This is a genomic window from Rhodococcus sp. NPDC058532 (genome assembly GCF_042719255.1).
Classification (GTDB): domain Bacteria; phylum Actinomycetota; class Actinomycetes; order Mycobacteriales; family Mycobacteriaceae; genus Rhodococcus_G.
Genome location: NZ_JBHXNU010000001.1, coordinates 15057 through 71490 on the forward strand (window position 1 = coordinate 15057; position 56434 = coordinate 71490).

Genomic DNA, 56434 nt, shown 5'->3' on the forward strand with positions numbered 1-56434 from the left:
TTCGTCCAGTACAGCGCTTCACTGCTCTCGATTGACGGGCGCGCCGCCGTGGTCGCGCCGGACAACTTGCTGTTCGATGTCGATGCCGGCGAGACCATTCGCCGACGCCTGCTCACGTCCTCCCCCCCCCCCCCCCCCCCGAGGCCCCCCCGCACCTGCGCACCCTCACCTCCGCGGAGTCCCTCGCCCTCGCCGACCAGGACGGCGCACCCCTCGCCTGGAACGGACCGAACGAGCACCTCACCGGCCGCTTCGCCGCCGCGGCCCGCGCCGCAGCCGAGACTGGGCGGCGGGAACTGATCGCGCACCCCCACCCCGGGGTCCGGGCGCTGATCGTGCAGCCCCTCGTCGTCGAGGACGTCGGGGTGGTCGGGGTGATGGGAGTGCTCACCGCCGCCGAGCCGGGCCCGGGGATGCTCGGCGCGATCAGCGAGGTCGCCCGGTACGCATGCAGCCAGATCGAACTCGCCGAACTCGACGCCTCCCGCGCCCGACTCGACCGCGCCGAGGTCCGCGCGTTGCGCGCGCAGATCAGCCCGCACTTCATCTACAACGCACTCAACACCGTTGCGTCGTTCGTGCGGACCGACCCGGACCGGGCGCGCGAGCTGATCCTCGAGTTCGCCGACTTCACCCGCTACTCCTTCCGCTCCGCAGGCGAGTACACGGTGCTGTCCGACGAACTCCGCAACATCGACCGCTACCTCACCCTCGAACGCGCCCGATTCGGCAGCGCCCTCGAGGTGCGGCTGCAGGTGGCACCCGAGGTGCTCGGGGTGGTGCTCCCGTTCCTCGCGCTGCAACCGCTGGTGGAGAACGCGGTGCGGCACGGCCTCGCCGGGCAGTCCCGCGGCACCGTCACCATCGTCGCCGCCGACGAGGGCACCGACTGCGTGATCAGCGTCGAGGACGACGGCGTCGGCATGGACCCGGAACTGCTCCGCTCCGGCACGCTCGACGCCGTCGCCTCCGGGACCGGGGGGCCCGCCGCGAAGGAGTCCGCACACGTCGGGCTCGCGAACGTCGACGACCGGCTGCGGGCGGCGTTCGGCAACGACTACGGCCTGGTCGTGGAGACCGCGCCGGGGGCGGGAACCCGGGTGAGCATGCGGGTACCGAAGTTCCGTCCCGGCGTCCACGTCTGAGTCGCACGCGCCGGGTCGGGCGTGACGCACCCGGCCGGAGACCGACGTGGCACCATTGACCTGTTGTGACACAGACACCCGAAGGGGCCCCCGACACCCCGCTGACCGTGCTGGCCGTGGACGACGAGCGTCCGGCGCTCGACGAACTGGCCTACCTGCTGCGCGCCCAGGGCGACGTCGGGGAGATCCTCACCGCCGGGGACGCGACGACCGCCCTCCGGGTGATCAAGGACCGGCTCCGCATGGCCGCCGAGTGGACTCCCGGCGCCGCCGGTGTGCCGACTCCCGGCGCAGCGGGGGCGATCGACGCGGTGTTCCTCGACATCAACATGCCCGGACTCGACGGCCTCGAACTCGCCGGTGTGCTCGCCGCGTTCGCGACCCCGCCGGTGGTGGTATTCGTGACCGCCCACGACGACCGCGCCGTCGACGCGTTCGACCTCGGTGCCGTCGACTACCTGCTCAAGCCGCTGCGCGCGGAGCGGCTCACCGAGTCGGTACGCCGGATCCGCGCCGCCCGCCGGATCGGCCGGGTTACCGAGCCGGGGCAGCCGGAACCCGATGCCGACGAGGTGATCCCCGTCGAGCTGGGCGGGGTCACCACCCTCGTGCACCGCTCCGACGTGGCGTGGGTGGAGGCGGACGGCGACTATGCCCGCCTGCACACCGCCACCCGGTCCCATCTGGTCCGGATCCCCATCTCCGCTCTCGAATCCCGATGGCAGGCGGCCGGATTCCTGCGGGTGCACCGCTCCTACCTGGTGTCGCTGCCCCTGGTGACCGGCATCCGCAGTGTCGGAACCGGAACGGTGGTGTGCCTGCGCGCGGGTGAGGACACCCCGGTGGTGGAACTGCCCGTCAGTCGCAGGCACACCCGCGAACTCAAGGATCGCCTGGTGCGGGCGCCGCGGCAGCAGTGGACGAGTAAATGAGCGGGCCCGCCGGACCGCAGCGCGCACCGGCGGGCGGCCCGCCGTCGCGGGAGCGGGTTGTGCTGGCGCACCGCCGCGGGGCCCGCGTGGTCCGGACCCGGGTCGAGGTGCAGGAACAGACCGAGGTCGGCGATGCGCTGGTGCGGGCGTTGGTGCGGGCCCAACTCGGGTTGTCCTTGCGTTTCGCCGCGGCGGTGGTGCTGGTGGCAGGCGCGGTGCCGCTGCTGCTCGCGGCCTTCCCCTGGCTCGGCGGCGTCACCGTGGTGGGCGTGCGGCTGCCGTGGCTGGTGCTCGGGGTCGCGGCGTTCCCTGCGCTGTATCTGGCGGGCAGGCTCTACATTCGACTGACCGACCGGATCGAGCAGGAGTTCGTCGACCTCGCCGACGACTGAGGACGGAGGTGACGTGTGTCGGGGCAGCCGATCCCGCTGGTGACCGTTGTCGCGTTGGTGATCGCGGCCGTCGCGACCGTCGTCATCGGGTTCTACGGGGTTCGGCTGGCGCGCACCACCTCCGACTTCCTCGTCGCGTCCCGCAGCGTCGGATCGCGATGGAACGCCGCCGCGATCTCCGGCGAGTACCTGTCCGCCGCCTCGTTTCTCGGGGTCGCCGGGCTGATCGCCAAGTACGGCGCCGACGCCCTGTGGTACCCGGTCGGGTTCACCGCGGGCTATCTCGGGTTGCTGCTGTTCGTCGCCGCCCCGCTTCGCCGTTCGGGGGCGTACACCGTCCCCGACTTCGCCGAATTCCGTCTCGGCAGTAAGCGTTTGAGGCTGCTCGCGATGCTCGTCGTTGCCGTGATCTGCGTGCTGTACATGGTGCCGCAGTTTCAGGGCGCGGGCCTCGCGCTCGGGATCCTGCTCGGGATACCCATGTGGGTCGGCGCGGTCGTCGTCGCGCTGATCGTGATCGCGAATGTGGTCGGCGGCGGCATGCGGTCGATCACCTTCGTGCAGGCATTCCAGTACTGGCTCAAGCTGACCGCCGTCGCGGTGCCCGCCCTGGTCCTCACCTTCCACTTCCTCGGCGCGGACGGCGGCCTCGGGACCCCCGCGCCGCCGACCGTCACCGACCGCACCACGGTCGACGTCACCACCGACGTGATCGTGCAGGTGTCGCAGCCATTATCGGTCACCGCGTCCGGCGTCCTCGACGGGAACCCGGTGGACGGGCCGGTCGCGCTGGGGGTGGGCGAGTACGAACTGTCGGCGGGCACGGCCCTGGTACTCGACGCTGGTGCCGCGGTCCCGGTCGTCGCCGGCGCGCCCCCCACCGGGGCGCAGTGGCTCGATCCGGGCTGGGGCCTCGGCGGCACCCACCCGCTGTACCAGGTGTATTCGCTGATCGTGGGCATCTTTCTCGGCACGATGGGGTTGCCGCACGTGCTGGTCCGCTTCTACACGAACCCCGACGGCCGGACCGCGCGCACCACGTCGCTCGCGGTGATCGGGTTGGTCGGGGTGTTCTACCTGTTTCCGATCCTGCTCGGGGTGTTCGCCCGGCTATGGGTGCCGCAGCTGCTGATCACCGGCACCTCCGACGCCGCTGTCCTGCTGCTGCCCGCCTCTGTGGTGTCGGGGGTCGGGGGGCAGGTGCTGGCGGCGCTGGTCGCGGCCGGGGCGATCGCCGCCTTCCTCGCGACCTCGTCCGGGCTGCTGGTCAGCGTCGCGGGTGTGCTCAGCACCGACGTCATGAAGGGCCGGATCCGCGACTTCCGGGTCGCCGCGGTCGTCGCGGGCGCGGTACCGCTGGTCCTGGCGATCGGGGTTGCCTCGATCGACCTGTCCCGCACCGTCGGCATGGTGTTCGCGGTTGCCGCGTCCACCCTGTGCCCGCTGCTCGTGCTCGGCATCTGGTGGCGGGGGCTCACCGCAGCGGGCGCCGCGGCCGGGCTGATCGTCGGCGGGGTTGCCTCCGGGTCGGCGGCGCTGGTGACGTCGTTCGGCGGCGTCGGGTCCGGGCCGTGGAACGGGTGGCTGCAGGTCCTTGTCGGATATCCGGCGGCGGTGACGGTGCCGCTCGCGTTCCTGACGATGGTCGCGGTCAGCCGCGCAACCCGCGGCAGCATCCCCGCCGACGTGGCCCGCACCTTCACCCGGATGCACGCGCCCGAGCGGCTCGGGGTGGGCCGCGACCGCGAGCGCGACCTGTAGGCGGCTCCGCCGCCCGTGCGCGGATTTCACCCCGACTGGGGTAAAGATCGCGCACGGTTCGGGCAGCCGCGGACTGCCGTTCGTCGCGCCGGACCGACCGCCCGGCGCCCGATCCGACTCCTCGGCGTGTGATTGCCGACACTCCCTGTCGCTGTGATGTGGGTCTCACTAACGTCTGTGGCCTGCCGGGCGTCACTGCCGGCACCCACCGACCGAGGAGTCCGACGTGACCACAGCAGACCTGAGTCCGGAGTCGCCAGCGCGGCGCACCCCGGACGCGCAGGCCTTCATCGAGATGCAGGCGAGTCCCGAGTTCCGGGACCTGCGACGCAGGCTGCGCCGCTTCGTCTTCCCGATGACGGCGTTCTTCCTGACCTGGTACGCCGTGTACGTGCTGCTGGCCACCTACGCCTCGGAGTTCATGGCGACGAAGGTGATCGGCAACGTCAACCTCGGTGTCATCCTCGGCCTCGGCCAGTTCCTGACGACGTTCGTCATCACCGCGATGTACGTCAAATTCGCGAACCGCGAACTCGACCCCCGCGCCGCCGCGATCCGTGACGAGCTGGAGGGCCAGCACTGATGACGAGCTTCCTCGCCGCGGGCGACTCCCAGGTCGGCAACCCGGCCCTGAACATCGCCATCTTCGTCGCGTTCGTGGTGATCACGATGGGCATCGTGATCCGGGCCAGCCGGACCACCAAGAAGGCATCCGACTTCTACACCGGCGGCGGCCAGTTCTCCGGCCCGCAGAACGGTTTCGCGATCGCGGGCGACTACCTGTCCGCTGCGTCGTTCCTCGGCATCGCCGGTGCGATCGCGGTCTACGGCTACGACGGCTTCCTCTACTCGATCGGCTTCCTCGTCGCCTGGCTGGTCGCGCTGCTGCTGGTCGCCGAGATGCTGCGCAACACCGGCCGGTTCACGATGGCCGACGTGCTCAGCTTCCGGCTGAAGCAGCGACCGGTCCGGATGGCCGCAGCCCTGTCCACCCTCGTGGTATCGCTGTTCTACCTGCTCGCCCAGATGGCCGGTGCCGGTGGCCTGGTCGCGCTGCTGCTCGACATCCACGACAAGGCCGGGCAGGCGATCGTCGTCGCGGTGGTCGGCGTCCTGATGATCGTGTACGTGCTCGTCGGCGGCATGAAGGGCACCACCTACGTGCAGATGGTGAAGGCGGTGCTGCTGATCGCCGGTGCGGGCATCATGTTCGTGCTGGTGCTGCTCGCCGTCCGCGGCAACTTCTCGCAGCTGCTCGCCGACGCCCAGTCCGCGGCGAACGGGTCGGCGAACCCGCGGGATGTTCTCGCGCCCGGCGCCAAGTACGGCATCAGCTCGATGTCCCGGCTGGACTTCCTCTCCCTCGGCATCGCCCTGGTGCTCGGCACCGCCGGTCTGCCGCACGTGTTGATGCGCTTCTACACGGTGCCCACCGCGAAGGAGGCCCGCCGCTCGGTGACCTGGGCGATCGGCCTGATCGGTGCGTTCTACCTGTTCACCCTGGTGCTCGGCTACGGTGCCGCCAAGATGGTCGGGCCGGACGTGATTCTCGCGGCCCCCGGCAAGGAGAACGCGGCCGCCCCGCTGCTCGCCTTCGAACTCGGCGGCACCCTGTTCCTGTCGATCATCTCCGCGGTCGCCTTCGCCACCATCCTCGCGGTCGTCGCGGGCTTGGCGATCACCGCGTCGGCGTCCTTCGCGCACGACATCTACGCCAGTGTCATCAAGCGCGGCAAGGCAACCGAGGAACAGCAGGTGAAGGTCTCGCGGATCACCGTCGTGGTGATCGGTCTCGCGTCGATCGTCCTCGGCATCCTCGCGATGGGGCAGAACATCGCCTTCCTGGTCGCGCTCGCATTCGCCGTCGCCGCCTCCGCGAACCTGCCGACGCTGCTGTACTCGTTGTTCTGGAGGAAGTTCAACACCACCGGCGCGCTGTGGAGCATCTACGGCGGTCTGATCAGCTGCCTGCTGCTGATCGTCTTCTCGCCCGCGGTGTCCGGGTCGAAGTCCGCGATGTTCCCGAACGCCGACTTCTCCTGGTTCCCGCTCGCCAACCCGGGCATCGTGTCGATCCCGCTGGCCTTCGCGCTCGGCATCATCGGCACCTACGTCGGACGCCGCAAGCTCGAGGACCCGGCAAAGCAGGCGGAGATGGAGGTTCGCTCCCTCACCGGCGTCGGAGTCGAGAAGGCGGTCTCGCACTAGATCCCGCCCCGCCAAGCAGTCCCGCACCCGGGCGCCCTCGCCCCGGGTGCGGGACTTTCTGCGCCGCTGGACGGGACGCCGATAGGATGCGCGAATGGCAAAGCTGAAGGTGTCGGTCGCGGTTCCACTCACCCCCGAGGTGGCGTGGGAAAAGGCAAGCGATCTGGGTGAATTCGACAAATGGTTGTCGATCCACGAGGCGTGGCGCTGCGAGTTGCCCGCCGAGTTGTCGACGGGCACGACCGCGGAATCGGTGGTGTCGGTGAAGGGACTGCGGAACCGGGTCCGGTGGACGATCACCGACTACGCGCCGCCGCGGTCCCTGGCGCTCAAGGGCGACGGCAAGGGCGGTGTGAAGGTCGGCCTCGTGCTGTCGGTGACGCCGAAGGACGCGGGTTCCGAGGTGGGTTTGCTCATCGACCTCGGCGGGGCACCGCTGTTCGGTCCGATCGGGTCCGGGGTCGCCCGCGCGCTGAAGGGCGACATCGAATCGTCGTTGCGGACGTTTGTCGCGCTGTACGGGTAGCGGTCAGCGTCGTTCCCGGACGATCATCACCGGGCGCTCGACGCGATGCAGCAGGGCCCGGCTCGTCGAACCGAGCAGCATCCCGCGGAAGCCGCCCCGGCCGTGGCTGCCGACGACGACGAGCTGGGCGGACCGCGACTGGGTGAGCAGCTGATCGACGGCCCGGTCGCGGACCACGATGCGCTGAACCTCGACGTCGGGGAACCGTTCCCGCCAGCCGGCGAGGCACTCGGCCAGCGTCGCCTCCTCGTTCTCGATCAGCCCCTCCCAGGGCAGGTCCTCGACCGCGGACGGCAGGGTGTCGAAGTCCACGTCGCTCCACGCGTGCACCGCGACGAGCGGCACCGTCCGCAGCGATGCCTCGAGGAAGGCTGCCCCGATGGCGGGCGCGCTGTTCGGTGATCCGTCGACACCGACCACCACCGGTCCGGTCGGTGTCGGATCGGCGGTCGGGATCACCACCACCGGGCACCGGGAATGGGTGGCGAGGGCGGTGGACACCGAGCCGACCAGCGCGCCGCGCACCGCGCCGAGGCCCCGGGAGCCGACGACGAGCATCCGCGCGGATTCGGACCTGTCGAGGAGAGCGGGGATCGGCGGCCCGTGGTGGAGCGCGGTCCCGACCTCGACGCCCGGCGCGATCTCCCGCGCGCGGGCGGCCGCGGCGGTGAGGGTACGGTTCGCCTCCGCGTCGAGGCCGTCGTAGAACTGCTGCGACGCAACGAGTGCGCCACCGTAGACCACGGGTGTCGGCAGCGCGGCAACGAGGTGCAGCGGGGCGGTGTGCGCGGCGGCGGTGCGTGCCGCCCACTGCAGGGCCGCGTCCGCCGTGTCGGATCCGTCGACGCCCACCACGATCGGGGCAGTGCTCACGAGTCGCCTCCTCGGGTCCGGCCCGCGGTCCTCCGCCGGGCTCTGGACTCCATCGTGGCCCGTTCTCGCGCGGCCCGCACAGGGGCGAAGGTCCTCGCGGTCGGTGGCGTCGCCCACACACCGACCCGGGCGGTCACTCCAGGATCGGGGTGGCTGCGGAGTCGACCAGCCAGGCCTGCGCCAGTTCGTCGAGGGTGCCGTCCGCGTAGAGCGCGTCCACGGCCGCGGTGACGCACGGGGTCAGGGGGCTGTCCTTCTCCAGGACGAGGCCGAAGAACTCGGTGACGGTGTTGGGGCGGGGGAACTGCCCGACCAGCAGGCTCTCCGGCAGGTCGGCCTCGGTGATCTGGAATCCGGTCGGGCTGTCGACCACCAGCGCGTCGATCCGACCGTCGGCGAGTGCCGCCTTCGCCTCGTCGGTGGTGGCGAACGCGACGGGGTCCTTGCTCGGTCGGATGGTGCTCTCGATCGTGGCCAGGCTCGTCGACCCGGACTGGGCGCCGAGCCGGTATCCGGTGAGGTCGCTGAGGTTGTGGGCCGAGGCGGCCGGGGTGCCGGCGATCGCGACGATCGACTGGGTCACCGCGTAGTACGGCGACGAGAAGTCGACGGCGCCGCGCCGCTCATCGACGATCGTCACCTGGTTGATGTCGAAGTCGAAGTCCTTGACTCCCGGCGCGATTGCGTCCGCCCACGGCACCCGGAGGAACGTCACCTGCTCGCGGTCGTAGCCGAGCCGTTCGGATACCGAGCGGGCGACCGCACCCTCGAACCCCTTGCCGTTGCCGGGGTCGTCGTCGACGAACCACGGCGCGTAGGCGGGGGAGTCGGTGGCGATGGTCAACGTGCCGGGGGTGTGGGTGACGCCGGTGTCGGGGCCGCAATTGCCGACCGTCACCGTGCCGGGTGCCTGCGGGGTAGCCGCGGCGGACGGGTCGGCGTCGGAGGCGGTGCATCCGCTGACCGTGAGCACCGTGCTGAGCGTGACGGGCAGCAGGATGGCCGATCGACGTCCGGTTCTGGGCACCCGGACATAGTGCCCGCGAGCCCCACCTCCTGCAAGGGTGGTTGCGGGGTCGTCAGTCCTTCCAGTAGATGGCCCGATACCAGATCTCGGTGATGGTGGCGATCGCGGCGTCGTCGTCGACGGTGTCGGGGTCGACGTCGCCCGCGAGCTGGTCGTAGCAGAACTGGTTGAGCATTGCGACGATCGCCGATGCGGTGAGGCGGGGATCGATGCCCGGGCAGTAGCCGTCCTTCTGGGCGCGTCGGATCGTGTCGCTGACCGCGTCAACCAACTCGTCGCACAGGTCCTGCCAGAACGTCGCGAAGTTGTCGTTGACCATGGCGAGCTGGAACACGCCGATCATCTCGGCGAGGCGTTCGCGGTAGGTCATCCAGTGCGCGCGGCTCCACAGCGCGACGCGTTCGCGGTTGGACCGCCCGTGCGTGAACGCCTCGAGCGCCCGGTCGCGGGCCTCGGTCCGGAACTCCTCTGCCCAGTGGGAGAGGAGCGCCTCCTTGGAGTCGTAGTAGTTGTAGAAGGACGCGGTGGAGCGGCCGGCCTCGCCGGCGATGTCGGCCACGGTGGTGGCGAGAAACCCCTTGCGGGAGATGACCCGGCGGGCGGCGGACTCGATCGCCGCCAGCGTTTCGCGGCCTCGAACCGTCGGCTTGGCCTGGACGTTCACGTGCGATGTCCCCCTCGGATCTGCTGATGTGCGGCCCCCGGATGTGCTGTGGAGACGCACATCCGGGTCGAATCTGACCCTAACATCAGATTCGACCCGGAGGATGGCCGGCCGGCGACGATCAGCCGATGCGGCGTCCCGCCGCGGGCCAGTATTCCTCGCGGAGGCTGATCTTCTGGACCTTTCCGGTGGCATTTCTCGGGAGGGCGTCGACGACGTCGACCCCGGTCGGGCACTTGTAGTGGGCGAGTCGCTCGCGGGTGAACTCGATCAACCCGTCCGGGTCGATCGACGCCCCTGGCCGAGCCGCGACGACGGCGTGCACCGTCTCCCCCCACCGGTCGCTCGGAATCCCGATGACCGCGGCCTCCGCCACCGAGGGATGGGTGGCCAGGACGTTCTCCACCTCGGCGGGAAAGACGTTCTCGCCGCCGGTGACGATCATGTCCTTGATTCGGTCGGTGAGGAACAGGTAGCCGTCCTCGTCGACATAGCCCGCGTCGCCGGTCCGGAACCAGCCGTCACCGGTGAACGCGGCCGCCTGCTCATCCGGCCGATTGCGGTAGCCGACCATCACCAGGTCGCTTCGCGTGCGGACCTCGCCGACCCGGCCCGGCGGCAGCGGTTCCCCGGTCACCGGGTCGAACGTGCCCACCTCGATCCCCTTGAGTGGCCGACCCGCCGACGACAGCCGGTGTTCGGGGGCGCCCTCGGCGTGGTCGGCCGGACGAAGGAACGAGATGGGCCCGTTGGTCTCGGTCATCCCGTAGCACTGGGTCAGGTCGGAGTCGAACGCCGCCCGCGCCTCCTTGAGGAGAGTGGTCGAGATCGGGGATCCGCCGTAGATCAGCATCTTCAGTGCCGGGAACGTCATCCCCGCCGCAGCGGGGTCGCGGACCAGCATCTGGATCAGTGCGGGCACCATCGCCGCGTAGGTCACGCCCGCGGAGCGCATCAGGCGCAGCACGTCGCCGGGGACGATGTCGGTGACGAACAGCGCCGTCGCTCCCCTTGCGAGGCACAGGAAGAAGAATCCGGTACCGGAAATGTGGAACAGCGGTGACGGGATGAGCAGGACGTCGCGGTGCCGGACGTCGAAGGGGGTTGGTTTGGCGAGGTTCGCCGCGATATTGGCGTTGGTCAGCTGAACGCCCTTGGGGCGCCCCGTTGTCCCCGAGGTGTAGAAGACGAAGGCGACATCCTCCGGGGTCGGCTCGACTCCGGTGTCGTCGCATGGGTGCGGGGCGAGCCACGCGTCGATCTCGACGGCCTCGCCGCCGCGGACGGCGTAGGTGGCTCCGGGCTCGCCGACCGGAAGGCCCAGCAGCGGGAGCATCGCCGACTCGCAGATCGTGACGACGGGATCGGCGTCGAGCATCAGTTCGCGCACCTCCGGCTCGGCCAGTCGCCAGTTCAGGGAGATCCCCGCGGCGCGAACCTTCGACGCCCCGACGAGCGCGGTGACCCAGGTGCGGGCGTCTCGGCCGAGGAACGCAACCCGGTCGCCGGGTGCGGCACCGACATCGAGGAGTGCGTTGGCGAACCGGCTTGTCGCCTCGTGCAATTGAAGGAAGGTGAGGGCGGGTCCGTTGTCGACGGCGATCGCGTCGGCGCCGGGCGCGGCGATGGCCCATTCGCGGATCATGTGGGCGAGCGAGGTGGGGGTGTTCACGATGCTCCTCTACTACGTGGTCGCGACGGCGACGGCGGCCGCTGCTGCGAGCGCGACCGTTGCCGCCGCGGTGAGATGGACGGAAAGGGCGGATCGTTCGGGAATGAAGCGGTCGAGGGCGAGGGGGTGGTCATCGCCGTCGACCATCGACCTGCGGTAGCGGCGTTCGCCGGTGCGGGCGAACGCGATGAGTCCGGCCGCCGACACGGTGAGCAGCGGAATCATCAGGGCAGGGGCGTGCCGGGCGACGAGCGCCGCGGTGACCGCCCAGGCGAAGGCGAATCGATACCACGAGAGCAGGGTCCGCTCCCGCTGGGCCAGATCCTCGCCGTTGTCAGCCATGGACGAGAACGCCGACGAGGACCCCGACGCACACGATCGCGACGAGCGCGGCCAGTGTCGGTATCGCGACCATCGCGGGCAGCGGTCTGCCCATCCGCATCGCGGACTGGACCCGCCGCCACTGGACGACGGCCGCGACGGCGAGCGCCCCGCCAATCGCCACCAGGAACAGTGCGATGCTCCGCGTGATCCAGCCCGGCAGCGCCCGGTCGACGAACTCGTTGAGGGCGACCCCCGCGGCGACCAGGGCCAGCGCGGTCCGGATCCAGGCGAGGAACGTGCGTTCGTTCGCGAGGGTGAACCGTGGATCCGGTTCGCGTCCGGTGTCGTCGAGCGGCGTGCCGGTGTCGTCGCGCGGCGTGCGGGTCGACATGGTGCGGACTCTCGCGGCTAGACCACGACCGGGGTCGGGCGGGCGACCCGCTCGTCGCCGGTCCTGGCGGTGTGTCGCACGTCGTCGGGGGTGAACGGGCGGAGCCAGCAGGAGAACTCAAGCAGGATGTCGTCGGGGTCCTGGAAGTAGAAGGACCGCACGTACACCCCCGGGTGCATCGATTCCGCGACCTGTGTCTCGCTGTCGTCGTGGTTGACCAGGGGCCCGACCCGGACCCCCTTGTCCTTCAGTCGCTGGCGGTACTCCACGAACTTGTCCTCGGGGACGTCGAAGGCCACGTGGTTGAGTGAACTAACCGAACTCGTCCATTCGCCGAAGCCGGGAAGCGTGATGGGGGAGGAGATCCCGGGGACCGCGTCGTGGTTGTCGGCGAACCAGAAGAAGGCGAGCGAGTTGCCGTTGCCCGCATCGAAGAAGAAGTGCTGCCCCTGCCCATCCGGCAGTTCGACGGTCTTGATCAGGGGCATCCCGAGGATTCCGCTGTAGAAGTCGACGGTGCGCTGCATGTCCGAACAGACGAGCGCGACATGGTTGAACCCGCGGAGCTCGAATTCGCTGTTGGTGGAAGTCATGGTCCTCTTTCGTCTCGTATGGGTGCGCCAGAGGTGGGAATCCGCCGGGCTCGATCGAGAGCCGGGAGGTCGAGATTTGCTGATCCTAACATCAGATTCAGTCTTGGGGGAGGTTTTCCGCTGAGCGGATTCACAGGCGGGGGATCGGGGCGGGTTCTCATTTCGCCGTAGCGGCAATGCTTTTCGGTTCCGTGGACAGGCGCGCCGGCCGGTGATACAAATATGACGTTAGATTCAGGTAGTGAGATCCGGAGGTGCACATGGGCATCAATCGCACGTTCGTCGGGTTGCCGTCGTCGACGGCAGGCCGCGCTGGCGCAGGCGGGCACCCCTGCCAGGGCGTCTACTACGCACCGGAGGGCCGGAGGCCGAAGGTCGCGGTGATCGCCACCCACTACGGGATCGACTTCTCCGAGCACTACATGTCGACCTACCTCGCCGAGCGGGGCGTCGGATTCCTCGGCTGGAACACCCGCTTTCGCGGCGACGAGGCGCACTTCCTCCTCGACCATGCGCTCGTCGACATCGGTGTCGGTGTGCGCTGGCTCAGGGAGGTCGCCCGCGTCGACACCGTGATCCTGCTTGGCAATTCGGGCGGCGGATCGCTCATGTCGGTGTACCAGTCCCAGGCCGTCGCCCCGAACGTCACCCCAGTCGCAGGCATGCGCCCGGCAACCGGCCTCGACGAGCTGCCCGCCGCCGATGGGTACATCTCGACGGCGGCACACCTCGGCCGCCCCGACGTGCTCACCGCCTGGATGGACGGGTCGGTGACCGACGAGGCGGACCCGATCTCGACAGATCCGACGCTCGACCTGTTCAATCCGGACAACGGACCCGGATATGCGCCGGAGTTCGTCGAGCGGTACCGCGGGGCGCAGGTCGAGCGCAACCACCGCATCACCCGATGGGTGAAGGACGAGTTGCGGCGGGTCGCGGCCGCCGGCTACACCGACCGCCACTTCTCGGTGCACCGCACCTGGGCCGACCCGCGCATGGTCGATCCCACCCTGGAACCGACCAGGCGCGAACCCAACCGCTGCTACGTCGGCGTCCCCGAGCGAACGAACCGTTCCGTCTTCGGGATCGCGTCGGCCTGCACCCTGCGCACGTGGCTATCGCTGTGGAGCCTCGAGGATTCGCAGACCCGGTCGCGTCCGCACCTCGCCCGGATCACCGTGCCCGCGTTGGTCGTCAACGGGGACGCCGACACCGGCGTCTATCCCAGCGACGCGGCGGACATCGTGGCGCACCTCGGGGCTGCCGACAAGGAATTCCACGAGCTGCACGCCGACCACTACTTCCTGAACGACGGGGCCCGCGACGAGCTTGCCGACCTCGTCGAGACCTGGATCGAGAAGCGGTTCGGATGACGTCCGTGACCGATGCGCGGTCGCTCCCGATCCCACCGGAGTTCCGCGACGCGCTCCGCGGTCTCGGCATGATCGGCGCCAGCGACCACCCGGTAGGCACCCCGTTGACGGGTGGTGTCTCGTCGGATGTGTGGCGTGTCGATCTTGCTGGTGGCGCGGTCTGCCTCAAGCGGGCACTGCCCAAGCTGAAGGTCGCGGCCGACTGGCGGGCGCCGACGGAGCGGGCTGGCTGGGAGGCTAGGTGGCTGCGGATGGCAGGAGCAACGCTTGCTCCTCGGGTGCTTCGCGCGTTCGACGAGCGGACCGGGGTGCTGGTGCTCGACTGGCTCGACCCGCACACGCATCCGGTGTGGAAGGGCGAGTTGGCGTCCGGCCGGGTCGATCCCGCGTTCGCCGCCGCGGTCGGGCGGTCGCTGGCGGCGCTGCACGCTGCCGGAGCTCGGGAGACGCTCGCGGAGTGGGAGGCGGCCCGGCCCCTGTTCGAGACGCTGCGGATCTCCCCGTACCTGCGGGCGACGGCCGAGCGTCGCGACGAGTACGGACCCCTGATCGGCGGCGTGGTCGACTCGCTCACCCGGGCCGCGGTCACGGTGGTGCACGGCGACGTCAGCCCGAAGAACATCCTGGTCGGACCGTCCGGGCCGGTGTTCCTTGACGCCGAGTGCGCCTCTCCCGGCGACCCCGCGTTCGATCTCGCGTTCTGCCTCAACCACCTTGTGCTGAAAGGGGTCTGGCTTCCGGCACTCCGGGACGATCTGCACTCTGCGGCAGCGCAGCTGCTCGCTGCCTACCTGTCGGCGGTCACCTGGGAATCCGCCCCGGACGTGCTGCGCCGCACGCTCGTCCTGCTCCCGGCGCTTGCGCTGGCCCGCGTCGACGGCGTGTCCCCGGTGGAGTACCTGTCGGAGGACCGCGGACGCCCCGAGGTCCGCCGCGCCGCCGTCGACCTTCTCGCCACCCCCGCGCACACCCTCGACGAGCACCTGAGCCGCTGGTCGACCTACACGACGAAGGACTGACGACATCATGGCCGAATCACACGACATCATCTCCGTTGCCGGCGCACGCCGGTGGGACTCCCGCGGCCGCCCGACCGTCGAGGTCGAGGTGCGGACCGCGACCGCGGTGGGGAGGGCGATCGCCCCCGCGGGCGCCTCGACCGGCTCGGGGGAGGCGGTCGACCTGCGCGACGGCGGCGACCGGCTCGGCGGCCTGGACGTGACCACCGCCGTGCGCAACGTCAACACGCTGATCGCCGCGGAAATCGAGGGCCGACCGGTCGACGACCAGGCGGGCATCGACGAGGCACTCGACACCGTCGACGGCACAGGCGCGTTCGCCAAGCTCGGCGGCAACGCCGCGGTCGCGACGTCGATGGCCGTCGCGCATGCGGCGGCCGCGGCGGCGGGAGTCCCGCTGTGGCGGCACCTCGATCCCGACGCGACCCGCCTTCCGCTGCCGGAGATCCAGATCTTCGGCGGCGGCGCACACGCGAACGGGCGAATCGACCTGCAGGACCTCATGATCGTGCCGCACGCCGCGGGCTCCTTCGCCGAGGCGGTCGACTGGGCGGTCGAGATCCATCGCGCCGGGCGGCAATGGCTGGCCGACCGCGGACGCCTCGCTGGCGTCGCCGACGAGGGTGGCTGGTGGCCTGCCTTCGACTCGAACGCAGAGGCGCTCGACGCGCTCGTCGCCGCGATCGAGGGCGCCGGACTGGTTCCCGGCGATCAGGTCGGCATCTCGCTGGACGTCGCGGCGACGCAGCTGGCGACCCCCGAGGGGTACCGGCTGGCGCGTGAGGACCGCGTTCTCGACCGCGATGCGTGGTGCGCGGAGCTGCTTGCCTGGATCGCGAAGTACCCGATCCTCTCGATCGAGGACCCGTTCGCGGAGGACGATGCGGAGGGCATGGCGGCGATCGTTGCCGCGGTCGGTGACCGCGTCCAGGTGGTCGGCGACGACTTCCTCGTCACGGACGCGGACCGGGTCCGTGACGCCGCCGCTGGCGGGCGGGTGAATAGCGTGCTGATCAAGCCGAACCAGGCAGGCACCCTGACCCGCGCGAAACGCGCGCTCGACGCGGCGCGGGAGGCTGGTCTCGGTGCGATCGTGTCCGCCCGCTCGGGGGAGACCGAGGACGTGACGATCGCGCATCTCGCGGTCGGGTGGGGCAGTGGTGGATTCAAGGTCGGGTCGGTCACCCGCAGCGAACGCACCGCGAAGTGGAACGAGATGATCCGGATCGAGGAATCGCTCGGCGCAACGGGATCATTCGTCGGCAGGGCGGGATTCGGGCCGTGGCTGTCCTGAACGCCGATCGCCCGGTGCGGGTGCTGTTCCATTTCGACGGGTCCGATCGGCTGCGGGATCGACTGGCCCCGGCACTGGCCGGACTCGATGTCCGCTGGTGCCCGGAGCATGACGAGGACCGCTTCCGGGCCCTGCTGCCGACCACCGACGTGCTCTGGCACGTGCTGCGCCCCGTCACCGACGCCGACCTCGCGCTCGCACCGGACCTGGTCCTGATCCAGAAGCTCGGATCGGGGGTCAACACCATCGACCGGGAGGCCGCCCGGCGCCGGGGGATCACCGTGTCCAACATGGTCGGCGCGAACGCGCAGGCGGTGGCGGAGGCGGCCCTGATGTTGATCCTTGCCGTCCTGCGGAGGTCGGTGCCGCTGGACGCGGCGACCCGGCGCGGTGCCGGCTGGCCGATCGACACCACGCTCGCCGACAGCGTCGGGGAGATCGCTGGCAGCACGGTGGGGCTGGTCGGCTACGGCGAGATCGCGCGGACCCTCGCTGCCCCGCTGACGGCGCTCGGGGCGCGGGTGCTGCACACGACCGGTCGCAGCAGGGCGGGCGACGACGGCTGGCGGCCGCTCGACGAGCTGCTTGCCGAGGCCGACATCGTCTCGCTGCATCTGCCGCTCACCGACGCAACGCGGGGCCTGCTCGACGCGCGCCGGATCGGGCTGATGAGGCCGGGGGCGATCCTGGTGAATACCGCCCGCGGTGGACTCGTGGACGAGCAGGCGCTGTGCGAGGCACTCGTCGCGGGCAGGCTCGGCGGGGCGGGCCTGGACACCTTTGCGTCCGAACCGCTGCGGGCGGACGACCGGCTGCTCCGCGCGCCCAACGTGGTGGCCACCCCCCACATTGCGTGGTTGACCGCGGAGACGATCGAGCGGTGCGTCCGGATCGCGGCAGACAACTGCAGGCGACTGGCTGAGGGTAAGGACCTCCTGAATATCGTTCCCTGACAGGGGTTTACCGAATACGGATGTCGCGCGGGCCGGGCGGCATCCGTATTCGCGTACACCCGGCCGGTCCGCTCGGGGCGCGGTAGGGAATCATGAGGCATGAATCACATCAATCCATTGACAGAGATCTGGCTCACAGCTATAACTAAATCTGAAGTCAGATTCGTAAAACCCTCCAGATCCCATGACGAGTGGAGTTCTCTATGTCGAATGGATGGTCGCACCGGAGAGTCGGCCCGGCCCTGCTCGTCGCCGTCGCCGCCGCGGGTGCGGTGACCGGATGCGGGTCGGCGGCGAGCGCGGCGGGGGACGGCACCCTCGCCATCGGCACCCTGGTCGACGTGCAGAGCTTTGACCCGGCCCTCAATCCCGGTCAGGGACAACGCCTCTACCTCGACCCGGTGTACGACTCGCTGCTGCGCACCGACGCGGGCGGCAACATCGTGCCCGGCCTGGCCACCGACTACGTGCTCGACGCGACGGCGCTGCGTCTGACGCTGCCCGAGGGGCGGGTGTTCAGCGACGGCAGCCCGCTCGACGCCGCCGCGGTCAAGGCCAGTCTCGACCACGTCAAGTCCGCGGGCGGGCCTGCCTCGACCGCGCTCGCCAGCGTGCGTGAGGTCCGCGTCGACGGCCCCACCCAGGTCTCGCTCGACCTGACGGCGCCGGCCCCCGCCCTCCCGATCGCGTTGACCGACACCGCTGGCATGGTGGTCGCACCCGCCGCGATCGGCGACCCGAACCTCGGTTCGGCGCCGGTCGGATCCGGTCCCTACATGCTCGACGCTGCCGCCTCAAACAAGGGCGTGTCCTACGTCTACGTCCAGAACCCGCGATACGAGAACAAGGCCGAGCAGGGCCTGGAGCGGGTGGAGATCAAGGTCCTCACCGACGGTGCCGCCCGCGCAGGCGCACTCCGATCGGGTCAGATCGACCTGGCGCAGGTCGACAAGACCCAGGTCGACGCCGTCCAGTCCGCCGGATTCAACCTCGAGTTCATGACCGGCAACCACTGGATGCTCCAGCTCGCCGATCTCGGTGGTGAGAAGTCACCCGCGCTGGCGAGCAAGGAGATTCGGCAGGCGATCGGCTACGCGATCGACCGGGACGCCATCGTCGGCGCCAACTTCTTCGGTCAGGGCACCGCGAACAACCAGGTGTTCGGCGCGGACAGTCCGTACCACGTCGGCGACCTGCCGCAGAAGTACACCTACGATCCCGACAAGGCGAGGGCACTGGTGGCGCAGTCCGGGGTCGCGGATCCCACCTTCACCGTGCCCGCCTTCGGGCCGACCAAGCCGATCGCGGAGGCGGTCCAGGGCTACCTGCGTGAGGTCGGGATCACGATGAACATCGAGCTGGTGCAGCCGGGCACCCTGGAGAAGGAGAACCGCTCCACGAACTTCGGCGCCTTCCTGACCCCGATCAAGCAGGTTCACCCCGAGCAACTGTACGTCGAGCGGCTCGCCGCCGCCGGGCCGCAGAACCCGTACGGGCACAGCGCGCCCGCCGTCGACGCGTTGCACGCGGAGGCGCTCGCCGCCACCGACGACGCTGCCCGCAACACCGCCTACCGGCAAATGCTCGGTGAGGTCGCGGACCAGGCCCTGTGGATCGACCTGTTCACCGACAACGGTGCCGTTGCGTGGGCCGACAGCGTCCAGGGCGTCACCCTGACACCGGGGTGGGTCATGGGTCCGACGCTCCGCGGCGTCACCGCCTGATCGGGTGATGCGATGACGAAACTCATTGGGGGACGGGCACTTGCGCTCATCCCGATGTTGCTGATGATCACCGTGATCAGTGTCGGCCTGATTCAACTCATCCCGGGAGACGCGGCGGAGACCATCGCAGGCTCGTCCGCGACAGCCGACCAGATCGCGCAGGTTCGCGCCGATCTGAACCTGGACCGACCGGTGTTCGAGCAGTACCTCGGGTGGCTGGGCAACGCGGTGCAGGGCGACCTGGGCCGTTCCGTCATCGACCAGAGTGCGGTGCTCCCTGTGGTATTCGACCGGCTCGGCGTGACCTTCTCGCTGGCCCTCGCTGGCGGTGTGATCGGCATCGTCCTCGGGATCGCGGCAGGCACCGCGGCCGCCCTGCGTCCGGGATCCTGGATCGACCGCGGCATCACCCTGCTCTCGTCCACCGCGCTGGCGATGCCGACATTCTGGCTGGCGCTGATCCTGGTGTCGGTGTTCGCGCTCACCCTCGGCGTCCTCCCGGCGACCGGGTATGTGCCACCGTCGGTGAGCATCTCGGGATGGCTGCAGTCGCTGATCCTGCCGGGCATCTCGCTGGGATTGGTGATGGCGGCGATGCTGGCCCGGCACGCGCGGTCGTCGATGATCGCGGTGCTGCAGATGCCGCACATTCGCACCGCGCGGGCGATGGGTCTGCCCGAGACCAGGGTGATCGGCAGGCACGGGCTCAAGAGCTCGCTCGGACCGGTCGTGAGCACGCTCGGCTTCCACTTCGCCCACCTGCTCGGTGGCGCGGTCGTCGTCGAGCAGGTCTTCGGCATCCCCGGCATCGGTGACCTTGCGCTCACCGCGGTGAACCAGCGTGACATCCCGATGATCCAGGGCGTCGTCGTGGTGACCGGCATCTGCGTCGCGTGCGCCCAACTGCTCGTCGACATCTGCTACGGATACCTCGATCCGAAGGTGAGGAAGTCGTGACGACCATCGCGAGGCCATCGGCCCCCCAGACGGCACACCCCGGCCGGGCGACCGCGCCACCCCGCAGGGTCGAGCGGATCCCCGGCCGCTGGGAGCGGGTCAGCCGCCGCATCGTCACCGACCCGGTGATGATGGCTGCCCTGATCGTCCTCACGGTCATCGTGGTGTGTGCGATCTTCCGCGACCATCTGATGCCCTACGACCCAGAGGCCACCGACCTGTCCCGGGTGCTGCAGGGACCGTCCGGTGATCACCTGCTCGGCACCGACAATCTCGGCCGGGACACCCTCTCCCGGTTGATCGACTCCAGCAGGCTGGCCATGCTCGCCTCACTCGAGGCGGCCGGGATCGCGTTGCTGATCGGCGTTCCGGTCGGCCTCGTCATCGGGTACGTCGGCGGTTGGCTCGACAACATCGTGATGCGGATCGTCGACGGTTTCACCGCGCTGCCCGGGCTGATCGTCGCGATCGCCGTCATCGCGGCCCTCGGCCCCGGCATCACGAACGCGATGCTGGCGCTGGGCCTGATCTTCTCGACGACGTTCATCCGGGTGACCCGCGGCGAGGTGGTCTCCGCCCGCCGACACGTCTACGTCGAGGCGGCGCAGGTCGGCGGCGCCGGGACCGCCAGAATCCTGGTGCGGCACGTCCTCCCGAACATCGTCGGACCGCTGATCGTCCAGCTGTCGCTGACCCTGGCGTCCGCGCTCCTCGCGGAGGCCGCCCTGTCGTTCATCGGGCTCGGCGCCCAGCCGCCGGAGGCCAGCTGGGGCGTGATGGTGTCCGAGGGCGGTCACCTGCTTGCCCGGCAGCCGTTCCTCGTCATCCCACCCGGCGTCGCGATCGGCCTGACCGTGCTGTGCCTGAATATCGTCGCAGACGGCGTGCTCGCCGGCCTGCGGGACGAGCCCCGCCCGAGGCGGCTGCGCAGGCAGAACCGCGGCACCGCACAGACCGCGGTGCCCGCCTCGGTGGTCGCCCCCGCGGTCGATCCCGACATCCTGCTCGACGTGCGCGATCTCGAGGTGATGGTCGCGCGCCCCGACGGCGACCTCCCGCTGCTCGACGGGGTCTCCCTGACGGTCCGCCGCGGTGAGACGCTCGGGCTGGTCGGCGAGTCCGGCAGCGGCAAGACCATGGCCGCGCTGGCCACGATGGGACTGCTCCCGCCCTCCGTGCACGTCGTCGGCGGCTCCGTCCGGCTCGGCGGCACCGAACTCCTCGGCCTGTCGAACAAGGGCTGGAACGAGATTCGCGGCAACCGGATGGCGATGATCTTCCAGGAGCCGTCGACCGCGCTGGACCCGGCGTTCACCGTCGGCGACCAGATCACCGAGGTGCTTCGGGTGCATACCGGCGCCTCCCGGGCCGACGCCCGCACGAGGGCGCTGTACCTGCTCGAACGGGTCGGTATCCGTGACCCGCAACGCCGATTCGACAGCTACCCGCACGAACTGTCCGGCGGCATGGCGCAGCGGGTGATGATCGCCCTCGCGATCAGCTGTGACCCCGAACTGCTGATCGCGGACGAGGCAACCACAGCACTGGATGTGACACTCAAGGTTCAGATCGCCGACCTACTCCGGGACCTGCAGGAGGAGTTCGGCATGGGCATCATCTTCGTGACCCACGAGCTCGGCATGGTCGCCGATCTTGCCGACACCGTCGCGGTCATGTACGCGGGGCAGGTCGTCGAAATGCAGCCGGTTGCCGACCTGATGCGCTCCCCGCGGCACCCTTACACCGCGGCGCTACTGGAATCCAGTTCACAGGGGCGTCCGCGCGGCGAGAGGCTCGGCACCATTCCCGGAACCGTTCCATCGCCGGGCAGCCGGCCTGACGGATGCCGGTTCGCGCCCCGCTGCACCAGGTCCACCGCGTCCTGCACGACCGCCCTGCCGCCACTGGAGCAGGGCAGCGACGGGGCGATCCGGTGTGTGCGCCCATTGAACGTGGAGGTTCGCTCGTGACCACCCTGCTCGAGATCGACAACCTCCGGGTCACCTTCCGTCAGCCGGGGCTGCTGCACAGGCGGGAGCCGTTCGTCGCGGTGGACGATGTCACCCTGCGTCTCGGTGCAGGCGAAACCCTCGGCGTGGTCGGTGAATCCGGATCCGGGAAGACCACCATCGCGCGCGCGGTGCTGCGGCTGCTCCGGCCCGAGTCCGGCACCGTCCGGTTCGACGGGCACGACGTCACCGAGTTCGGGCGAGTGCCCAGGTGGTACCGCAGGCGGGTGCAGTCGATCTTCCAGGACCCCACCACCTCATTGAACCCGTCCTGGACGGTGCGGGACATCGTCGGTGAACCGATCCGGGTGCACGAGAAGGTCGGTCGATCCGAGCTGATCGTGCGGGTCGGGGAACTGCTCGAGCTGGTCGGGCTCGACCCGGCAACCGACCGACGCCGGCCCGCCGACTTCTCCGGCGGGCAGCGGCAGCGGATCGGCATCGCGCGGGCGCTCGCGACCCGGCCGTCGCTGATCGTCTGCGACGAACCGGTCAGCGCCCTCGACGTATCGACCCAGAGCACGGTCGTCAACCTGCTCAACGACATTCAACGCGAAACCGGGGTCGCGTACTTCTTCATCGGACACGATCTGACCCTGATGCGGCACGTCAGCGATCGCATTGCGGTGATGTATCACGGTCACCTCGTCGAGGAGGGGCCTGCCGAGCAGGTCTACCTCAATCACACCCACCCCTACACGCGGACCCTGCTGGACGCAGCCCCGACACTCGACCCCGCCGAGCAGGCGCGGCGTCGAGTTGCACGGGCAGCGGCGGCGCAGGCACCCGTCCCGTCCTAAGGAGAGTCACACGTGTTGTCCTGGAATCACATTGTGGAATGGCGCGCGGGCCGCCACCCCGATCTCCTCGCCCTCGCCGACGATCTCGGCGGAGCGCTCACCTACGCGGAACTCGCCGCCGCGGTCGAGCAGCGTGCCGGCGGCTGGGCCGCCGCCGGGGTCGGCGGGGACGACGTGGTCGCGATCGTCGCCCGCAACCGGGTGGACTGGGTGGTGCACCTCCTCGCGCTCAATCGGGTCGGCGCGGTTCCCGCCGCGGTGAACTGGCGGCTGACCGCGCCGGAGCTGCGAACGCTGTTTGCGGAACTTGCCCCGGTTGCGGTGCTCACCGACGAGGAGGGCCTGGCGCTCGTCGAGTCCGCCGCGCCCACCCTGCCGCGGGTGGTGGTGGGGGATCGCGACTTCGGGGGCGTCGCGCCGGCCCGCCCGGTGCACCGACTCCGCGGGGAGTCGCCGTTCGTCCTCATGCACACCAGCGGAACCACCGGGGGTGCACCGAAGGTGATCTCGCTGACGAACCAACGGCTGATCGCCTCCGCGACGTACCTCAAGCTCGTTGTCCCCGGCGCCGAGGAGGGCGCCCGCCACCTGCGGGCGATGCCGCTGTTCCACCTTGCGGGGCTCGCGAACGTCACGTACGGCCTCTTCATCGGCGCCAGCGTGGTCATCCAGAGCCGGTTCACGGCCGCCTCGTTCGTCGATGCGGTCGCCGATCATCGGATCGAGTTCACCAACCTGGTGCCGTCGGCGATCGCGATGGTGGTCGACGAGATCAACGCGCGCGAGCAGAAGCCGGACCTGTCGTCGCTTGTCGAGATCGGCTACGGGGCGTCGGCGATCTCGCCGGAGGTGCTGCGCGCGGCGATCGCGACCCTCGGATGTCGGTTCCGGCAGAACTACGGGTGCACCGAGACCGGGGGCTTCCCGATCTCCACCCTCGACCCGGCCGATCACCATCCCGAGTCGCGGCATCTGCGGTCGGCGGGCAAGCCCGCGCTGAACTGGGAGGTGCGGATCGTCGGACCCGACCTCGAGGACCTTCCGGTGGGCGAGGCGGGCGAGATCGTCGTGCGCGGCGCCGAACCGTTCTCCGGCTACTGGAACAACCCCGACGAGACGGCGAAAGCGTTGACCCCGGACGGGTTCTGGCGGATCGGCGACATCGGGCGACTGGATGAGGACGGCTACCTGACAATCGTGGACCGGGCCAAGGACATGGTGGTGTCGGGCGGGGAGAACGTCTACCCGGCGGAGGTCGAGGCGGTGCTCCGCGGGCATCCCGACGTCGCGGAGGTCGCCGTCATCGGTGTTCCGCACCCGCGCTGGGGGGAGGCCGTGCACGCCGTGATCGTCGAGCGGCCCGGATCCCGGACACGCGCGGATCAGATCGTGGTGTGGTGCCGCGAGCGCCTTGCCGGATTCAAGTGCCCGTCGAGCGTCGAGTTCGTTGACGAGATGCCCCGCAACGCGACCGGAAAGATGTTGAAACGTGTGCTGCGGGACAAGTTCTGGGCAGGACAGGAGAGGGCGGTATCATGAGCGACGCAGCGACACCCAGGGACACGGCGACACCCGGGAAGGGGTCGCGGCCCAACATCGTGCTGATCATGGCCGACCAGTTGCGCGCCGACCACGTCGGATTCGGCGGCAACGAGATCGTCCGCACCGCGAACCTGGATTCCATCGCGGCGCGAGGAACCCGATTCGACCGCGCCTACGTCGCCAACCCGATCTGCATGCCGAACCGGGCGAGCATCCTCACCTCGCGTGTGCCGTCCTCGCACGGAACCCGCTACAACGGGATCGCCGTCGACCCCGATGCGCGCACATTCGTACGGTCGCTGCGCGAGGCCGGATACCGCACGATGCTTGTCGGGAAGGCGCACTTCCAGAACATCGGCCACCAGCCGGAGATGGCGACTTCCGCGCGCGCTGGCAGCCCAGCGGTGGACGCAGTCGACCGAGCGAGGGACGAGGGCTGGGACCGGTGGGAGGACCTGGCGATGCATCGGCAGGGTCCGGTGCGCATGCCCGCCGACTACTACGGATTCGATCGGGTCGAGGTTGCGATCGACCACGCCGACTACTGCGGCGGTCATTACGAACACTGGTTGCGGGACCAGGGATTCGACCCGGCGGTGCGAGGAGGCGATCACGCCGCTGAGGTCTCCGAGCAGTGGAACCAGGTGTACCGCCCGGCGATGCCCGCCGAGCTGTACCCGACCGCCTGGGTGGGCAGCCGCAGCGCTGAGATGATCCGGTCGGCGGCCCACGACGGGGAGCCGTTCTTCCTGCAGTGCTCCTTCCCCGACCCGCACCACCCGTTCGCGCCGCCGGGCGAGTACTACGACATGTACTCGCCGGATGAGGTGCCGTTGCCCGCCACCTTCGACGACCCGCACGAGACGTCGATGCCGCACGTCCGCTCGAAGCTGAAGAACAGGGGCAGCCAGCGCGGCCCGATGTCGCCGTTCTCGCCGACCGAGAAGCAGTACCGGGAGGCGGCGGCGAAGGAATACGGTGCGATCACGTTCATCGACGACGCGGTCGGCACAGTGCTCGCGGCACTTGACGAGGCGGGCGTGCGCGACAACACGATTGTCGTCGTCACCAGCGATCACGGCGACATGTTCGGCGACCACGGCCTGATGCTCAAGGCTGGCCTGCACTACGAGGGCTGCGTGCGGGTGCCGCTCGTGGTGGCGGAGCCCGGCCGGAACGTGGGCGTCTCGGACGCCCTGGTGTCCTCCCTCGACATCGGTCCCACCCTGCTCGACCTCGCGGGCGTCGAGGGATACGCGGGGGTGCATGGCGTCAGCCTCGCCGGTGTCATGGCCGACCCCGACGCGACGGTGCGGGACGGGGTGTACATCGAGGAGGATCAGATGTTCGAACTGCTGCCCGGCTGTGGACCGCTGCAGATGCGCACCCTCATCACCGATGAGGGCCGGATCACCGTGTACCGCGGCACATCCGACGGTGAGCTGTTCCTGTTCGGGGACGATCCCGGTGAGCTGGTGAACCGTTGGCACGACCCCGCACACGTCGACGCCAAGTCCCGACTGCTCGCGGCACTGGTTGACGCGCAGATGGCGCACACCGACCTGTCGCGGCGCCCCACCGCGATGGCCTGAGGAGATTCACATGACGAACACGATCTACGGTCCGCGTCCGACCAACCGGGTGCGGGAACGCCTCGACGCGGGCGAGGTCGCGGTGGTCGCGGCCGGGCACTCCGGCCGCGCGGACACCGCGGACTTCATCGGCAGGCTCGGCTTCGACGGCTTCTGGCTTGAGGGCGAGCACGGTGCCGCACCATGGGACACGACGGGCGACGTCAGCCGCGCCTGCGAACTGTGGGGAATGGCCACGATGTTCCGGGTGCGGACCCTGGAGCCGTCGCTCGTGGCGCGGGCACTGACCCTTGGCGCGCACGGCATCGTGGTCCCGCAGGTGCAGACAGCGGAGCAGGCGGCGGCGTTGGTGCGGGCGGCGAAGTTCGCTCCGATCGGAGCGCGCGGTGTGTCGCGGGGCAGGAGGTCGTACGGCGACGGGGACTTCTTCGCGCAGGAGAACGACGGCACTGTGCTGGTGGTGCAGTTGGAGGATCCGGTCGCGCTCGCGAACATCGACGAGATCGTCGCCGTCCCCGGGATCGACGTGGTGTTCGTGGCGCCGAACGATCTCGCGCAGGCGATGGGGCACCAGGGTGATCCGGCACATCCGGAGGTCGCGGACGCGATCGACGCGGCGCTGTCGCGGATCGTGGCGAGCGGTATGGCCGCGGGCACGCTGTGCGCGCCGGGGCAGGCTGAACGCTTCCTCTCGCTCGGGGTGCGATTCCTGTACACCTCGTACGACAACTGGATCATGCAGGGTGCCAAGAACTTCCGAGACGAGCTGAACTGTGCTGCACTCGCGCCGTTGGTGGTGACGGCGCACCGATGACGCCGCGGACCCTGCTGGAGAAGGTCTGGACGGAGCACGTCGTCGCCGCGGTGTCCGACCAACCGATGGATGTGCTGTATGTCGACCTGCATCTGCTGCACGAGGTCACCTCGCCGCAGGCGTTCGACTCGCTCCGCGCGCAGGGCCGCCTCGTCCGCCGACCCGACCTCACCCTGGCGACGGAGGATCACAACGTCCCGACCTTCGGCATCGGATTGCCGGTCGAGGATCCGGACAGTCGCCTCCAGATGACCACCCTGCGTCGCAACTGCACCGAGTTCGGCGTGCCGTACCACCCGATGGGGGATCCCGGTCAGGGCATCGTGCACGTCATCGGACCCGAGCAGGGGTTCAGTCAACCGGGAATGACGATCGTGTGCGGTGACTCGCATACGTCGACACACGGTGCGCTGGGGGCGCTGGCCCTCGGCATCGGCGGCAGCGAGGTCGAGCATGTGCTGGCGACGCAGACGATCGTGCTGCCGAGACCCGCCGCCCTCGCCGTTGAGGTCGACGGCACGCTCGGCGCCGATACGAGCGCGAAGGACCTGGCGCTGGCGGTGATCCGAGCGCTCGGCCCGAATGGCGCGGCGGGGCAGGTGATCGAGTACCGCGGGCCTGCGGTCGAGGAACTGTCGATCGAGGGCCGGATGACGTTGTGCAACATGTCGATCGAGGCGGGCGCCCGCGCCGGTATGGTTGCCCCTGACGAGGCGACCCTCGCCTATCTCGATGGCCGTCCGCACGCACCGCGGGGCCGGGACTGGGACGACGCGGTCCGATATTGGGCGTCGCTGCGCACGGACCCCGGTGCCGCATTCGACCGGACCGTGCGCCTTGATGCGGACACGATCACGGCGTCGGTCTCGTGGGGGACCAACCCCAGCCAGGTCGTCGCGATCGATGGCGTGGTGCCCGACCCGGACTCGTTCGCGGGGGAGCGGGAGCGGCGCGGGGCCGTGGAGGCGCTGCGGTATATGGGCCTGACCGCGGGCACCCCGATCCGGGACATCGAGGTCGACACAGTGTTCATTGGTTCGTGCACCAACGGCCGGATCGAGGACCTGCGTGCCGCAGCCGATGTTCTCCGCGGAAGGCGGATTGCCGAGGGGATGCGGGCGCTGGCGGTGCCGGGGTCGATGCGGGTGCGCAGGCAGGCGGAGCGGGAGGGGTTGGACGAGGTGTTCCGGCGCGCGGGCTTCGAATGGCGCACCGCGGGATGTTCGATGTGTACCGGCATGAACCCGGACCGGCTCGGGCCCGGGCAGCGCAGCGCCTCCACCACCAACCGGAACTTCGAGGGCAGGCAGGGCGCGGGCGGTCGCACTCACCTGGTGTCACCCGCGGTCGCCGCGGCCACTGCCGTCGCTGGAACCCTCGCCGCACCCGCCGACCTCGGCTGACGGTCTTCCCGCGCCGACGTGCCGCGCCGGGTGCGCGAGGCGATAATGCGGGGGCGGGGAGGTTCAGGAGGTCGGCGGATGGGCGACGGACGCGGCGATGCGGTGCTTTCCACGTATCGTTCCCTGCGGTTGGGGGCGGTGATCCTGATGGTCGCGCTCGCCGTTGCGGTGCTGATCGCCTCGGTTGTCGACGGATGCGTGCAGTCCTCGATCAGCGCCTACTACTTCACCTCGGCGCACACCGTCTTCGTTGCCGCGCTGTGTGCACTCGGCGTGTGCCTGATCGTGTACAAGGGCAGTTCCGACACCGAGGACGTGCTGCTGAACTTCGCCGGGTTCCTGGCGTTCATCGTCGCGGTCGTGCCGACCGCTGGCGGCGCGTCGTGCGGTCCCGCCGGGCCCCTCGCGGGCGGGGGCGGATCGCCGGACGGTCTGCCGGAGGGGGTGCGCACCAGTGTCGGGGCGATCGTCGTCGCGGGTGCGCTCGCGCAGGTCGTTGCGCTGATGATCGCCCGCCGTGACCCCGGCGGTCGTCCGTACCGGGCGGCCGCCCGGTGGGCGACGGGAGCGGGGTGGGTGGTACTCGCCGCCGGCGCAGCCTGCTTCCTGTTCGTCCCCGATGCCTTCGCCGCGCACGGGCATTCGGTTGCCGCGGTCGCCATGTTCGCCGGACTGATCGGTGTGGTCGTGGCCAGTGCGACCTCCGCCAGCTACACCGCGGGTGCGTCGACATACGGACGGTTCTACCGGGTGATCGCCCGGTGGATGCTCGCCACCCTGACGGTGATCGTGGTGGTCCGGTACGCGTTCCCCGACTGGGAGCACTACGTCATCGTCGTCGAGTTCCTGCTGATCGCACAGTTCGTCGCGTACTGGCTCGTGCAGACCGTCGAACTGTGGAACGTTGTCGATCGCACCGACCTGTACCCGGCAGGGCAGGGCCCGCCGATGCTGTGACGATGTATGCCCGTGGTGAACCGCCAGTTTCGACGGACCGGTAGGAGAAGTATGTGACTGCCGAACTCTGGGCACGTGCGGAGGTTGCAGGTCGTCGTCTGCCTGGCCAAATCTACGGCAGCATCGGACCACGACCTCTGCGGGTCGCGATCCGACGCTGCCGTGATGCGCTGCGCTGACCGATGTTTCAGGTGCTGAACAGCAGCTGTCTTCGATTGTGTGCCGGGATGGGTTTCCGGTCGGGGTCGATCCAGTGTGGGGGTGTGAACCACGGATGGCCGTCGTCTCCGATGTACACAGTCCATTTGCCTTTGTGGATGTATCGGTGGTGAAAGCGGCAGAGTAGCACCAGGTTCGACAGTTTCGTTTCGCCTCCGTTGGCCCAGTGATGGATATGGTGGGCGTCGGTCCAGGCGGTGGGTCGGCCGCATCCTGGGTAGGCGCAGCCGCAGTCGCGGGCGTCGAGGGCGCGGCGGAGTCGGCGGGGGATGATGCGGGTGGTGTGGCCGATGTCGAGTGGGTTGCCGTTGTCGTCCATGACGATGGGGGTGATGGTGGCGTCGCAGGAGATGATGGCGGCGGTGTTGATGCTGATGGGTCCCATCCATGGCATCCACGCCGGACCCCTGCGGATGTAGCTGTGGCCGGAGCCTTGGACGGTGTCTCGGCGGTCGTTCCCGTACGAGCGGCCGCTGGCGTTGTTGTGGTCGGTGGGTGTGCCGTTGCCCCTGCTGCTTTCGTTCGGGGGTTTCGTTGCGGGGGTGTGGCGTGCGGTGGCGGTGGCGAGGTCGCCGAGGCCGACGAAGACGGTCATGTGGGGTTGTTCGCTGCCTTCGCTGGGGGCGTCGCCGGAGTTGAGGTAGTGGCGGATGATGTCGGCGAGGGCGTCGGCGCGGCGTTGGGGTGCGGGGCGTGGGTCGGGGTCGGGTTCGCCGTGGGTGTTGTCGCGTCCGGGTTGCGGCTTCGATAGTGCGGACAGGGCGGTGAGGACTTGTTCTCCGGTGGTTTTGTCGAAGTGGCCCTTGATTCGGAGTCGTCCGCCGGTGGTGGGGGTGGTGAAGAGTTCGTTGAGGGTGGTGTTCTCGTCGTCGGGTGGAACGCCGTCGTCGTCGTTGGTGAGCATGGTGCGGAGGGCGGCGACGCGTCGGGCGGTGTCGGCGCTGTGTTCGTGTTCGGCCGCTGTGAGGAGGTACGTGGTGCACTGTTGGCGGCATTCGGCGATGGGGTCGATGTGCTCGCCGTTGATGTGGGTGGGGACGAGGTCGGCGATGAGGTGGGGGATGTCGTCGAGGAGGGTGGTGATGGACCGGATCTGGTCGATGTCCGCTGTTCCGGCGGTGAGGGCGTCGGAGATGGCTTTCCTGTCGCGGAGGTTTCGTCCGGTGGCGATGATTGTTTTGGCGACTGCGGGGGTGAGTTTGCTGGTGTCGGAGAGCCAGGCTTGGGTGGAGGATGCGCCGAGTGTGTGGGTGGTGCCGCGTTCGTCGATCTCGTGGACGAGGTGGACGCGGAGGGCGTCGAGTTGGCGCAGTCGTTCGGATAGTTCGGGGATGAGTGTGAGCAGGGTGTTTTCGTCGAGTTGCCACGCCTGTACCCGGTTGGGTGTGGTGAGTAGCTCGTCGAGGTCCATGTCTCGACGTTACTCGTATGTGTGTTCGATGGCAAGGGTGTTCGAGTGTGGATGTGATTGATGCGCAACAATATTCGCGTTCCATAACCTGTGTGGATGCCGCTCTCGCTGGGGTGCGATTGAGTCGCTGCTTGCCTGCCGCTGAACGATCGGGGCGGACTCAACCGGTCGACGCAACATCGCCTTGTTCGAGCAACTGCAACTGCTCGGCGAACACCTCGGCCGGATTCCAGCCGAGCACCTTCCGCGGTCGGTTATTGACGGCCAACGTGACCGCTTCGAGATCTTCGGCGCTCCAAGGTGACACGTCCGTTCTCCTCGGAAAACACTGTCGCAAAACGGCGTTCGTGTTCTCGATGGTCGGACGCAGTCACGGAGAATGCGGGTCGGTGAAGAACGCCTTCGTGCCGGTGTCGAGCGTGCGGCATGGACGTCGACGCCGAACTGTGTGAGCTGATTCCCGGACCGGTTCACCCTCCTGCCGGGGAGGCGAATGCTAACGCGGGATGAGATCTGTCAGCAGCCAGACGCCAACAGCTGTGAGAACGAAGTTCAGGATCAAAAGCACGATCGGCACGCCGGTACCCCAACGCTTACGTGCCAGCGCCTCGAGAACTCCGGTAGCGACACCGCCGACCGACAGCGAGAACAAGGTCACGGCCCCGTCGACTCCGCGTTCGTACCCGAACAGTGCACTGGCCCCCAATGCGATGCCAGTTACAGCAGCGACGCCAACCATTGCGAGGAATGCGCCATGGGACTTCTCGTACCGGCGACGGTCAAGACTAGCTATGAACACAGGATGTCTCTCGATTCTGCAACGGAAGTCGTCGAGCCGTCAGCGTCAGCACCCTTGTGAGATCCCCACCGGAATGCGCCGACTATGGGGCAGATTGAAATCTGGGGTTGGGTTCCCCACCGGCTACGGAGGCTATCGCGCCAGCCCGGCCGGCGCCTCAGCGTCGATCGCGGTCAGGGTGGTCCGTGGGCGGGATCTCCGTGATCCGCCACCCCGTGAAGAATCGGCGAGCATTGACGAGGTAGTGGCGCAAATGGGCTGCGAGCCACGTCATCTCCCACGGCTTCAGGGGTTCCATGCCTTGATGGTCCCATATGTCCGAACCGGGCAGGCGGATGGCCGTTCGGCCTCGGAGGCGAGCCGAACGCGTGGACTGCCCCGGGTGCGCTCTGCTAGAAGGAAGTGATGAGAAGCGGCGAGTTCGTGACATCCGTGAATCGGGCGGGAGCGGGGGATCCGGTACTGCTGCTGCACGGATTCACGCTCTCGCACCACGTGTGGCACGTCATCGTCGATGACCTTTCGAGCGACTACGACGTCCTGGCGATGACCATGCCGGGGCACTGGGGCGGCCCGCGCCTGCGCATGCGGGAACTGGGGATTCGTGGGCTTGCCGACGGAATCGAACGCAACCTCGACGCCCTTGGCTGGCACACCTGCCACGTTGCGGGTAACTCCCTGGGCGGACAGGTCGGCTTCGAACTCGAGCGGCGAGGTCGTGCACGATCGTTGGCTGCGATCAATCCCGGTGGGGGATGGGAGCGATTCTCGGCAACCGAGTTCCGGCTCGGGGTGGGGTTCACCGCGCAGTTTCCGCTGGCGGCGGTCGCCCGTCTCCTCGGCGACCGTGTGGCCACCAGGGAGCGCTTCCAGCGTCCGATCATCCGGAACTGCAGCAGGGATCTCGACGCCGTCACCCCCGACGACGCGGCCAACGTGCTCCGCGCGGTGTCGCACTGCCCCGTCTACCTGCCGATCCAGCTGGCGTTCCTGCGGGACGGGCCGCTCACCCACCTCGACCGGGTCACCGCGCCGACGACCCTGATCCTGTCCGAGTTCGACTCATTCCTCACCCGGGAAGAGTGCATGCAGCGACTGATCGACGAACTGCCTGACCACGTGGCGGAGGTGGTCCTGCCCGGCGTTGGGCACATACCGATGCTGGAGAATCCCGGGATGGTTGCCGATGCCCTGCGTGCACACCTGGTAGGAGCGACGGGCGCGGGGTCATAGGTCATGCGTCTTGGCCGCCTGGGCGCACAGCGACGAGACTGAGTGAGCCGGGCCCGGCGCTGACCGTCGACAATTGAACCCTGCCCGCCTGCGTGTGACGCTGGCGGTCCATCGCGTGGTCGCACCCCGCCGGAGGGCGGCGGTGTCTCTGTGCCCTCGGCAGGATTCGAACCTGCGACACCGGCTTTAGGAGAGCCGTGCTCTATCCCCTGAGCTACGAGGGCGTCGGGGTCTGTCACCCCGGTGCAACTAGGAAGTGTAGCGGGGTACCCGCCAACGGCCTGTCGGCCGGGTCGACGGAACCCTCTTGACGGGCGCCGCGCGGGTGGTATGTTAACGGCAATTCGCTGTGGTGTTGACGTCGTCGAGGAGGGGGGATGACGTCAACACCGACGAGAAGTAGTGAAATGCAGACTGTTTCGTCAACGGGTGTCAGTCGGAGGGGACGCATGCCGCGCAGCTATGTCGATCTCGGACACCCACCGCTGCTGACCGCCGCGCAGACCCGCATCGCGATCACCACCACCCGCACCCGGGTGGCCCGGAAGCACCCGGATCTCACCGACGCCCTCGACTTCTGGTCCTTCGCCGGAGCTGCCGCGAACGTGGTCATGCAGATCGGCTGGCCCGAGGTCGCGTGCGGGGTGATCGAGAGCAGGGTGCCGTCCGGGGCGCTGATGCAGCATCCGTGGAAGCGGGCCCGCACCACCACCCAGTATCTCGCCGTCGCGATCCTCGGGACCGACGACGAACGTGCCGCCTACCGGGAGGCCGTCAACGGCGCGCACCGACACGTCCGATCCGACGAGACCAGCCCGGTCGAGTACAACGCCTTCAACAGGGAACTGCAGCTGTGGGTCGCGGCCTGCCTCTACATCGGGTTCGAGGACTCGCACCAGCTGCTGCACGGGAAGCTGTCGGCGGATGACCTTGAGCACTTCTACCAACGGTCCGCCACGCTCGGGACGACGCTGCAGGTCACCGAGGAGATGTGGCCCGCGACCCGCGCCGACTTCGACACCTACTGGAACACCGCCTGCGCGCGGGTCCGGTTCGACGAGGAGACCGCCCGCTTCGTCGATGACCTCGTCGGACTGCAGATGATCGCGTGGCCGATCCGGGCACCGTTCCGGAACCTGCTGCGCTTCCTGACGATCGGCTTCCTGCCGCCGCTGTTCCGCGAACAACTCGGACTGGAGTGGACCGCGGACGACCGGCGCCGATTCGAGCACCTGTTCATCTTCGTCTCGTTCGTCAACCGGTTCCTGCCCGGCTTCATCCGGAACGGCGGGAGCCGCCTGCTGATGCGGGATCTGCGCCGCCGGATCGGCAAGGGGTCGAAGCTCCTCTGACCCCGGTCAGGCCGGCGTCGTCGCGACCCCGCGGTGGAACCCCTTGCGGTCGTACAGTGCCGCGGTGACCGCACCGATCACCAGGCCGACGGCCAACCCGATCGCCGTCATCGTCACCGCGTGCGTCAACTCCCGTGCCCCACCCTCGCCGAAGTACAGCAGCGCCCGCACCCCGAGGAACACCTGGTGCATCGGCTCGAAGCTCGCCAGCCAGCCGAAGAACGGCGGGGTGGCCTCGATCGGGATCGTGCCGCCCGCGGACGGCAGTCCGAGGACGACGAAGATGATCAGGTTGATGATCATGCCCGCGGTACCGAAGATCGCCAGCACCGACATCGCCGTGATCCCCACCGCCGCGATCGCGAACGTGCCGTACAGCCACAGTCCCAACGCGTTCTGCAGCGGCATCGACAGCAGATGCGAAATCCACACGTACAACCCCGACACCAGCGGTGCGACCACCAGCATCACCGCCCACTTCACCGCGAGGGTCTGCAGCCGCGAGATCTCGACCGCCGGATTGTGCAGATACCGCGGGCCGAACTCGGTTGGCGCGAACCCAAGCATGCCGTCGATCAGGGTGTTGACGATCATCGCCCCGGTGAATCCGGCGAGAATGACCAGCAGTGCGTAGTAGAACGCGGACAGCCCGTTCCCGGTGCCGTCCGGCAGCGGCTTGTGCGGGACGGTCAGCACGTTGATCGGCTCCGCCAGCGTGAGCCGGGACGCGCCGGGCACCGGGGTGTCGCCGACCCCGGCGGCGACCTGCTCGGTGACCTGCCTGCCGACCGTCTCGTTGACCGTCTCCATCGCGGGCCCGGTGATGGCCTCGACGATCCCGACACCGAACGTTCCTGCCCGCGGATTCGTGTACACCGTGATGATCGGGCGTTCCACATCCCCCGGCACCACGCTGGACTGGGCGAGGATCATCATGCGTTTCGTGAAGTCCGACGGGATCACGATCGCGCCGTACACCTCCGCGGAGTCGAGCATCGACTGCGCGGTGCCGATCCCGACCTGCCGCAGGTCCACCTTGTCGGCGGGAATCCCGTCGGTGAGGCCCGCGACGATCTGCTCGCCGATGTTCTGCCGGGCATCCGACCCCGGAGGCACATCCCCCTCGTCCTGGTTGACGACGGCGATCGGAAAGCCGTGCAGGCTCCCCTTCGGGTCCAGGATCCCGCCCAGGTACAGCGCCGCAAGCAGCGACATCAGCAGCGCGACCACCAGGATCGGGGCCGCCCAGAACAGCGGCGTGCGCAGCTTCCTGGTCCGAGCGCCCGGTTCGACGGCCTCCGGTGCCAGATGCTTCGGACTGTTCATCTCGCCGCCTCTCGTCGCGGTGTCAGGGGCGGAATGTGTGCTCGCGCACGGCCTCGACCAGCCCGTCGATGACGGTGCCGGTCATGCCGGGGCTGAACGCCGCCAGCTTCGTCAGCGGCGCGCCCGCCGCCATCTTCAGCAGCAGCGGATCCACGTCACCGAGTCCGGGGCCGCCGCCGGCCGCCGCGAACGCCTCCGCCAGCAGCGGCCCGCCAATCGGATGCGTGAACCACTCGCCGAGCGTGGACATCCCGGTTAGGGTCGGCGGGATCCCGTCACCGGGGGAGGTGTGGACCCCGGCCAGCCGGATATCCCGTGAGGACGCGCCGACCCGAATCTCGAAGTCGCCCGCCTCCACCACCCAGCGGTGCTCGCGGACCGACCAGAACGCGAACGCGCGCTCGTCGAGGGCGATCGTCACCTGCCGTGACTCGCCCGGCACCAACAGCACCTTCGCGAAGCCCTTCAGCTCGTGGACCGGCCGATCGACGGTGGACTCGACGTCGCGGACGTAGACCTGCGCCACCTCCGCCCCGGCCCGGTCGCCGGTGTTGGTGACGGTGAACGACACCGTCAGGCCGTCGCCGGACGGGTCGAGCGCGAGGTCGGCGTAGTCGAAGGTGGTGTAGGACAAGCCGAATCCGAACGGGTATGCCACCGGCACGTCCAGGGTGTCGAACCAGCGGTACCCGACGTGGATTCGTTCGCCGTAGACGACGACGCCGTCGGAGCCGGGGAAGTTGAGGCGACTCGGGGTGTCCTCGAGTCGCAGCGGGATCGTCTCGGTCAGCCGACCCGACGGCGTCGCCAGCCCGAACAGCAGGTCCACCGTCGCGGACCCACCGGCCTGCCCGAGCAGCCACCCCTCCAGGATCGCTTGCGCGCGGTCCCGCCACTCGGCGACCGAGACCACCGCGCCGTTCGACAGCACAACGGCGACACGGGGATTGACGTCGGCGACGGCATCGAGCAGGGTCAACTGGTCGGCGGGCAGGGCGAGGCCGGTGCGGTCGAACCCCTCCGACTCGACCGCCGTCGGTAGCCCGAGGAACAGCAGCACCGTGTCCGCCGACCCGGCGAGCGTCACCGCCTCCGCGACCAGGTCGGGGTCCGCGACCCCGTCCAACCGGAACCCGGGCGCGAAACGCGCAGCCGTCCCGGCGAGTTCGGTGATCGCGTCGAGGACGGAGTCGACGCGGGTCGGGACGACCTGGGAACTGCCGGACCCCTGGAATCGTGGGGTGCGAGCGAACTCGCCGATCACCGCGATCGACTCGAGCGCCGTCGCCTCGAGCGGCAGCAGCCCGCCCTCGTTCATGAGTAGCACCGCGGACTCGGTTGCCGCCGCGGCGGCGAGCGCGTGGTGGGCGTCGGTGTCATAGCGGCCCGCGTCGGTGGCGGTCGCCCGGTCAACTAGGGCCAGCACCCGCTCCACCGCCGTGTCGACGATCGCCTCGTCCAGCGCTCCCGACTCGACGGCCGCGATCACCGCGTCGTCGCCCGCCGCCGCCGGCATCGTCAGATCCAGCCCAGCGGCCAGAGCGCGCACCCGGTCGTTCACCGCGCCCCAATCCGACATCACCAGGCCGTCGAAACCCCATTCGTCGCGGAGCACCGTCGTCAGCAGCCACCGGTTCTCGCTCACCGCTACGCCCCGCAGCGTGTTGTACGAGCACATCACCGTCCACGGTCGGGCGGTGGTGACGATGCGTTCGAAGGCGGGGAGGTAGATCTCGCGGAGGGTGCGCTCGTCGGCCTGCACGTCGACCCGCATCCGGTCGGTTTCCTGATTGTTCGCGGCGAAATGCTTGAGTGAGGTTCCGACGCCGCGGGATTGCACGCCAAGCACCCAGGCGGCGCCGAGTGTCCCGGCCAGGAACGGGTCCTCCGAGTAGTACTCGAAGTTCCGTCCGCACAGCGGGGATCGACGGATGTTCACCCCCGGCCCGAGCAGGACCGACACCCCCTCGGCGCGCGCCTCGTCGCCGAGCGCGGTGCCGACGGTATGGATCAGGTCGACGTTCCAACTCGACCCGAGGCCGACGGCCGGCGGAAAGCAGGTCGCGGGGACGCTGTCACCGAGTCCGAGGGCGTCGCCGCCCTCGGACTGCTTGCGCAGGCCGTGCGGCCCGTCGGTGACCAACAGTGCGGGCACCCCCGCTTCCGGGATCGCGGCCGTGTGCCAGAAGTCGGCGCCGGTGGTCAGCGCCACCTTGCTGGCCAGGCCGAGCCCGGCGCGGGCGCCCGCGGTTGCGCCGCGCACCGGCTCCGAATGGGATTGCTGGGTCATCGAATTCCCGTCCGCCGTTCGGCGCCGGGTGGTGCCACCCGGCGCGTTCACCCAGCCTATGTCGGGAAGCGGGTCGGGGCCGGACGACACCTCCGGCCGCGTCGCGGTGGCGACGCGGCCGGAGGTGTCGTGCCGGAACCCGGGCTATGGTGCGGCCGGTGCCGGGCTGGCCTGCTCGTCGGGCAGTTCGCGACGGAGCTTCTCGCCCTCGATGTCGACGTTCGGCAGGATCCTGTCCAGCCACTTTGGCAGCCACCACGCCTTGTCCCCGAGCACCGCCATCACCGCGGGGATGATCACCATCCGGACGATGAACGCGTCGAACAGGACGGCGGCGGCGAGGGCGAACCCGATCGACTTGATGAACGAGTTGGGTTCGAGGATGAACGCGCCGAACACCGAGATCATGATCAGCGCGGCCGCGGACACGACGCGGGCGCCGTGGCTGAAGCCAATGGTCATGGCCTCCTTCGCGGACGCACCGTGCACGTACTCCTCGCGCATCCGGGTCACCAGGAACACCTGGTAGTCCATCGCGAGGCCGAACACCACCCCGATCAGGAAGATCGGCATGAAGCTGACCAGCGGCTGCGGGTTCGAGATGAGCCCGCCCCAGCCCTCCTGGAAGATCGCGACGGTGGCACCGAAGGTGGCCGCGACGCTGAGCAGGAAGCCGAGGGCCGCGGTCAGCGGCACCAGGATCGACCGGAACACCAGCATCAGCAGGATGAACGCCAACCCGACGACGATGATCAGGTAGGGGACCAGTGCGCCGAGCAGTCGATCGGAGATGTCCGTCTCCAACGCGGTCTGCCCGGTGACGCCGTAGTTGACGCCGATCTGCTCGTGCAGGTCGCCCTCGCCGTCGCGGATCGACTGCATCAGGTCGACGGTCCGGCTGTCGGTGGGGGCGCTGCCGGGGGTGACGAGGATCTGGGCGGTGTCCCCGGCCGGGTTCATCGCGACGATCTGCGCGTTGACGACGTCGTCCTGCTCGGAGATCGTCCGGACCACCGTGCCGAACGCCTCGGGTGCCGGGACCGTGGCGTCCTTGGCGTCGACGACGACGATCAGCGGGGAATTGCGGCCGGGGCCGAACGCGTCGGACACCAGGTCATACGCCTGCCGCGAACTGGTCGCGGGGTCGCCGGTGCTCTCGGACGGCAGGGCCAGCTTCAGTCCGGCGGCGGGCAGCGCGAGGACGCCGAGGACGGCGATGCCGGCGATCAGCGGGATCGCGGGCCTGCGGCCGACCCAGCCCGCGTAGCGGGTGGCCGGACCGGGGGCCGCGTCCTCCGCCTCCGGGTCCGGCGCCGTGACGAACGGTAGCCGCCCCGCGAACGCCTTCCTGCCGAGCAGGCCGAGGAAGGCGGGCAGGAAGGTCAGCGCGACGAGCACCGCGATCAGTACCGCGAACGCGGCGGCCATGCCCATGTCGGAGAGGAACTTGATGCCGACGACACGGAGCGCGACGAGCGCGATGATCACCGTCAGGCCCGCGAACACCACCGCGGATCCGGCGGTGCCGACCGCGCGACCCGCGGCCTCCTCCCGGTTGCCGGTGACGGTGATCTCGTGCCGGAAGCGGGACACGATGAACAGCGAGTAGTCGATCGCGACGGCGAGGCCGATCATCACGGCCAGGGTCGGTGTCATCGACCCGAGCTCGGTGAAGCCGGTCGCGACCGTGATACCGAGCGAGCCGATGCCGACACCGATGATCGCGGAGATCAGCGGCAGGCCGGCCGCGACCAGGGAACCGAAGGTGAGCATCAGCACGACGGCGGCAACGGCGAGGCCGATGAGTTCGGCGGATCCGCCCGGCATTTCGGGGGTCTGCGCGGCGGAGCCGCTGACCTTGACGGTCAGCCCGGCGTCCCGTGCGACCTGCGCCGCGGCGTCGATCCGGTCGGTCAGCTCGGTGGTGACATCCTGGTAGTCGCCGCCGAACGGGACCTCGACGTAGCCGACCGTCCGGTCGGGGCTGAGCGGGGAGAGTGCCTGCGCATCGGCGAGGGCCTGGTCGACGGGCTTCCCGGTCTCCTCGGCCTGCGCGGTTGTCATCGCCGTCAGCTGCTCGTTCGCGACGACGGGGTTGACCAGCGCGCCCCGGGACTCCTCGGGTGACGCGGTCGCCGGGTCGACCTTCGCGGCCGGATCCACCAACTCGATGCCGCGGATCTGCGCGAGGGTGGCATCCATCGCGGCCTGATTCCCCGGACTGTCGAGGGTCTGACCCTCCGGAGCGGCGAACACGTACCGCGCGGAGATCGAACTGAACGGGTCCTTGTCGCCTGCCGGGAACCGTTCCGCCATCAGGTCCTGCGCCTTCTGCGCGGGGGTCCCCGGGATGGAGAACGAATCGTTGGTCGGGCCGGACAGGGTCGCGGCGCCGACACCCATCAGGACGAGGATGGCGAGCCAGATGGACAGGACGGTGCCCTTGCGCCGGTAGGCGAACTTGCCGATCCGGTACAGGTAGGTGGCCATGAAGGACCCTTCGTGTGTCGGGGGTGCGGGTGGCTGGGCGGGTCGGTGATCGGTTAGGGGACGGGCGGCGCTGGCCGGGCGGCGGGGGGTCTGCGGGGAGTCGGCTGCGGGAGCCCGGCACGCAGCATCGCGAACGTCTCCCGGACCAGGGGCTCCGGTGTGGGATGGCCGGTGTTGCCGCCGAGCCACAGCTCGATCGCGGACTTGGCCGCGGTGCCGACCGCCATCTGCAGCACGTTCGGATACAGGTCGGTGTCGACGTCCGTCCCGGTGCGCGCCGCGATCGCCTCGCCGAGGGTGCGGGTGACCCGGCCGTGCAGGGCGATGTGGCGGGCCAGCAGCGCGGGGCTGTCCTCGATCAGCATCATCTCGGCGCGGACGTCCTCCAGATCGCGGACCGGATCGAGGACGATGGACAGGACGATCGCCTCGAGGGAGTCCCAGATCGGTTCGTCGAGGGGGCGCGCGTAGAGGCGTTCCACCCAGCCCGCGACGTCGGCCTCGAAGCGGTAGAGCACCGCTTCTTCCTTGGAGGCGAAGTAGTTGTGGAACGTGCGGGTGGACACGCCGGCCTCCGCCGCGATCGCCTCGGCGGTGACGCCGCCGAGGCCGGCCGGTTTCGCGAGGCGGATCGCGGCCTCGCTGAGTGCCAGGCGGGTGGCGGCCTTCTTCTGGTCGCGCAGGCCGGTGGGGGTGCTCACCCCCACCAACGTACGGAAAGTGCAGTTCTCTGCAAACTTGCAGGTTGATGCAAAACTGTGGGGTTGGTTACATCCGCCGCCGTGCCGTGGCGACCGTCACCCGCCCCCGGGTCATCGATCCCGCTCGCCTCGGTCCTACGGTTTCCCGACCTGGCTGCGTAATGTCCTAGCGAGCAGTCACCTCACAGCCGATTGGAGTGTCCCGGTGCACATCGGAACCCAGATCACCTACAGCGGCGGGTTCGCCGAAACGGTCGCCGAGGTCGCCGACCTCGAACGGGCGGGCCTCGACATCGCGTTCATCGCCGAGGCCTATTCGTTCGACGCGGTCAGCCAGCTCGGCTTCCTCGCCGCGAAGACCACCAGCCTGAAGCTGGCGTCCGGGATCTTCCAGATCTACACCCGCACCCCGTCATTGATGGCGATGACCGCCGCCGGGCTCGACTACGTCTCCGGCGGACGGTTCGTGCTCGGCATCGGTGCCTCCGGCCCGCAGGTCATCGAGGGCTTCCACGGCGTGAAGTACGACGCCCCGCTCGGGCGCACCCGCGAGCTCGTCGACATCTGCCGCCAGGTGTGGCGCCGCGAGAAGGTGCAGTACGACGGCAAGTACTACCAGGTGCCGCTGCCCGCCGAGAAGGGCACCGGGCTCGGCAAGCCGCTCAAGCTGATCAACCACCCGGTGCGCGAACGGATCCCGATCGTCATCGCCGCGCTCGGCCCAAAGAATGTGGCGCTGACCGCCGAGATCGCCGAGGGCTGGCAGCCGATCTTCTTCCACCCGGAGAAGGCCCGGACCGTGTGGGGCGAGTCGCTGGACGCCGGCAAGGCCAAGCGCGACCCGGCGCTGGGCGAGCTGGAGATCTACGCCGGCCCGGCGCTCGCGATCGGTGACGACGTCGAGCACATGCTGGAATGGATCAAGCCGCACCTCGCGCTGTACATCGGCGGCATGGGTGCGCGCGGCAAGAACTTCTACAACGATCTCGCCTGCCGGTACGGATACGAGGCGGAGGCGAAGACCATCCAGGACCTGTACCTGGACGGCAAGAAGCAGGAGGCCGCGGCCGCGGTGCCGGACGAACTGGTGCGCGCGATCTCGCTGATCGGCCCCGAGGGGTACGTCCGGGAGCGGGTGGCCGCGTTCAAGGAGGCGGGCGCGACGACCCTGACCGTCACCCCGATGGCCCCCGACACCGCGGGCCGGGTCTCCCAGATCGAGAAGCTGCGCTCCATCATCGACGCGTAGCGGCGCGACACCCCCGCCTCATGGTTCCCGGCGGGGCGGGGGTGATGGCCGCGACGCACGACACGGACCGTCGACCGACGCGGCGCGGCCCCGGAACCGGGACAATGGGCACCGACAGTGTCTCGAGCCGAGTGAGGGAGCAGCATGAGCGCAGGCAAGCCCGTCGTGGTTGGCGTGGACGGATCGGAATCGGCGTCGACGGCCGTGGTGTGGGCGGCGCGAACGGCCGCGGCCCGCACGCTTCCGCTGCTGCTCGTCTCCGTCGTGCACGTACCCGCCTACTACTACACCGAGCCCTATCTGGTGCGCGGCTACGGCGACGACCTGAAGAACGCGGGCCGTGCCCACCTCGACAGCGCCGCGGTACTCGCCCGCGAGGCCGCCGAGGAGGTGGGTCCGCTCGAGGTGGACAGCAAGCTGCACGAGGGCCGGATCTCGGAGATCCTGCTCCAGTACGCGCCGCGGGCGTCGATGATCGTCCTCGGCAATCGGGGGCTCGGCGAATTCAGCGGGGCGCTGCTCGGGTCGGTCGCCCGCGCGGTCGCCGCGCACTCGACGGCGCCCGTCGCGGTGGTTCGCGGGCGCACGCTCGACGGCAGGCCGCCGACCGAGGGCCCGATCGTGGTCGGCGTCGACGGTTCCGAGATCAGCGAGGACGCGCTCGCTGCCGCGTTCCGGGAGGCGTCCGCGCGGAACGCGCAACTGATCGCGGTGAACGTGTGGAGCGACGTGTCGGTGCAGCCGTCCCTCGGCGCGACCGAGGACGATCCGCACTGGCGCTCGATCCAGTCCGCGGAGGAGGCGGTGCTGTCGGAGCGGCTCGCCGGTCACATCGAGCAGTACCCGGACGTGCCGGTGCAGCGGGTGGTCCGCCGCGACCGGCCGGTCCGGGTGCTCAGCGAATTCGCCGAGCAGGCGCAGCTTCTCGTCGTCGGCAGCCACGGCCGCGGTGGATTCGCGGGCATGCTGCTCGGGTCGACCAGCGCGGCCCTGATGAGCACCGCGGACTGCCCGGTGCTGATCGTGCGTCCGACGCCGTAACCGGGCCGACCCGCACCGCGCGAAGGACCGGTACCGATCGGTACCGGCCCTTCGCGCGTGCGACGCGGCAGCGTCGGTGTCGGTTCAGCCGAACTCGTCGAGCCCGCCCGCCCGCAACTGCGCCCACACGTCGGTGGGGTGCACGCCGCGGCGGACGGCGTCATTCTCGATCAGCACGCCGAGCAGGACCGAGTTCAGGAACGCGAGCGCGTCCGGGTCGTGCCGGGCGGACTTGACCTCGGCCCACCGGGCGACGTTGCCGCGCTTGGCCGCGGACGCCATCTCCAGCGCCGTCTCGAACAGGGCAGCGGCATCGGACGCGGGTCGGGTGGTGGTCAGGTCGGTCACGGCGTCGAGCCTCGCCGACGGGGACCCCGGCCGATAGTGCCGAAGGTCCCGATGTGCTGGGATCGGAGCATGCAGACACGGCTGTTCCTGGTCGACGACCACGAGATCGTGCGGCGGGGTCTGGTGGACCTGCTCGGCGGCGCCCCCGACCTCACCGTCGTCGGGGAGGCGTCCTCGGTGTCGGGTGCGCTGGCGGGGTATCCGGAGTCCGGCGCCGACGTCGCGGTGCTCGATGTGCGGCTGCCCGACGGGTCCGGGGTGGAGTTGTGCCGCGAACTGCGGTCGATGCATCCGGGGCTGCGGTGCCTGATGCTCACCTCGTTCTCGGACGACGAGGCGCTGTTCGACGCGGTCATGGCAGGCGCGTCCGGCTACCTGCTCAAGCAGATACTGGGCACCGACCTGATCTCCGCGGTGCGAACCGTCGCCGCGGGCGGCTCCCTGTTCGCCGACCGGGACACGGCAGCGGTGCTGGCCCGGATCCGCGAGCAGCGCACCCAGGGCGGTCTCGTCGATGTGCTCACCGATCAGGAGAAGGTGGTGCTCGACCTGATCGGGGAGGGGCTGACGAACCGGGAGATCGGGGCCCGCATGCACCTGGCGGAGAAGACGGTGAAGAACTACGTGTCCCGGCTGCTGGCGAAGCTCGGGATGCAGCGCCGCACGCAGGCGGCGGTGCTGGCGACCGAGCTGAGGGGCCGGCCCGGCCGCGGACGGTGACGCGGACTCCGGCCGCGGTCAGCGCGCGCCGTCGAGGTGGTGCCGCAGCAGCACCGTCAGCTGCCCGTGCGCGTCGGTGAATGGGCGGCTCGACCCGAGCGCGCGGGCCTGCACGATCGCGCCTTCGATCACCGACAGCAGCAGGCCCGCTGTCGGCCGTGCGGTTGCCGCGGGGATCCCGGCCGCGACCAGTCCGTCGGCGAGTCGGGCCGTCCACTCGTCGAACGCCTGCCCGGCCGCGGCCCGCACCGCCGGATCCGATTCGTCCAGCGCGGCGGCCATCATGAACGAACCGAGCCGGTAGTCGCTCGATTCGAGCGGCTCGCGCCAGAACGCGAGCAGCTCGTCCAGCCAGTGCTCGATCGACGGTGCGGTGGAGAGGGCGTCCGCGGTCGCGGCAAGGTGGGAGTGCACCACCCGGGAGACGATCCGGGTCGCGGCCTCGACCAGCTGACTCTTGCCCGCCGGGAAGTGCTGGTACAGCGAGTTTCGGGAGGCGTTGCTCCGCTTGAGGAGTTCGGTGAGCCCGGCCGCGTGGATCCCGCACTCCTGCACCATCGTGATGGTGCTCGCGAGCAGGCGGGCGCGCGGGCGCGGCGGCGTCATGGGAATCCTCCGATTCGCTTGTGTGAACCGATCGGTTCATGTTAGATCGGATTCGGACGTGAACCGGTCGGTTCATAGCGAGAGGATGTCATGCCCGCCCAGATCGCCACCGCAACACCCGTCGCCAACGCGGCGCTCCTTGGTCTCGGGGTGTACCGGCCCCGCCGCGTCGTTCCCAACGCCGAGATCGTCGACCGCATCGATTCCTCCGACGAGTGGATCCGGACCCGATCGGGGATCACCGCCCGGCACTGGGCCTCGGACGACGAGACGATCGTCTCGATGAGCGTCGCCGCCGCGCGGGACGCCCTGTCCGCCGCCGGGATCGCCGCCGATCAGGTCGACGCCGTGGTGCTGGCCACCTCGTCGCAGATGGTGCTCGGGCCCTCGGCAGGCGCGGTGGTCGCCACCGAACTCGGCATGCACGACACCGCCGCCTACGACGTCTCCGCCGGCTGCGCGGGGTTCTGCTATGCGCTCGGCAACGCGGCGGCCCTGGTGCGGGCGGGCCAGGCGCGGCACGTCCTGGTGATCGGCGTCGAACGGCTGTCGGACCTGCTCGACACGTCCGACCGGACCTGCGCATTCATCTTCGCCGACGGCGCGGGTGCCGCCGTGGTCGGACCGTCCGACGTCGAAGGGATCGGCCCGGTCGCGTGGGGATCGGACGGTGCGCAGACCGCGGCGATCAAGCAGGACAAGGACTTCATGGCGTACTTCGCCGAGGTCGCGGACCGCGGTGCGGATGCCGAGCGCCCCTACATTCGGATGAACGGGCAGGCGGTCTTCCGGTGGGCGGTGACCTTCCTGGAGAAGGCCTGCCGCGACGCCCTGGAGCGTTCCGGTGTCACCGTCGACGACCTCGACGCGTTCGTGCCGCATCAGGCCAACAGCCGGATCACCGACGCGCTGGTCCGGGCGCTGGGTGTGCCCGACTCCGTCGCCGTCGCCCGCGACATCGTGGAGGCCGGAAACACCAGTGCCGCATCGATTCCGATGGCGATGGAGCAGCTGCTGCGGTCCGGCGACGCGAAGGCCGGGGACACCGCGCTGCTGATCGGTTTCGGTGCGGGCCTTGCCTACGCCGGGCAGGTCGTCACCCTCCCGCCGATCGCCTGACCCGACCCGCACCAGCGAACGGGCGGTTGCCGCGCCGGCCACTCGGTCGATGTCCCGGCAACCGCCCGTTCGGTGTCACAGCAGCGGTGCGCGCCAGGTGAGGGTGGTGCCGCCGCCGAGGGCGGACCGCACCTCGCAGGCGCCGCCACACGCCGCGGCCCGCTTCGCCAGATTCGACAGGCCACTGCGGGGTTCGGCGCCGGACATGCCGACCCCGTCGTCCGCGATCGCGACCACGAACTCGTCGGCCGCCGTCACCGTGACGGTGATCGAGCGCGCGGCGGCATGTCGGCGCGCATTGGAAAGACCCTCACGGAGAACGGCTTCCGCGTGCAGGGCGATGGTCTGGGGGACCAGGGTGTCGATCGCCCCGGAGAACTGCACCGACGGGGTGACCTCGGACGTCAGCTCGCCGACCACGTCCAGCAGCCGCCGTCGCAGCCCGGCGGTCGGGGTGGCCTCCGCCGACTGCAGATCGAAGATGGTGGTGCGGATCTCGCGGACCGTGGTGTCCAGCTGTTCGACGGACCTGGCGAGCACCTCCGCGGTACGACCCGACGCCGTCGCGGCAATCGACTGCAGGCTCATCCCGGTCGCGAAGAGGCGTTGGATGACGTTGTCGTGCAGGTCCCTGGCGATCCGGTCGCGGTCGGCGAGCACGTCCAGCAGCCGCTGCTGACGCTGCTGGTGCGCGAACTCGAGGGCCACCGCCGCCAGGTCCGCCATCGACGCGAGCCGCTGCATCTCGTCCGGGTCCCAGTCGGGCCCGCCCGCCCCCGCGCTGACCACCAGCGCGCCCTGGACGTGCTGCGGGCCCGACACCGGCACCGTCGCCGACCGGACCGCGCCCGCGTTGAGCTCCGCGAAGTCGACCCGCTGCCCGACCGTTCGTCGGGGATCGGTGGATGCGAGCACGGCCCCATCCGAGTCGACGGTGTCGACCAGGGTGACCGCGTCCGCGGAGCCGAGTTCACGTACCTGCCGCACCAGCAGGTCCAGGGTCTCGGGTACCGAACCGCCGATCAGCAGCCGCGAGGTGATCGACGACATCGCCGTCAGCCAGCGTTCCCGGGTGCGGGACTGCTCGAACAGTCGGGCATTGTCGATCGCCAGCGCCGCCGCCTCGGCCAGCACCGTCAGGATCGTCTGGTCCTCGTCGGTGAACTCCGGGCCGGCGCGCTTCTCGGTGAGGTAGATGCTGCCGAACGCCAGACCACGCACGATGATCGGCATCCCGAGGAAGCTGCGCATCGGGGGATGGTTCGGGGGAAACCCGATCGAGGAGGCGTGGGTGGCGAGGTCGCGGATCCGGACCGGCCGGGGATCCTCGATCAGCAGCCCGAGCAGGCCGCGGCCCTCCGGAAGGTGGCCCATCGACGCGCGGGTGGCGGCGTCGATGCCCTCGTACACGAACTCCGACAGCCCGCCGCCGGGGGCCCGGACACCGAGTGCGCCGTACCGCGCCCCGAGCAGTTCGGTGGCGGTCCGCACGATCCGCTGCAGGGTGGTGTCCAGGTCCAGACCGGCGCCGACCACCAGCACCGCCTCAAGCAGATCACGCAGGGTCCGCGGGGAACTGACGCTCTCGCCGAGGCGGCGGTGCACGGTGCCGAGCAGCTGATTCAGGCCGCTGGCGGGATCGTCGACCATGCCCCGAGCCTACTGGGGGCATGGTCGACGGGGCCCGGTGCCCGGCTCGCTGGCGGGTCAGCCCCGCGCTGCCAGGTGGAGCGGGCGGGGGGTGCTCGCCGCGTACGGGTGCTGGAGCCGGTTGGAGACGCTGTTGAAGACGACGAAGATGTTCGAGCGCGGCATCGGGGTGATGTTGCCGCCCGACGCGTGCAGCACGTTGCTGTCGAACACGGTCATCGACCCGACGGGCCCGGTGAGCACGTCGATGCCGTGCACGGCGGCCAGTTCGGTGACCGCCGTCTCCGACGGAACCCCGATCCGGGGTGTCGTCGTCACCAGTGATTCGCGGTGGTGGTCCGGCGGGGTTTCGCCGCGGCACTGCACGAACACCCACTGGGTGCCCGGCAAGATCATCAACGGACCATTGTGGGATTCATTGGGGGTCAACGCGATCGACGCGCTAACCGCCCTCGGTGCCGGCATTCCGTCCTCGGCGTGCCAGGTCTCGAAGTCGGAGTGCCAGTAGAACGCGCCGCCAACGAAGCCCGGCTTGTGGTTGAGCCGGCTCTGGTGGATGTACACCTCGCTGCCGAGGATCCGCCGGGCCAGGTCCGCGGCGCCCGACTCGGCGATCGCCTCCCGCACCACCGCGCTGAGCGCGACGACGTCAAAGATCGAGCGAACGTCGGCGTTCGACTCCTCCCGCACGATCCGCTCGTCCCCGACCAGCGCCGGATCCGACCGGATCCGCTCGATCTCCGCCCGGCACGCCGCCGCGGTCTCGTCCGAGATCGCCCGCATCCGCTGCAGGTAGCCGTTCTCCTCGAAGTGCGCCAGTTCGGGATGCCGGTCGGTGCCCCACAGGACCGGGTCGAGGCGGTCCAGCACCTCGGGCAGGTCGGCCACCCGACTGGGATAGCGGTCGACACCCTCACGCATCGGCATCGACGGGCTCGCGCTCGGCGACGGTGAGCAGCGGGTAGACGCCGTTCTCGTCGTGCACCTCCCGCCCGGTGACCGGGGGATTGAACACGCACAGCATCCGCATCTGGGTGACCGGTTCGACCCGGTGCCGCTCGTTGCCGTCGAGCAGGTACATGGTGCCCGGACGCAACCGGTGCACCTCGCCCTTGTCGAGGTCGGTGAGGATGCCGTCGCCCTCGATCAGCCAGACCGCCTCGATGTGGTTGGCGTAGTGGAACTCGTTGACCGATCCGGCGGCGATGGTGGTCTCGTGGAAGGAGAATCCGACGCCGTCGCCAGCGAGGACGATCCGCTTCGAGCGCCAGTTGCCGTCCTCGCTGGTGATGTCGCGGTCGGTGTCGGTGATCTCGTCGGTGGTACGCACGATCATGCTCGCAGCTCCTGCTCTCGGCACACGGCCGTCACGGACTCGGTGAGGATCCCCAGGCCGAGTTCGAGTTCGTCGGTGGAAATGGTCAGTGGTGGAAGGAGTTTCACGACCTCGTCGGAGGGGCCGGACGTCTCGGCGAGTAGTCCGCGCTCGAACGCCGTTCGGCACACCGCCTCCGCCTGCTCGGGTCGCTCAAACACCAGACCCTGGACCAGCCCGCGACCGCGGGTGTCCAGGCCCTCAAACCGTGCCGACAGGTCGGCGAGTGCGGTGTGCACCTGAGCGCCCTTCGCCCGCACCGACTTCGCGAGGATGTCGTCGGCCCAGTACTGCTCGAGGGCGGCGGTGGCGGTGACGAAGGCGGGGTTGTTGCCGCGGAAGGTGCCGTTGTGTTCGCCGGGGGACCAGACGTCGAGTGCGGGTTTGAAGAGGGTGAGGGCCATCGGGAGGCCGTAGCCGCCGATGGACTTGGAGAGGGTGACGATGTCGGGGGTGATGCCGGCGACCTCGAAGGAGAAGAAGGGGCCGGTGCGGCCGCAGCCCATTTGGACGTCGTCGACGATGAGGAGGATGTCGCGGGTGGAGCAGAGGTCTGCGAGGGCGCGGAGCCATTCGGGGCGGGCGATGTTGACGCCGCCTTCGCCCTGGACGGTTTCGACGATGACGGCGGCGGGGCGGTTGAGTCCGCTGCCGCTGTCGTCGAGGACGCGTTCGAACCAGTGGAAGTCGGGGGTTTCGCCGTCGAAGTAGTTGTCGAAGGGCATGGGGGTGGAGTGGACGAGGGGGATGCCGGCGCCTGCGCGTTTCATGGAGTTGCCGGTGACGGAGAGTGATCCGAGGGTCATGCCGTGGAAGGCGTTGGTGAAGTTGACGATCGATTCGCGGCCGGTGACCTTGCGGGCGAGTTTGAGGGCGGCTTCGACGGCGTTGGTTCCGGTGGGTCCGGGGAATTGGACTTTGTAGTCGAGTCGGCGGGGGGTGAGGATGAGGTCGTCGAAGGTTTCGAGGAAGCGTCGCTTTGCGGTGGTGTGCATGTCGAGTCCGTGGGTGATGCCGTCGGATTCGAGGTAGTCGATGAGGGCGCGTTTGAGGACGGGGTTGTTGTGTCCGTAGTTGAGTGCGCCTGCGCCTGCGAAAAAGTCGACGTAGTCGCGGCCGGTCTCGTCCTGGATCCAGGTGCCCCTGGCCCGGGTGAACACGGTCGGCCAGGACCGGCTATAGCTGCGAACCTCGGATTCGCGTTGGTCGAAGATCGTCGTGTCGGGCGAGAGAACTGTGGTCATCGGCGTCCGCCTCCGTGGATCGGTCCTATGGTGTACAGGTCTTCTGCGGCGTGCCCCTCGGGGAAGTGGTCGGCCGCGAACAGGGGGCGGGCATAGATGCCGGTGTCGCGCCGCCTGGCGAGTGCGGTGAACATCGCAATCGACGAGGGATTGTCCGCCGTGATGGTGGTTTCGAGGAACCGGACACCGAATCCTCTTGTCCAGTCGAGGATTCGGTCCAGCATCGCGACACCGACACCCCGCCCGCGGGCGGCCTCGTCGACCGCGACCTGCCAGATGAACAGGGTGTCCGGGGATTCGGGACGCACATAGCCGGTGACGTACCCCGCCACCCGCCCGTCGATCTCGGCGACGGCGGACGTGTTCGGGAAGTCGCGGCACCACAACAGGTAGGCGTACGCCGAGTTCACGTCGAGCACCCGCGAATCCTTCGCGATCTGCTGCATCCGGATGGAGTCGGACAGGCGCGGCCTGCGCAGCACCGTCGTTCCTTCGTGCGCGGGAGGGTCGAGAAGGTCGGGCATGGGCCTCCGTTCGGCTTGGCCCGTCGCCGCGCTGACACACGGGGGACGGGGAGCGTCTTCGCCGCTGATGACACGAGCGGCTAGGCCGCTGATGACAGGAGCGCAGCCCGGCCGCAGTGTCGGGCGCGGCTCGGCCGCGCTGTCAGGTGACGGCTTCGCACTCCAGCGTGCGCGAACGATGTTGAGGTGATCCGGTCGCCTGTTTTGCGATCGTGTTACGGATCCGATTCGGGGAGACACGGAAGCGTGATGGTGAATCTGGCCCCGCCGCCGGGGCGATCCCCGCAGGTCACCGTCCCTCCGTGCGCGGCAACGGTCTCGGCGACCAGCGCCAGACCCAGCCCCGTTCCCGACCCGGTCGCCGAGCGCCGCCCCGGATGGGCGGTCGCGAAGCGTTCAAAGATCCGATTCCGATCGGCGGCCCGGACGCCGGGGCCGCGGTCGTCCACGTCGATCAGGACCACCGGCCCGCGCACCCGGATCGTGATGCCGACCAGGCCGCCGCCGTGCCGGTCGGCGTTGTCCATCAGATTCGCCAGCGCCCGCTCCAGCGCCAGCTTGCGCCCCTCGACCCGGCCGTCCGACTCGATCGTCACCAGCTGCGGGGACCGACGCGAGCGGACCATGGTGTGGGTGAGCAGGTCCGCCACCGACATCGGCTCCAGCTCGTCCTGGTGCAACCCCGCCTCGGACCGCGCCAACGCCAGCAGGTCGTCGAGCAGCCGTCGCAGGTGGTCGAGTTCGGCGGTGATCAGGTCCAGCGCCCGACCGGACCGCTCCGGCATCTCCCTTCGCTGCCGATCGAGCACGGCGACGCTGGTGATCAGCGTGGTCAACGGCGTGCGCAGTTCGTGACTGACGTCGCCGAAGAACCGGCGCTCGCGCTCGATCCGCTGGTGCAGCGAGTCCACCATCGTGTTGAAGGAGGTCGTGATCGTGTCCAGGTCCCGATCCCGGGTGAGGGTCAGCCGGGTGGTGAGATCGCCGCCCGAGATCTGGGCGGCCGTCCCCGCGAGTTCGTGCAGCGGCTTCAGGACCCGCCGACTCGCCCAGAACCCGACCGCGGCGCCGGCGGCGGTGGTCAGCATCGCGCAGGAGATCAGGACGATGCGCAGAATCCGCAGCGTCGAGTGCAGTTCGTCGAGCGGCGCCAACTCGTACAGGATGTCGCCCGCATCGTTGAGGACCAACCGCACGCCGATGTAGGGCCTGCCCGCAATGGTGGCGTGCATGGTCGCGCTGCCCTCGTCCGCCGACGACGCCCGCAGCTCGTCGGGCAGCAGGGTCGGTGCGATGCCCGGGTCGGAGGTGGACCACCGCGCCTGCCGGTCCAGCAACAGCACGGTGCCCGCGGGCAGATCGACCGCGCGCAACACATCCTCGGCGGGGGCATCCGACGCGTACAGCACGCTGCGGACGAAGTCGGCGTGGGTGGCGGTCTGGCGCTGCGCCGACCGCTCCCGCTGTCCCACCATGTACTCGCGGCTGGTGGTGAACACGGCCAACGACAGCACCAACGACACCAGCGCCGCCCCGACCGCGAACGACAGAATGACCCGGTTGCGCAGACCCAGCCCACGCAGGCGGAACCTACCGCGGGGCATCGAACCGGTAGCCGAGTCCGCGGACGGTGACGACGATGCGCGGCGCCGACGAGTCGTGCTCGATCTTGGTCCGCAGCCGGCGCACGTGCACGTCGACGATCCGTTCGTCGCCGAAGAAGCCGCGATCCCACACCCGCTCGAGGAGGATGGCGCGGCTCAGGACCAGCCCCGGCGACTGGGCCAGCTCGCACAGCAGCCGGAACTCGGTCAGGGTGAGGTGCACCTGCTCGTCGCCGCGCCGGACGACGCCGCCGCCGGGGGAGAGCACCAGCGGGGCCCGCGGGTCCGGGTCGAGGATGATGTCGGCGGGCGCGCTCGGTTCGCCGGTCGCACCGGCGCGACGGCGCAGGGCCCGCATCCGGGCGGTGATCTCCTTGATCTCGAACGGCTTCGTCACGTAGTCGTCGGCGCCCGCCTCCAGCGCGGCGACCACGTCGTGGGTGTCATCCCGCGCGCTGACGACGATGATCGGCACGTCGTGGCCCTGCCGGACCAGGCGGATGCATGTGAAGCCGTCCATCTCGCCGAGCATCAGGTCGACGATCATCACGTCCGGGGGACCGCTGCGTCGGAGGTGGTCCAGCGCGGTTTCCGCGTCCGGCGCCTCGTCGACGTCGTACCCCTCGTCCTCGAGCGCCAGCCGCAGCGCGGCCCGGACACGGTCGTCGTCCTCGACGATCAGCAGATTGGCACCCATCACTCCATACTGGCAAACGCGGTGACGCCGCCCCGGCGCGGAGGGCTCACCCCCACCCGAATGCGCTGGTCGCGGCCTCCACCGCGAGCGGTACCGCCGGGCTCCGGTCTGGCGCGAGATCGTGCCCCCTCCCGTCGACGAGGACCAGGGTGTGCGGCGCGGCGATCAGGTCCATCGCCGCGCGCATCTCGTCCGGAGTGCCGAACGGGTCGCGGGTGCCGTGCACGAAGACGGCGGGGCAGCGCAGATCCGGCAGGTGCGCGGTGCGGGCCTTCTCGGGTTTGCCCGGCGGGTGCAGGGGGTACGAGAACAGCAGCAGTCCGTCGCAGATCCCCGGCCGCTCGGCGGCGATCATCGACGCCTGCCGTCCGCCGTACGAATGGCCGCCGAGCACGACCGGCGCGGTGACCGACTCGCGGATCGCGTCCGCCGCGGCCGCGATGCCGTCCCGGTCCTGGCCCGCGGTGGACGGGCTCGGGGGTCCCTTCGGTCGCCGCTGCCGAAACGGCAGGTCGTAGCGCAACACCAGCACGCCCGCTGCGGCGAAGTCGGCGGCCGCACGCTGCAGCAGTCGCGCGGTGCGGTCGCCCCCCGCTCCGTGCGTCAGCAGCAGCGCCGCCACCGGATCGCCCGCGGGTCGGTGCAGGTCGCCGACGACCCCGTCGCGTTCGAACAACTCGCTCATCCGGACAACCTCCGGCCGTTGCGGGTGGCTACTTCGCGACGGTCAGCAGGAAGGCAACGTCCTCGACCGCCTCGACGCGGTGCCGGACGGCGGGGATCACCAGCAGGTCGCCGGTCGATCCCTTCCAGGAGTCGTCGCCCGCGATCAGGGTGAGGGTGCCGCTGAGCACCAGGAGCGTTGCCTCGCCGGGGGAGTCGTGCTCGGCGAGCTCCTGCCCGGCGGTCAGCGCGACGACGGTCTGCCGCAGGCTGCGCTGATGGCCGCCGTAGATCGTCTGCGAACTCCGTCCGCTGGACGCGGCGTTGGCGAGCTTGAGTTGTTGCCGCGCAACGGCGGTCAGCGACTTCTTGTCCATGGGGCTGCCTCTCGCTGGGAAAGACCGACTGGGAGGTCCTGCCCCTGCAGTATGGCCCACCCTGCGCCGGGCGGCGGAGAACTCGCCGGGACGCTCAGGCTCGGGCGTAGGTGACGAAGCGGAATCGGGTGCCGTCGCGGCTCGACTCCTGCCAGTCGCCGGTGCTCAACGCGACCCACTCGGGGCCGAGCGCGGGGGCGTACGCGTCGCCGTCCACGTCGAGGTCGACCTCGGTGACGACCAGCCGATCTGCCCGGCCGAGCGCGGCGGCGTAGATCTCGCCGCCGCCGATGACCCACGCCTCGTGGTTGTCGGCGGCCAGGGTGATCGCGTCGTCGACGGAGTGCACGACCTCGGCGCCGTCCGCGGACCAGTCCCGGTCCCGGGTGACGACGATGTTCCGGCGATCGACCAGCGGCCGGAACCGCGGCGGCAGCGAGTCCCAGGTCCGTCTGCCCATGATCACCGGGTGTCCGCTGGTGACCGCCTTGAAGGCGGCCATGTCCTCGGGGATCCGCCACGGGATGGTGTTGCCCCTGCCGATCACGCCGCCGCGGGCCTGCGCCCAGATCGCGCCGAGCATCACACCGCCACCGGTGCCTTGATGGCGGGGTGGTGCCGGTAGCCGGTGATCTGCACGTCGTCGAAGGTGTAGTCGAAGATCGAGTCCCGCTTGTGCAGCGCCAGCGTCGGGTACGGGTACGGGTCGCGCGACAACTGCTCGGTGACCTGGTCGAGATGGTTGTCGTAGATGTGGCAGTCGCCGCCGGTCCAGATGAACTCGCCGACCTCAAGACCGGTCTGCTGCGCGACCATGTGGGTGAGCAGCGCGTAGCTGGCGATGTTGAACGGCACCCCGAGGAACAGGTCCGCGCTGCGCTGATACAGCTGGCAGCTGAGCTTCCCCTCCGCGACGTAGAACTGGAAGAACGCGTGGCACGGCTGCAGCGCCATCGCGTCCAGGTCGGCGACGTTCCACGCCGAGACGATCATCCGCCGCGAATCCGGGTTCGTTCGCAGGGTCTCGATGACCTTGGTGATCTGGTCGATGTGCTCGCCGTCCGGGGTCGGCCAGGACCGCCACTGCACGCCGTACACCGGGCCGAGCTCACCGTCGGCGTCCGCCCACTCGTCCCAGATCGTGACGCCGTGCTCGCGCAGCCAGCCGACGTTGGAGTCGCCGCGCAGGAACCACAGCAGCTCGTACACGATCGACTTGAGGTGCACCTTCTTGGTGGTGACCAGCGGGAAGCCCTCGCGCAGGTCGAAGCGCATCTGGTGACCGAACACGCTGCGGGTCCCGGTGCCCGTCCGGTCCGCCTTCGGGGTCCCGGTGTCCATGACGAGCCGGAGCAGGTCTTCGTACGGGGTGTGCACGGCGGCCATTCTAGGCGGCTCCGCCGCCCGTGAGTCCTTCCGGCCCCGTGAAGGACCGGAAGGACTCACGGGCGCTAGCCTGCGCCTATGCGTGAACTCCTCGTGATCGGCGTCGGCGCCGGTGACCCCGACCAGGTGACGATCCAGGCAGTCAAGGCCATGAACCGGGCCGAGGTGTTCTTCGTCATCGGCAAGGGCGAGGAGAAGCAGGACCTCGTCGACCTGCGCACAGGCCTGCTCGACGAGCACATGCGTGGCGACTACCGGATCGTCGACATCGTCGACCCGCCCCGCGATCGGACCCCGAGCAACTACGAGGGCGTCGTCGACGACTGGCACGACCGCCGCGCCGCGATCTTCGAGGAGGCCTTCGCGGCGGTGGACGGGGTCGGCGCGATCCTGGTGTGGGGGGACCCGTCGCTGTACGACAGCACGCTGCGGATCGTCGAGCGGGTGCTCGGCCGCGGCGTCGTCGACTTCGCCTACACGGTGATCCCCGGCGTGACGAGCGTGTCGTCGCTGGCCGCGCAGCACCGCATCGTGCTCAACCGGATCGGGGAACCGGTGCTGACCACCACCGGACGGCGGCTGCGGGAGGGTTTGCCCGACGGCGTCCGGGACGCGGTGGTGATGCTCGACGCGGAGAACAGCTTCACCACCCTCGGCGGGGACTGGGACATCTGGTGGGGCGCCTACCTCGGCACCCCCGACGAGACGCTGATCGCCGGGGACCTGCGCGAGGTGTCGCAGGAGATCGTCCGGGTGCGGGCCGAGCTGCGGGAGCGCAAGGGCTGGATCATGGACACCTACCTGGTCCGCAGGCGCTGACACCGGGACGCCCCTAGGCTGGGGGCATGCCCGAACTGCCCGAGGTGGAAGCCCTGGCCCAGTTCCTGCGCGACCACGCGGTCGGCGCGGTGATCGGACGGGTCGACGTGGCCGCGCTGAGTGTGCTGAAGACATTCGACCCGCCGATCGGCGACCTGCAGGGCCGCGACATCAGCGGCGCCGCCAGGTTCGGCAAGCACCTCGGCCTGCGCTGCGGCGCGGAGGACGGGCTGTGGCTGATCACGC

At 69.6% G+C, this 56434-nt stretch carries 53 protein-coding genes, 1 tRNA gene and 2 pseudogenes (1 of these 56 running past the window's edge); 28 read left to right on the top strand and 28 right to left on the bottom strand.

The annotated features are described in order from the left end of the window. Positions 1-140: 140 nt before the first annotated feature. The 7 genes and pseudogenes from ACFWQG_RS00070 to ACFWQG_RS00100 form a co-directional block, all read left to right on the top strand. Positions 141-1145, top strand: a pseudogene (locus tag ACFWQG_RS00070) (sensor histidine kinase); the annotation flags it as partial. A 65-nt stretch (positions 1146-1210) separates the two neighbouring features. Beyond that, the gene (locus ACFWQG_RS00075) at positions 1211-2077 is read left to right on the top strand and encodes a LytR/AlgR family response regulator transcription factor (protein WP_378505530.1); all 867 of its coding nucleotides are present in this window, start codon (positions 1211-1213) and stop codon (positions 2075-2077) included. Then, complete coding sequence (locus ACFWQG_RS00080) at positions 2074-2469, top strand: hypothetical protein (protein WP_378505531.1); 396 nt, start codon at positions 2074-2076, stop codon at positions 2467-2469. Before ACFWQG_RS00075 ends, ACFWQG_RS00080 begins: the two co-directional genes overlap by 4 nt. 15 nt (positions 2470-2484) lie before the next feature. Further along, positions 2485-4230 carry a cation acetate symporter gene (locus ACFWQG_RS00085; protein WP_378505532.1) on the top strand — a complete coding sequence of 582 codons (1746 nt, stop codon included), beginning with the start codon at positions 2485-2487 and terminating at the stop codon, positions 4228-4230. A 226-nt stretch (positions 4231-4456) separates the two neighbouring features. Then, positions 4457-4813 carry a DUF485 domain-containing protein gene (locus tag ACFWQG_RS00090; protein ID WP_378505533.1) on the top strand — a complete coding sequence of 119 codons (357 nt, stop codon included), beginning with the start codon at positions 4457-4459 and terminating at the stop codon, positions 4811-4813. Then, positions 4813-6438: a cation acetate symporter gene (locus ACFWQG_RS00095; protein ID WP_378505534.1), complete on the top strand. Its 1626-nt coding sequence runs from the start codon at positions 4813-4815 to the stop codon at positions 6436-6438. Before ACFWQG_RS00090 ends, ACFWQG_RS00095 begins: the two co-directional genes overlap by 1 nt. A 94-nt stretch (positions 6439-6532) precedes the next feature. Next, positions 6533-6964, top strand: coding sequence for an SRPBCC family protein (locus ACFWQG_RS00100; protein WP_378505535.1), 432 nt, complete (start codon positions 6533-6535; stop codon positions 6962-6964). Between the two features lie 3 nt (positions 6965-6967). Here the strand turns inward: ACFWQG_RS00100 and ACFWQG_RS00105 are convergent, their stop codons facing one another. The 7 genes from ACFWQG_RS00105 to ACFWQG_RS00135 form a co-directional block, all read right to left on the bottom strand. Next, positions 6968-7837 (bottom strand): universal stress protein, encoded by an 870-nt coding sequence (locus tag ACFWQG_RS00105; RefSeq protein WP_378505536.1) that lies wholly within the window; start codon positions 7835-7837, stop codon positions 6968-6970. Between the two features lie 133 nt (positions 7838-7970). Beyond that, positions 7971-8864, bottom strand: a complete 894-nt coding sequence (locus tag ACFWQG_RS00110) for a transporter substrate-binding domain-containing protein (RefSeq protein ID WP_378505537.1) — start codon at positions 8862-8864, stop codon at positions 7971-7973. Between the two features lie 52 nt (positions 8865-8916). Further along, entirely contained in the window at positions 8917-9528 is a 612-nt protein-coding gene (locus ACFWQG_RS00115) for a TetR/AcrR family transcriptional regulator (RefSeq protein WP_378505538.1), read from the bottom strand. A 121-nt stretch (positions 9529-9649) separates the two neighbouring features. Beyond that, the gene (locus ACFWQG_RS00120; RefSeq protein ID WP_378505539.1) at positions 9650-11200 is read right to left on the bottom strand and encodes an AMP-binding protein; all 1551 of its coding nucleotides are present in this window, start codon (positions 11198-11200) and stop codon (positions 9650-9652) included. A gap of 12 nt (positions 11201-11212) precedes the next feature. Continuing rightward, positions 11213-11542, bottom strand: a complete 330-nt coding sequence (locus ACFWQG_RS00125) for a DUF202 domain-containing protein (protein WP_378505540.1) — start codon at positions 11540-11542, stop codon at positions 11213-11215. Next, positions 11535-11915 (bottom strand): YidH family protein, encoded by a 381-nt coding sequence (locus ACFWQG_RS00130; protein ID WP_378505541.1) that lies wholly within the window; start codon positions 11913-11915, stop codon positions 11535-11537. Before ACFWQG_RS00130 ends, ACFWQG_RS00125 begins: the two co-directional genes overlap by 8 nt. A gap of 17 nt (positions 11916-11932) precedes the next feature. Continuing rightward, positions 11933-12508, bottom strand: coding sequence for a VOC family protein (locus ACFWQG_RS00135; RefSeq protein ID WP_378505542.1), 576 nt, complete (start codon positions 12506-12508; stop codon positions 11933-11935). A 260-nt stretch (positions 12509-12768) separates the two neighbouring features. On the opposite strand from ACFWQG_RS00135, the gene ACFWQG_RS00140 reads away from it, so the two are divergent. The 13 genes from ACFWQG_RS00140 (at position 12769) to ACFWQG_RS00200 (ending at position 28945) form a co-directional block, all read left to right on the top strand. Continuing rightward, the gene (locus tag ACFWQG_RS00140; RefSeq protein WP_378505543.1) at positions 12769-13881 is read left to right on the top strand and encodes an alpha/beta hydrolase; all 1113 of its coding nucleotides are present in this window, start codon (positions 12769-12771) and stop codon (positions 13879-13881) included. Further along, positions 13878-14900 (top strand): phosphotransferase family protein, encoded by a 1023-nt coding sequence (locus ACFWQG_RS00145; RefSeq protein WP_378505544.1) that lies wholly within the window; start codon positions 13878-13880, stop codon positions 14898-14900. Before ACFWQG_RS00140 ends, ACFWQG_RS00145 begins: the two co-directional genes overlap by 4 nt. A 7-nt stretch (positions 14901-14907) precedes the next feature. After that, positions 14908-16194 (top strand): phosphopyruvate hydratase, encoded by a 1287-nt coding sequence (locus ACFWQG_RS00150; protein ID WP_378505545.1) that lies wholly within the window; start codon positions 14908-14910, stop codon positions 16192-16194. Continuing rightward, positions 16182-17147 carry an NAD(P)-dependent oxidoreductase gene (locus ACFWQG_RS00155; protein ID WP_378505546.1) on the top strand — a complete coding sequence of 322 codons (966 nt, stop codon included), beginning with the start codon at positions 16182-16184 and terminating at the stop codon, positions 17145-17147. Before ACFWQG_RS00150 ends, ACFWQG_RS00155 begins: the two co-directional genes overlap by 13 nt. Before the next feature lie 203 nt (positions 17148-17350). After that, positions 17351-18871, top strand: coding sequence for an ABC transporter substrate-binding protein (locus tag ACFWQG_RS00160; RefSeq protein ID WP_378505547.1), 1521 nt, complete (start codon positions 17351-17353; stop codon positions 18869-18871). Between the two features lie 12 nt (positions 18872-18883). Further along, the gene (locus tag ACFWQG_RS00165; RefSeq protein WP_378505548.1) at positions 18884-19828 is read left to right on the top strand and encodes an ABC transporter permease; all 945 of its coding nucleotides are present in this window, start codon (positions 18884-18886) and stop codon (positions 19826-19828) included. Then, on the top strand, positions 19825-21798 hold the full coding sequence (locus tag ACFWQG_RS00170) for a dipeptide/oligopeptide/nickel ABC transporter permease/ATP-binding protein (protein WP_378505549.1): 1974 nt from the start codon (positions 19825-19827) through the stop codon (positions 21796-21798). Before ACFWQG_RS00165 ends, ACFWQG_RS00170 begins: the two co-directional genes overlap by 4 nt. After that, a complete protein-coding gene (locus ACFWQG_RS00175; protein WP_378505550.1) occupies positions 21795-22637 on the top strand; it encodes an ATP-binding cassette domain-containing protein in 843 nt (280 codons plus the stop codon). Before ACFWQG_RS00170 ends, ACFWQG_RS00175 begins: the two co-directional genes overlap by 4 nt. A 12-nt stretch (positions 22638-22649) precedes the next feature. After that, the gene (locus tag ACFWQG_RS00180; protein WP_378505551.1) at positions 22650-24176 is read left to right on the top strand and encodes a class I adenylate-forming enzyme family protein; all 1527 of its coding nucleotides are present in this window, start codon (positions 22650-22652) and stop codon (positions 24174-24176) included. Next, positions 24173-25771 (top strand): sulfatase, encoded by a 1599-nt coding sequence (locus tag ACFWQG_RS00185; RefSeq protein ID WP_378505552.1) that lies wholly within the window; start codon positions 24173-24175, stop codon positions 25769-25771. Before ACFWQG_RS00180 ends, ACFWQG_RS00185 begins: the two co-directional genes overlap by 4 nt. 10 nt (positions 25772-25781) lie before the next feature. Continuing rightward, positions 25782-26585, top strand: coding sequence for an HpcH/HpaI aldolase/citrate lyase family protein (locus ACFWQG_RS00190; protein ID WP_378505553.1), 804 nt, complete (start codon positions 25782-25784; stop codon positions 26583-26585). Then, positions 26582-27988, top strand: a complete 1407-nt coding sequence (gene leuC, locus ACFWQG_RS00195) for a 3-isopropylmalate dehydratase large subunit (protein WP_378505554.1) — start codon at positions 26582-26584, stop codon at positions 27986-27988. The genes ACFWQG_RS00190 and leuC overlap by 4 nt, the downstream gene beginning before the upstream one ends. A gap of 78 nt (positions 27989-28066) precedes the next feature. Continuing rightward, the gene (locus tag ACFWQG_RS00200; RefSeq protein ID WP_378505555.1) at positions 28067-28945 is read left to right on the top strand and encodes a hypothetical protein; all 879 of its coding nucleotides are present in this window, start codon (positions 28067-28069) and stop codon (positions 28943-28945) included. 187 nt (positions 28946-29132) lie between these two features. Here the strand turns inward: ACFWQG_RS00200 and ACFWQG_RS00205 are convergent, their stop codons facing one another. The 3 genes and pseudogenes from ACFWQG_RS00205 to ACFWQG_RS00215 form a co-directional block, all read right to left on the bottom strand. Next, a complete protein-coding gene (locus ACFWQG_RS00205; RefSeq protein ID WP_378505556.1) occupies positions 29133-30575 on the bottom strand; it encodes a DUF222 domain-containing protein in 1443 nt (480 codons plus the stop codon). A gap of 160 nt (positions 30576-30735) precedes the next feature. Next, positions 30736-30996: pseudogene (locus ACFWQG_RS00210) on the bottom strand (transposase); the annotation flags it as partial. Between the two features lie 75 nt (positions 30997-31071). Then, positions 31072-31233, bottom strand: coding sequence for a hypothetical protein (locus tag ACFWQG_RS00215; RefSeq protein ID WP_378505557.1), 162 nt, complete (start codon positions 31231-31233; stop codon positions 31072-31074). Between the two features lie 546 nt (positions 31234-31779). Between ACFWQG_RS00215 and ACFWQG_RS00220 the strand changes: the two genes are divergently transcribed. Then, positions 31780-32607 (top strand): alpha/beta fold hydrolase, encoded by an 828-nt coding sequence (locus ACFWQG_RS00220; protein ID WP_378505558.1) that lies wholly within the window; start codon positions 31780-31782, stop codon positions 32605-32607. 151 nt (positions 32608-32758) lie between these two features. On the opposite strand, the gene ACFWQG_RS00225 is transcribed toward ACFWQG_RS00220, so the two are convergent. Next, positions 32759-32831, bottom strand: a tRNA-Arg gene (locus ACFWQG_RS00225). Positions 32832-33056: 225 nt separating this feature from the next. On the opposite strand from ACFWQG_RS00225, the gene ACFWQG_RS00230 reads away from it, so the two are divergent. Continuing rightward, positions 33057-33959 (top strand): oxygenase MpaB family protein, encoded by a 903-nt coding sequence (locus ACFWQG_RS00230; protein WP_378505559.1) that lies wholly within the window; start codon positions 33057-33059, stop codon positions 33957-33959. Between the two features lie 6 nt (positions 33960-33965). Here the strand turns inward: ACFWQG_RS00230 and ACFWQG_RS00235 are convergent, their stop codons facing one another. The 4 genes from ACFWQG_RS00235 to ACFWQG_RS00250 form a co-directional block, all read right to left on the bottom strand. Next, on the bottom strand, positions 33966-35285 hold the full coding sequence (locus ACFWQG_RS00235; RefSeq protein ID WP_378505560.1) for a YhgE/Pip domain-containing protein: 1320 nt from the start codon (positions 35283-35285) through the stop codon (positions 33966-33968). Positions 35286-35307: 22 nt separating this feature from the next. Then, the gene (locus tag ACFWQG_RS00240; protein WP_378505561.1) at positions 35308-37575 is read right to left on the bottom strand and encodes a glycoside hydrolase family 3 C-terminal domain-containing protein; all 2268 of its coding nucleotides are present in this window, start codon (positions 37573-37575) and stop codon (positions 35308-35310) included. Positions 37576-37719: 144 nt separating this feature from the next. After that, entirely contained in the window at positions 37720-40065 is a 2346-nt protein-coding gene (locus tag ACFWQG_RS00245) for an MMPL family transporter (RefSeq protein WP_378505562.1), read from the bottom strand. 53 nt (positions 40066-40118) lie between these two features. Next, positions 40119-40766, bottom strand: coding sequence for a TetR/AcrR family transcriptional regulator (locus tag ACFWQG_RS00250; protein ID WP_378505563.1), 648 nt, complete (start codon positions 40764-40766; stop codon positions 40119-40121). A 205-nt stretch (positions 40767-40971) separates the two neighbouring features. On the opposite strand from ACFWQG_RS00250, the gene ACFWQG_RS00255 reads away from it, so the two are divergent. Both ACFWQG_RS00255 and ACFWQG_RS00260 read left to right on the top strand, forming a co-directional pair. Further along, positions 40972-42015 carry an LLM class F420-dependent oxidoreductase gene (locus ACFWQG_RS00255; RefSeq protein WP_378505564.1) on the top strand — a complete coding sequence of 348 codons (1044 nt, stop codon included), beginning with the start codon at positions 40972-40974 and terminating at the stop codon, positions 42013-42015. Positions 42016-42159: 144 nt separating this feature from the next. Further along, the gene (locus ACFWQG_RS00260; RefSeq protein WP_378505565.1) at positions 42160-43056 is read left to right on the top strand and encodes a universal stress protein; all 897 of its coding nucleotides are present in this window, start codon (positions 42160-42162) and stop codon (positions 43054-43056) included. 84 nt (positions 43057-43140) lie between these two features. Here ACFWQG_RS00260 and ACFWQG_RS00265 read toward each other — a convergent pair whose 3' ends face one another. Then, a complete protein-coding gene (locus ACFWQG_RS00265) occupies positions 43141-43404 on the bottom strand; it encodes a hypothetical protein (RefSeq protein WP_378505566.1) in 264 nt (87 codons plus the stop codon). A 69-nt stretch (positions 43405-43473) separates the two neighbouring features. Between ACFWQG_RS00265 and ACFWQG_RS00270 the strand changes: the two genes are divergently transcribed. Then, positions 43474-44124 carry a response regulator gene (locus ACFWQG_RS00270; protein ID WP_378505567.1) on the top strand — a complete coding sequence of 217 codons (651 nt, stop codon included), beginning with the start codon at positions 43474-43476 and terminating at the stop codon, positions 44122-44124. 18 nt (positions 44125-44142) lie between these two features. Here ACFWQG_RS00270 and ACFWQG_RS00275 read toward each other — a convergent pair whose 3' ends face one another. Next, positions 44143-44730, bottom strand: a complete 588-nt coding sequence (locus tag ACFWQG_RS00275; protein ID WP_378505568.1) for a TetR/AcrR family transcriptional regulator — start codon at positions 44728-44730, stop codon at positions 44143-44145. A 90-nt stretch (positions 44731-44820) separates the two neighbouring features. Between ACFWQG_RS00275 and ACFWQG_RS00280 the strand changes: the two genes are divergently transcribed. Then, on the top strand, positions 44821-45849 hold the full coding sequence (locus ACFWQG_RS00280) for a beta-ketoacyl-ACP synthase III (protein WP_378505569.1): 1029 nt from the start codon (positions 44821-44823) through the stop codon (positions 45847-45849). A gap of 75 nt (positions 45850-45924) precedes the next feature. Here the strand turns inward: ACFWQG_RS00280 and ACFWQG_RS00285 are convergent, their stop codons facing one another. From ACFWQG_RS00285 to ACFWQG_RS00335, 11 genes are all read right to left on the bottom strand, one after another. Further along, the gene (locus tag ACFWQG_RS00285) at positions 45925-47499 is read right to left on the bottom strand and encodes a GAF domain-containing sensor histidine kinase (protein WP_378505570.1); all 1575 of its coding nucleotides are present in this window, start codon (positions 47497-47499) and stop codon (positions 45925-45927) included. 57 nt (positions 47500-47556) lie between these two features. After that, complete coding sequence (locus ACFWQG_RS00290) at positions 47557-48420, bottom strand: phytanoyl-CoA dioxygenase family protein (protein ID WP_378506026.1); 864 nt, start codon at positions 48418-48420, stop codon at positions 47557-47559. Then, positions 48413-48835, bottom strand: a complete 423-nt coding sequence (locus ACFWQG_RS00295; protein WP_378505571.1) for an ectoine synthase — start codon at positions 48833-48835, stop codon at positions 48413-48415. The genes ACFWQG_RS00290 and ACFWQG_RS00295 overlap by 8 nt, the downstream gene beginning before the upstream one ends. Next, positions 48832-50118, bottom strand: a complete 1287-nt coding sequence (ectB, locus tag ACFWQG_RS00300) for a diaminobutyrate--2-oxoglutarate transaminase (protein WP_378505572.1) — start codon at positions 50116-50118, stop codon at positions 48832-48834. Before ectB ends, ACFWQG_RS00295 begins: the two co-directional genes overlap by 4 nt. Further along, on the bottom strand, positions 50115-50642 hold the full coding sequence (ectA, locus tag ACFWQG_RS00305) for a diaminobutyrate acetyltransferase (protein ID WP_378505573.1): 528 nt from the start codon (positions 50640-50642) through the stop codon (positions 50115-50117). Before ectA ends, ectB begins: the two co-directional genes overlap by 4 nt. 215 nt (positions 50643-50857) lie before the next feature. Further along, complete coding sequence (locus tag ACFWQG_RS00310) at positions 50858-52246, bottom strand: ATP-binding protein (protein ID WP_378505574.1); 1389 nt, start codon at positions 52244-52246, stop codon at positions 50858-50860. Next, complete coding sequence (locus tag ACFWQG_RS00315) at positions 52233-52943, bottom strand: response regulator (protein WP_378505575.1); 711 nt, start codon at positions 52941-52943, stop codon at positions 52233-52235. The genes ACFWQG_RS00310 and ACFWQG_RS00315 overlap by 14 nt, the downstream gene beginning before the upstream one ends. 46 nt (positions 52944-52989) lie before the next feature. Then, positions 52990-53628 carry an alpha/beta fold hydrolase gene (locus ACFWQG_RS00320; RefSeq protein WP_378505576.1) on the bottom strand — a complete coding sequence of 213 codons (639 nt, stop codon included), beginning with the start codon at positions 53626-53628 and terminating at the stop codon, positions 52990-52992. Between the two features lie 28 nt (positions 53629-53656). Beyond that, positions 53657-53983: a cupin domain-containing protein gene (locus ACFWQG_RS00325; RefSeq protein ID WP_378505577.1), complete on the bottom strand. Its 327-nt coding sequence runs from the start codon at positions 53981-53983 to the stop codon at positions 53657-53659. Positions 53984-54077: 94 nt separating this feature from the next. Beyond that, the gene (locus tag ACFWQG_RS00330; RefSeq protein ID WP_378505578.1) at positions 54078-54566 is read right to left on the bottom strand and encodes a dihydrofolate reductase; all 489 of its coding nucleotides are present in this window, start codon (positions 54564-54566) and stop codon (positions 54078-54080) included. Then, positions 54566-55369 carry a thymidylate synthase gene (locus ACFWQG_RS00335; protein WP_378505579.1) on the bottom strand — a complete coding sequence of 268 codons (804 nt, stop codon included), beginning with the start codon at positions 55367-55369 and terminating at the stop codon, positions 54566-54568. Before ACFWQG_RS00335 ends, ACFWQG_RS00330 begins: the two co-directional genes overlap by 1 nt. A gap of 78 nt (positions 55370-55447) precedes the next feature. Here ACFWQG_RS00335 and cobF point away from each other — a divergent pair, with 78 nt between their 5' ends. Together cobF and ACFWQG_RS00345 are read left to right on the top strand one after the other, a co-directional pair. After that, positions 55448-56188: a precorrin-6A synthase (deacetylating) gene (cobF, locus tag ACFWQG_RS00340; RefSeq protein WP_378505580.1), complete on the top strand. Its 741-nt coding sequence runs from the start codon at positions 55448-55450 to the stop codon at positions 56186-56188. A 26-nt stretch (positions 56189-56214) separates the two neighbouring features. Beyond that, on the top strand, positions 56215-56434 hold the 5' end (the start) of the coding sequence (locus ACFWQG_RS00345; RefSeq protein WP_378505581.1) for an Fpg/Nei family DNA glycosylase. The gene runs 656 nt beyond the window's last position; only the first 220 of its 876 coding nucleotides appear in the window; its start codon is at positions 56215-56217; its stop codon lies beyond the right edge, outside the window.

Excerpts from the sequence above, each read along its gene's own strand:
- ACFWQG_RS00290 (WP_378506026.1), bottom strand. The coding sequence starts at position 48,420 with ATGCGTGAGGGTGTCGACCGCTATCCCAGTCGGGTGGCCGACCTGCCC.
- ACFWQG_RS00145 (WP_378505544.1), top strand. The coding sequence starts at position 13,878 with ATGACGTCCGTGACCGATGCGCGGTCGCTCCCGATCCCACCGGAGTTC.
- ACFWQG_RS00310 (WP_378505574.1), bottom strand. The coding sequence starts at position 52,246 with ATGCCCCGCGGTAGGTTCCGCCTGCGTGGGCTGGGTCTGCGCAACCGG.
- ACFWQG_RS00320 (WP_378505576.1), bottom strand. The coding sequence starts at position 53,628 with ATGAGCGAGTTGTTCGAACGCGACGGGGTCGTCGGCGACCTGCACCGA.
- ACFWQG_RS00245 (WP_378505562.1), bottom strand. The coding sequence starts at position 40,065 with ATGGCCACCTACCTGTACCGGATCGGCAAGTTCGCCTACCGGCGCAAG.
- ectA (WP_378505573.1), bottom strand. The coding sequence starts at position 50,642 with ATGCCCGACCTTCTCGACCCTCCCGCGCACGAAGGAACGACGGTGCTG.
- ACFWQG_RS00260 (WP_378505565.1), top strand. The coding sequence starts at position 42,160 with ATGAGCGCAGGCAAGCCCGTCGTGGTTGGCGTGGACGGATCGGAATCG.
- ACFWQG_RS00095 (WP_378505534.1), top strand. The coding sequence starts at position 4,813 with ATGACGAGCTTCCTCGCCGCGGGCGACTCCCAGGTCGGCAACCCGGCC.
- ACFWQG_RS00280 (WP_378505569.1), top strand. The coding sequence starts at position 44,821 with ATGCCCGCCCAGATCGCCACCGCAACACCCGTCGCCAACGCGGCGCTC.
- ACFWQG_RS00080 (WP_378505531.1), top strand. The coding sequence starts at position 2,074 with ATGAGCGGGCCCGCCGGACCGCAGCGCGCACCGGCGGGCGGCCCGCCG.
- ACFWQG_RS00185 (WP_378505552.1), top strand. The coding sequence starts at position 24,173 with ATGAGCGACGCAGCGACACCCAGGGACACGGCGACACCCGGGAAGGGG.
- ACFWQG_RS00125 (WP_378505540.1), bottom strand. The coding sequence starts at position 11,542 with ATGGCTGACAACGGCGAGGATCTGGCCCAGCGGGAGCGGACCCTGCTC.
- ACFWQG_RS00140 (WP_378505543.1), top strand. The coding sequence starts at position 12,769 with ATGGGCATCAATCGCACGTTCGTCGGGTTGCCGTCGTCGACGGCAGGC.
- ACFWQG_RS00315 (WP_378505575.1), bottom strand. The coding sequence starts at position 52,943 with ATGGGTGCCAATCTGCTGATCGTCGAGGACGACGACCGTGTCCGGGCC.
- ACFWQG_RS00330 (WP_378505578.1), bottom strand. The coding sequence starts at position 54,566 with ATGCTCGGCGCGATCTGGGCGCAGGCCCGCGGCGGCGTGATCGGCAGG.
- ACFWQG_RS00130 (WP_378505541.1), bottom strand. The coding sequence starts at position 11,915 with ATGTCGACCCGCACGCCGCGCGACGACACCGGCACGCCGCTCGACGAC.
- ACFWQG_RS00160 (WP_378505547.1), top strand. The coding sequence starts at position 17,351 with ATGTCGAATGGATGGTCGCACCGGAGAGTCGGCCCGGCCCTGCTCGTC.
- leuC (WP_378505554.1), top strand. The coding sequence starts at position 26,582 with ATGACGCCGCGGACCCTGCTGGAGAAGGTCTGGACGGAGCACGTCGTC.
- ACFWQG_RS00205 (WP_378505556.1), bottom strand. The coding sequence starts at position 30,575 with ATGGACCTCGACGAGCTACTCACCACACCCAACCGGGTACAGGCGTGG.
- ACFWQG_RS00295 (WP_378505571.1), bottom strand. The coding sequence starts at position 48,835 with ATGATCGTGCGTACCACCGACGAGATCACCGACACCGACCGCGACATC.
- ACFWQG_RS00285 (WP_378505570.1), bottom strand. The coding sequence starts at position 47,499 with ATGGTCGACGATCCCGCCAGCGGCCTGAATCAGCTGCTCGGCACCGTG.
- ACFWQG_RS00200 (WP_378505555.1), top strand. The coding sequence starts at position 28,067 with ATGGGCGACGGACGCGGCGATGCGGTGCTTTCCACGTATCGTTCCCTG.
- ACFWQG_RS00150 (WP_378505545.1), top strand. The coding sequence starts at position 14,908 with ATGGCCGAATCACACGACATCATCTCCGTTGCCGGCGCACGCCGGTGG.
- ACFWQG_RS00325 (WP_378505577.1), bottom strand. The coding sequence starts at position 53,983 with ATGGACAAGAAGTCGCTGACCGCCGTTGCGCGGCAACAACTCAAGCTC.
- ACFWQG_RS00135 (WP_378505542.1), bottom strand. The coding sequence starts at position 12,508 with ATGACTTCCACCAACAGCGAATTCGAGCTCCGCGGGTTCAACCATGTC.
- ACFWQG_RS00335 (WP_378505579.1), bottom strand. The coding sequence starts at position 55,369 with ATGGCCGCCGTGCACACCCCGTACGAAGACCTGCTCCGGCTCGTCATG.
- ectB (WP_378505572.1), bottom strand. The coding sequence starts at position 50,118 with ATGACCACAGTTCTCTCGCCCGACACGACGATCTTCGACCAACGCGAA.
- ACFWQG_RS00165 (WP_378505548.1), top strand. The coding sequence starts at position 18,884 with ATGACGAAACTCATTGGGGGACGGGCACTTGCGCTCATCCCGATGTTG.
- ACFWQG_RS00220 (WP_378505558.1), top strand. The coding sequence starts at position 31,780 with ATGAGAAGCGGCGAGTTCGTGACATCCGTGAATCGGGCGGGAGCGGGG.
- cobF (WP_378505580.1), top strand. The coding sequence starts at position 55,448 with ATGCGTGAACTCCTCGTGATCGGCGTCGGCGCCGGTGACCCCGACCAG.
- ACFWQG_RS00190 (WP_378505553.1), top strand. The coding sequence starts at position 25,782 with ATGACGAACACGATCTACGGTCCGCGTCCGACCAACCGGGTGCGGGAA.
- ACFWQG_RS00275 (WP_378505568.1), bottom strand. The coding sequence starts at position 44,730 with ATGACGCCGCCGCGCCCGCGCGCCCGCCTGCTCGCGAGCACCATCACG.
- ACFWQG_RS00100 (WP_378505535.1), top strand. The coding sequence starts at position 6,533 with ATGGCAAAGCTGAAGGTGTCGGTCGCGGTTCCACTCACCCCCGAGGTG.
- ACFWQG_RS00230 (WP_378505559.1), top strand. The coding sequence starts at position 33,057 with ATGCCGCGCAGCTATGTCGATCTCGGACACCCACCGCTGCTGACCGCC.
- ACFWQG_RS00235 (WP_378505560.1), bottom strand. The coding sequence starts at position 35,285 with ATGAACAGTCCGAAGCATCTGGCACCGGAGGCCGTCGAACCGGGCGCT.
- ACFWQG_RS00270 (WP_378505567.1), top strand. The coding sequence starts at position 43,474 with ATGCAGACACGGCTGTTCCTGGTCGACGACCACGAGATCGTGCGGCGG.
- ACFWQG_RS00240 (WP_378505561.1), bottom strand. The coding sequence starts at position 37,575 with ATGACCCAGCAATCCCATTCGGAGCCGGTGCGCGGCGCAACCGCGGGC.